Genomic DNA, 57,671 nt, shown 5'->3' on the forward strand with positions numbered 1-57,671 from the left:
TTTATTTTAGGTAACTTGAAGCAACTGACTTGTAATCAGTAGTCTGTATAAGTTACCCGCTCGACTTTGTTAGTCGGCACCATTTATTTAAAAGCCTCGCTTATAGCGGGGCTTTTTTGTTTCTATATGTCTAATACTAATCCGCAATAATACTTAATTAATTTGAGTGATTAAATCTGCCGTCAACTGCGTTAAAAATTTCTGATACAAGACAAAAATAACGAAATTTTTGCCTTGTTATCGACACGATTTTCTTACCTCAAAATAGATCACTTAATTAAGCGAATTAGGTATAATCTTTTAGATACACTACAAAAAGTTAATTTTAGTATTAAAAATTGCTGATCATTTACTCATTTTTACCGTATAACTGGCTATTATGTTAATTCATCGCTAGCTATGTAATGTTATGTAAAGTAAGTTGAGCAAAATTTGCCAAAGTGCTTGAATTACGTTCATAAATAGCAGTAATTTAGGTTTAATTATGATTTGGCAATGCAAGCCAACCCTACTGGCAATTAGTGTGATGCTGCTGAGCGGCTGTGCGAGTGATTTAAACTCGTCTCAGCGCATGCAAGTCCCTAATAATATGCCTCAGCAATGGCAGCAAGAAGCATCAAGCTCAGTATTAAAAGTACAAGAGCAATGGCTTACACAATTACAAAATCCTACGCTTAATAAATTTGTACAACAAGCACTTAAAAATAACCAACAGCTTTTGCAAACGAGTTATGATGTTGAAATTCAAAAGCAGCAACTTATAGTCTCGGGCGCTGCACTTTGGCCAAGCCTTGATTTATCAACACGTACAAGCCGTAGTAAAGACAACCGCCCTGTAAGTTACGACAACGCAAGCTCAGCTAGTTTAAACTTAACTTACGAGGTTGATTTATGGGGTAAGCTCTCTGACGCCAAGCGCGAAGCTAATCTTAACTATTTAGCTCAGCAGGCACGGTTTGAGCAAGCTAAACAGCAACTTGTTGCTGATGTAGTAACAGGTTGGTTTGATGTGGTTACGGCGCAGCAATTACTGGATTTATTTAAGCGTCGCGAAGCCAACTCACAACAAAATCTCGATATTATTGAAGCTGGCTATCGCCAAGGCATAAACGAAGCGCTCGATGTGTATTTAGCGCGTAATGAGCTTAATAATGAACGCTCTCGCATTGCCACTCAAACAGCGAGTTTATCGGCGTCAGCACGTTCACTTGAGCGTTTACTTGGTGAATACCCAAAAGGCGCTATTACTGCTAGTAGTGACTTACCTGTTATTAATACCGATATTCCTCTAGGATTACCTTCTGAGCTTATAACGCGAAAACCTACTCTACGTGCAAGTTGGTATGAGCTTTTAGCAGCCGACGCATCATTGGCATATGCGCACAAACAACGCTTTCCAAGTTTAGATTTAACAGCTTCATTAAGTGATAGTACAGACAGAGTAAGCGACTTGTTTTCTCCATCAAGCCTTGCATGGTCTTTGTTAGGTAGTATTTCAGCGCCACTTTTTGAAGGTGGGCGCTTAAAAGCCAACGAAGAAATAGCGCGTCTTAATACTCAAAAGCAAGAGCAGCTTTATTTACAAACGCTTTATGACGCATTTGGTGATGTTGAAAATGCAATTTCGCAGCAGCAGTCCCTCAAAGCTCAATATACAAGCACGTTAGAGGCACAAGAAAACGCACTTGCTGCAGAGCAATTGTCGTTTGAGCAGTATCAAAGTGGCTTGGTAACTTACACGACAGTGCTTGATGCCCAAGACCGTTCTTTTGACGCGCAAAGCTCCTTAATCGATATTAAAAACCAATTAATAGCCAATAGAATTAACCTACACATTGCCCTTGGTGGTGATTTTGCAAAGCCCTCAAGTGAACTAAAGAGCAATAACGATGAAAACTAAAACAGCAAAAATTATTATTCCAGCGGTGGTTATTGTTGCCACAATTTTAATTGTTATGTTTATTAAGGGGAATCCACCAGAGGCTAAACGCTTTGGGACACCTCCTAAGGCATCAATAAGTGTGGCTGCGCTTGAGCTAAAACCACAAAATTATCAAGTTATGATAGACAGCTACGGTACGGTAAAACCACGTACACAAAGTTTGTTAGTGGCTCAGGCATCTGGGCAAATAATTGAAGTAAGTGATGACTTTAGAGAAGGCGGTTTTTTTGAAAAAGGCGATGTACTTTTAAAACTAGACGACAGAGATCATCAGGCTGAAGTTAAATCTGCTCAAGCCAATTTATTAACCGCAGAGCAAGGTTTGCTAGAAGAGAAGGCGCGTGGGCAACAAGCCATTACCGATTGGAAGCGCCTTGGCGGCTCAAATCAGGCAAGCAGCTTAGTACTACGTGAGCCACAACTAGCAGCCGCTGAAGCTGAGGTTTTATCGGCTCAGGCAGCACTTGAAAAAGCGATGCTTGATTTAGAGCGCACTAAAGTAACGGCGCCATATGCGGGGCGTATACTTAGCCGCAGTGTTGATTTAGGGCAAGTTGTTACTAACAACACACAGTTAGCAACCATTTACGCAATCGATAGCGTTGAGATTCGCTTACCAATTAAAAATAAAGATCTCCCATTTGTAAATTTACCAGAGCAGTATCGCGATGGTGCTAAAAACCAAGCGGGTTCATTTGTTAAATTTACTTCTGACTTAGTAGGTGAGCAAACGTGGCAAGGGCAATTAGCACGCACAGAAGGTGCTATAGATGAAGGCGCACAGCAGCTTTATGTAGTTGCTAAAATTAATGACCCGTATAAAGCAACAGCAAATAACCAGTACCCTATAAAAATTGGGCAGTATATAAAAGCGCAAATTACCGGCAGAACAGTATCTAACGCACTTATAATTCCTAACAGTACAATTTATCAAGGAACGTACGTTTACATTGTTGAAGGTGGCGTACTTAAGCGCAAAGACATCACACTAGCTTGGCAAAATGCGACTCAGGCGATGATAAAAACCGGTTTAAACGCAAATGATAAGCTTGTTATTACTCCACTTGGCCAAGTAAGTTCAGGAACTCAAGTAAGTATTTTAGGTGAACAAAGCGCAGATCAACCTAAAAGCCGTGGAGTGAATGGGCAAGGTAAGGGAAAGCGCCCGACTCCAGAGCAGCTTGAACAAAAAGCAAAAGAGCTTGGTATAAGTGTTGAAGAGTTAAAAAAACGCCGTCCAGCAAAGCAAGGAGATAAGCCATGATAGCTTGGTTTGCCAAAAACCATGTTGCTGCTAATTTATTGCTAGTAACGTTGCTGCTGTCGGGGCTTTTTAGTTTATCGACTAAAATACCGCTTGAAGTATTCCCTTCATTCGAAACCGACATGATAAGCGTGAACGTAAGTTTGCGCGGCTCAACACCAGAGGATGTAGAGCAAGGCGTAACAATTCGTATAGAAGAAGCCGTACAAGATTTAGAAGGTATTAAGCAAATATTTAGCCGCTCTTCTGAAGGCTCAGGCTCTGTAACAATTGAAGTTGAAACGGGCTACGACCCGCGTGAGCTTTTAGCTGATATTAAAAGTCGTGTAGATGCAATTAATACCTTTCCAGCGGATGCTGAAAAGCCAATAGTCGCGCTTGCGGAACGAATTCGCGAAGTTATCGCGGTTACCGTATCAAGTGATTACGGCGAAAAAGAAACCCGTGAATACGCAGAAACAGTACGCGATCAAATTCTACGTTTACCAAATGTGACGCAGGTAGAGCTAAGTGGTGTTCGTGATTACGAAATTGCCATTGAAGTAAGCCAAGACGTTCTTCGCCAATACGATTTAAGCCTTGCACAAATATCGAGTGCCATTGCTAATTCAAGCTCTGATATTTCTGCTGGTAACTTAAAAACTGAAGGTGGGGACGTACTTATAAGCTCTAAAGGGCAAGCATATCGTAAAGATGAATTTGCCAATATTGTTGTTAAAAACCAAGCTGACGGCACGATTATTCGTTTAGGCGATATTGCAATAATTAAAGACGATTTTGAAGAAACCCCAGTACGTACTCGCTTTAATGGTAAGCAGGCTGCATTTATCGACGTATATCGAATTGGTCCGCAAAGTGCGATTACTGTTGCTGACGAAGTTAAAAATTACATACAAGAGCAACAAAGTTCCCTCCCACAAGGATTTGAACTAAGTTACTGGGATGATGATTCGGAGCTGGTTAAAAGTCGAATTGCCACACTAACGACCAATGCCCTACAAGGCGGTATTTTAGTACTTGCTTTACTTACTTTGTTTTTACGACCTGCAATTGCATTTTGGGTATTTATTGGTATTCCGGTTTCGTTTATGGGCGCGTTTATAGCGATGCCTATATTTGGCGTAACCCTTAATATTATGAGCTTATTTGGCTTTATATTAGTACTTGGGATTGTTGTTGATGACGCCATAGTTACTGGCGAAAATGTCTATACCCATTTAAAAACAGCTAAGTCGGGGGAGCAGGCTGCAATTTTAGGTACTCAAGAAGTCGCAACACCAGTAACATTTGGTGTATTAACTACCGTTGCCGCCTTTTTACCTTTGGCCTTTATTGAAGGGGCGCGCGGTGCTTTGTTTGCACAAATACCGGTAGTGGTTATTCCGGTATTATTGTTTTCATTGATTGAATCTAAATTTGTACTACCCGCACATTTAAAATATATAAAACTACGCCACGAAAAAGGCGAACCTTCAAAGTTTGATGTTATTCAACAGCGTTTTGCAGATGGATTTGAAAACGCGATTTTAAAATATTATCAACCAACTTTAAATTTAGCACTGCGCCATAAATTGGCTTCGGTAAGTTTGTTTGTTGGTGTGTTTATAATAATTTTAACCATGATCACTAGTGGTTGGACTAAGTTTGTATTTTTCCCGCGTATACCAAGCGAAACAGTCCGCGTTAACTTAACACTACCAACAGGTACGCCGTTTGAAGTCACTAATAAATACGTAATTGATATGTCGCAAAAGGCGCAGCAATTACAAGAAAAATACCGCGACCCAGATACAGGTGAAAGCGTTATTTTAAATATATTAGCCACAACAGGCGGGCGTGGTGGTGTATCTAATTCAGGTTCTGTACGCTTTGAAATAACACCGGCTGAAAAGCGTGAATCAGACATAGGATCAAGAGAGCTTGCCAGCGAATGGCGCGATTTAATTGGTGTCATTCCAGGCGCTGAAAGCTTAACGTTTAGAGCTGAAATTGGCCGAAGTTCTGACCCAATTGATGTTCAGCTTAGCGGGACTTCGTTGACTATTTTACAAGACGTGGCTGATCACATTAAAACCCGTTTATCGACCTACCCAACGGTATTTGATATTGCCGATAGCATGTCTGATGGTAAAGAAGAGTTACAAATAGAGCTTACGCAGCAAGGCTTAGCGCTGGGCTTAAATAGAGTCAATGTTGCAGGTCAAGTGCGTAACTCGTTCTTTGGCTCGCAAGTCCAACGTATTCAGCGCGGCCGTGACGATGTACGTGTAATGGTTCGCTTGCCTATAGACGAGCGCCGCTCAGTTGCCGATTTACAAAATATACTCATCAATACACCTACTGGTGGTTCGGTGCCATTATCGCATGTTGCAACCCTTACCGCAGGGCAAAGCCCGTCAACTATTAACCGAATAGACCGCTACCGTACTTTAAATGTAACAGCGGATATCGAAAAAAATAACACCAACATGACCATACTTCAGGCTGACCTAACGGAGTATTTAGATGAGTTAATGCAACAATACCCTGGAGTAGATTATAAACTAGAAGGTGAGGCTAAAGAGCAGCGAGAGTCGTTTGGGTCATTGGCTTGGGCGCTTGTGTTTGTATTTTTCATAATTTATGCGCTATTAGCGATACCGCTTAAGTCTTACTTACAGCCAATTATAGTAATGAGTGTAATTCCATTTGGCATGATAGGTGCTGTAGTCGGGCATTGGATTATGGGCATGGATTTAACCATTATGAGCTTGCTTGGTATGCTCGCTTTAACTGGGGTGGTAGTAAATGACTCCCTTGTACTAGTTGATTTTATCAATAAAAAGCGCAGCGAAGGCGGCAAATTACTAGATGCGGTTAAAATTGCAGGTGCATCGCGTTTTCGCCCTGTAATGCTAACTAGTTTAACGACCTTTATTGGCTTAATGCCGTTATTATTTGAAAAAGCGACTCAGGCGCAGTTTTTAATACCTATGGCGGTAAGTCTAGGGTTTGGGATTATTTTTGCGACCTTTATTACTTTATTGTTAGTGCCAATAAACTACATGATGATGGAGCGCTTTCAAGGTTGGTTTAAGTAAATAAGCGTAAGCATTTAAAATTTAGCTGTAAGTAAGAAATTGCTTGCAGCTTTTTTTTGCCAAAAATTATAAAAATAATGTACGAAGGTATAGCAAAAAAATGAATAAGTAATAAGAGGGAGTATAAAAATAAGAAGGTGTTCCCCAAGATACGGTACCCGGTTTCAGTCCTGAAACCAGAAGGTTTCAGGGCGGAAATCTGCGGTTTACCGTAGGCTTCTCGGTACATGCCGAGCTTGCACAATAGTAGACGAACAGAAATCCTGGTATAAAATTTATCGGCTCAGGGACTTAACCAAGCTCCGGTACCCCAGGGAACAATTTAAGTATATAAGACATAATCCAATCCTTAAACCCTAAACGTAAAAAATTAAACCGTTCGCTTAGTTTTCCCGCACCTTTAACTCGTCATTTACTTTATCGCATGGTTTTTGAGCTTGATCATACAATTAATTGGAGTTGCTTTTTATCGAGTGGTAGCATTGCCTTAACTTGCAAAGCGAAGATTCGATTATGAACGATTTACCCGATTACGAAAAAGCTCAACTGCTTTTAGAAAAAAACGAAATATTTGTATCACCTGCCGAAGCGCATGGTGTAATTAGTGGTTTACTTGCGTGTGGTTTAACCATTGACGACAAAGAATACTTAGGCCTTTTGAGCGATGTGTTTAACGATGGTGAATCATTTAGTAACGATTTAAAGCAGTTTTTTGGCACTATTTATAAGCAAGTAGTTGCGAGCTTTAATGATGACGAATTTCAGTTTGATTTATTTTTACCAAACGATGACGAAACACTCATCGATCAGGCTAATGGCCTCGTATCATGGGTAGCAGGGTTTATGCTTGGTTTTGGCTTAAAGCAAAAAGATTACGGTAAGTTATCAAGCGATGTTAAAGAGGTTATTACTGACTTTAGCGAAATCACTCGCCTAGATACCACTTTTGAAGAAACCGAAGAAGACAGCCAAGCGCTGCACGAAGTGATTGAATATGTGCGCGTATCAGCACTACTTTGTTTTGCAGAGCTTGGTAAAGAGCAAAACACGCAAAGTACTAAAAAAACACTTCATTAGTTTAAAAAGTTAAACGGGTTGGTTAATAATGGTTGAAGTACAAAAGTCAGAATTTAAAGCACGCCGTGAGCGTTTACTTGCGCAAATGGATAAAAATAGCGTTGCTATTATTCCCGCTGCGAGCGAAGTGACGCGTAGCCGCGATACCGAATATGCATTTAGACAAGATAGCGACTTTTTCTATTTAACAGGCTTTAACGAACCCGACGCTGTACTTGTACTATGTAACAACAGCGATGCACCCAGTACTTTATTTTGCCTAGATAAAGACAAGCTTGCAGAAATTTGGCATGGCCGCAGAGTTGGCTTTGATAAAGCTAAAAGCGACTACTTGTTTGATGAAGCTTACCCGTTAAGTGAATTAAACGATAAGCTGCTCGATATACTAAATGAAAAAGATGCGATTTATTTTGCACAAGGTGCTTATCCTTCATTTGATACCAAGGTGTTTACGTTACTAGGTACACTTAGAAGTGGTGCGCGAAAAGGCCTCAAAGCACCGAGTACTTTAAAAGAAATACGCGGCCTTATTCATGAAATGCGTTTGTTTAAATCGCCAAGCGAAGTAAATGTTATGCGAGAAGGCTGTGAAATTAGTGCGCGAGGGCATATGCGCGCTATGCGTTTTTCGCACCCCGGAGCTACTGAATTTCAGCTAGAGGCTGAGCTGCATCATCATTATGCCATGAATGGTGCGCCGCACCCTGCATACGGCACAATTGTTGGTAGTGGCGACAACGCCAATATTTTACATTACACGCAAAATAGCGACGTATTAAAAAATGGCGACCTGGTACTTATAGACTCCGGTTGTGAGCTACAAGGTTACGCCGCCGATATTACCCGTACTTTTGCAGTAAATGGACAATTTAGCGAAGAGCAAGCCGCGCTTTACAATATTGTACTTAAAGCGCAAGAAGTTGCCTTTGATGAAGTAAAACCAGGTGGTTACATGTCGCATGCTAATAAACTAGCAATGGAAGTAATGACTCAAGGTTTACTTGATTTAGGTATTTTAACCGGCGACTTTGACGAGCTAATGGCAAAAGGTGCATGTAAAGAATATTACATGCACGGGCTCGGGCATTGGCTTGGTTTAGATGTACATGATGTTGGCGATTACAAAGTAAATAACGTTGAGCGTGCATTTGAGCCCGGTATGGTACTCACCATAGAGCCTGGGCTTTATATCAGCGAAGACTCAAGCGCACCGCAAAAATATAAAGGCATTGGTATTCGTATCGAAGATAACTTGCTAGTTACCGAAACAGGCCATGAAAACTTGACCCTAAGCGTGCCTAAAAAAATTAGCGATATAGAAGCACTTATGCAAAGTGCTAAAAACGTATAAAGCTCGGAGAGTAAAGTGGCTAAGCAGTTTGATGTAGTTGTTATTGGCGGTGGTTTAGCGGGAGCAAGCTGCGCGTTAAGTGTTGCTAAAACTAATCCCGCGTTAAATATTGCCGTTGTAGAAGCGAATCAAGTAACCGGCGACTACCACCCAAGCTTTGACGACAGAAGTATTGCACTTGCTCAGCAATCGGTAGAGTATTTACAAAGCCTCAATTTATTTGAACAAAATGCTCCTTACACCGCAGCAATCAAAAAAGTGAGCGTGTCTGATAGAGGCCACTTTGGCAAAGCGCACATTAATTGCGACGAATTTGCTAAACCTTCACTTGGTTACGTAGTAGAAGTTAACCCATTTGGCCGAGCGCTTCACCTGCGTTTAACGCAGTCAAATATTACGCTTTTGTGCCCCGATAGCGTAATTGCCATTGAGCAAACCCTGCATAGCAATACACTCACCCTGCAAAGCGGCGAGCAATTAAGCGCAGCGCTATTGGTTATTGCTGATGGTGCACAATCACCCACACGTAATTTACTTGAGCTTGGCTTTAATACCCAGCCTTATGAACAAGGCGCAATTATTGCTAATGTAGAAGTGGCTGGTGGGCATAATAATCATGCCTTTGAGCGTTTTACACAAAGCGGGCCTATGGCGTTATTACCCATGAGCAATAACCGTTATTCGTTGGTGTGGTGTATGAACCAAGATCAGGTTGAACAGCATATGGCACTTAATGAACAAGACTTTATAAGTGCCCTACAAAGTGCGTTTGGTTATCGCGGTGGTCAATTTACTAAAGTAGGCATGCGCACGAGTTACCCGCTCGTTTACGGGCAAGTCGAGTCTTTGACTGCGCACCGTACAGTGGTTATTGGTAATGCTGCACATGCTATTCATCCTATTGCAGGACAAGGTTTTAATTTAGGCCTTCGCGACGTGCAAGTACTTAGTAATTTAATAGCAAACAGCCAACACGATATAGGCAGCTATGCGTTTACACGTGAATATTCAAAAAAGCGCAGTGATGATATAAAAACCGTAATGAGTTTAACCGATGCACTTGTTAGGCTTTTTTCAAACTCATCGCGAGTGCTCGCATTGGGGCGCAGTATTGGGTTGTTTTCGATGGATTTATTTCCCGCATTAAAAGCGCCATTAGCCAAACAGTTAATGGGGCAAGTTAAACAAGGTAGGCGTTTATGAAGCAAGCACAGGTTTGTATTGTAGGTGGTGGCTGCGTAGGGCTAACACTAGCACTTGGATTGGCAAAAGCCGATATAAGCGTCGTTGTACTCGACGGCGCACCAACACAAGCGTTGCCAACTGACGAATATGGTTTGCGCGTAAGTGCGCTAAGCATTGCAAGTCAAACCTTGCTTGAGCAATTAAATGTATGGCCAGAAATTATCGCACAGCGAGCGTGCGCTTATACGCATATGGATGTACGCGATGCCGACAGTTTTGGCAAAATAGCGTTTGATAACAAACAACTTGAGCTTGAGCATTTAGGCCATATTGTTGAAAACGACATTATCCGCTACGCGCTCATAAAAGAGTTGGAACAACAAAGTAGTGCCACGTTAATGTTCGATACACAGTATCAGCAAATACATCAAAGCGAATCAGATGTATTTATAACGCTTAAAAGCGGCGAGCCAATTATTGCAAAACTGCTGGTGGCCGCTGATGGGGCAAACTCAGCTATTCGCAAACAATTTAATATGGCGCTTAGCTTTAAAGATTACGATCACCATGCGCTAGTCGCAACCGTAAAAACCAAAGAGCCGCACGCAAATACCGCACGCCAAGTGTTTTTACCAACCGGGCCGCTGGCATTTTTACCTCTGAGCGATGCAAATACCCATTCAATAGTATGGTCTACTAGCCCCAACCACTGCGATGAGCTGCTTGCAATGGACGACAGTGCCTTTAATAAAGCTGTTATGGCTGCAATAGATGGCCAATGCGGGCTATGTGAAGTGCAAAGTGCGCGCGCAGCTTTCCCACTTAAAATGCGCTACGCTCAGCAATGGGTTTCAGGCAAAGTGGTACTCATTGGCGATGCTGCACATACAATCCATCCACTTGCAGGGCTTGGTATGAACTTAGGCCTAAAAGACGCCGCTTATTTAATTGAGCTTTTAACAAGTAATAATAAAGAATTTGCAAGCACGCGTACACTGCGCGATTACGAGCGTACCCGTAAGCTCGATGCGCAAAAGCACATAGCTATGATGCAAGGGTTAAAAGAGCTATTTGAAGGTGCAAATCCGGTTAAAAAACTTATCCGCGGAGTAGGGCTATCATTAGTTGATAATTTAGGCCCAATAAAACACCTGTTCGCCAAAGAAGCGATAGGCAAATAAGTAGGTTGGGTTGAGCGAAGCGAAACCCAACGGATAAAGTAAAGTGATGAGCTTGATTAAAAAACTGATGTTTAATTTAAACATCGGTTTTTGTTTTATGGTGGTTTTAAATATATTAAAAGCTTCGCTTTTCACGCGAGCAAGCTCGGCGTCTACATGCAAAGTTTAACACTGAGCTTAATTTTACCTGTAGGCGTTTAGCTTGCTGACGCGACGAGCGTAGCTCGTAATTACTATCGTTAGCTAAAAAGTGCTTTGTTAAATCAGTTACAAATTCTCTTGTGCTTCATTCACCATATCTTTGAGTGCATCAATTAACTGCGGGTCGCGTGAGTTTTGCTTAGCAAGTTCTAATGCGTGTTTCATACTGGTGACGGCCTCTTTGAACTGCTTATTTGCAGTATAGCCTTGCGATAAACGCATGTGAGAATAGGCTGCATTTGGGTAATGGGTAGTAAAGTGTTTAAACGTGGTAACAGCTTTAGCTGTGTTACCAAATTTTTGCTGGCTATGAGCAAATTCTACATATACATCTTGTGGAATTTTAAGCTCAAACCCGTACTTATCACTCAGTGCTTTGTAATAACCTGTAATAAGCGATACATCAGCAAATCTTCCGTGCTCGTCAGTAACGTTAAAAATTAGGTCGCCAAATAAGTGAATTAGGCTATCGCTAAGGGCTGGTAGTATGGTGCCCATATGACTAAAAGTAGGGTAATGCTTATATTCCCATTTTAGCTGTGTTGGCATTTGTTGTTCTAAATTTACTAAAGTATTTAATACACCGGTATAAAAGCGTGACCCTTCACTTGCTACACTAATAAATAACGATTGACCGCCTTTAGGGCTTTTAGTGTATTTTATAATATTATTTTTTAATTCTTCATCACTCCACCAACTGTTTGGGCTTATAGCTATATAGTTATTAAATAACTCAGGCTGATTAACTAAAGTATAAAGCGCTAAAGTACCTGCATTAGAGTGGCCAATTAACGTGTTGTAGCCGTTAGTTGAGTAGTTAGAATTTATGTATGGCATAAGTTCGTCAGAAACAAATTTCAAAAACTCGTCAGTTTGCCCCGCTTCAGGCCATTTATTTTTTACAAAGGTTTGAAACTCAGTTTTAGGCTCACCATCTACTTTAGGTAAGTAATCACGAACGCGGTTAGTTGTATCAATACCAACAAGCAAGGCATTAGGTATCTGCTCGTAATCAACAAGGGATTTAATAACACCAGACGCCGTATGAAAGTGCTCAACACCATCAAGTAAATAAATAACATAAAGCGGCTGATCGTCTTTTACAGTGTCAGGTATGAAAATTTTAATGGGTCTGTCTTCGTTAAGTATTTTTGATTGCAGAATGACTTTTTTACCAACGGTTATGTCAGTTGTATTGGTTTTTGCGTGGCTTAAAAATGGTGTACTAAAAGTAAGTATTAATACAAGCGATAGTAAGAGCTTCATAAATATCCTTATTTAATAATGTATTGCTTAATAATTGCACGGCTTTAAGTTTGAGTAAATACTTATATTTTGAGGCAGGTGTTAGACTTAAGTAATTCAAAGCTGCGCTTTTTTATGCGCGCAAGCTTGGCGTATATGATAAATATTAAACTACGAGGTTAGCTTTTCCTTTAGGCCTAAGGCTTGCTAACGGGATGAGCGAAGCTCGCAATAATTGCCTTTAAACTCTTATCTATAAAAGCTTAAAAAACCTGCTTGCTTAATTATCCGTCTAAGCGTAAAATGCGCGCTCATTTCGGCTTTTAAACTATTAATTCCTTGCCTTAAACCGACCGGCCGAAACGGTAGAAGGCTCTATTAACCGTAAGGAATATCCATGCGTCATTACGAAATCGTATTCATGGTTCACCCTGATCAGAGTGAGCAAGTAACTGGTATGATCGAACGTTATACTGGTTCTATCACTGAAGCTGGTGGTACTATCCACCGTCTTGAAGACTGGGGCCGCCGTCAACTGGCTTACCCAATCAACAAGCTTCATAAAGCTCATTATGTTCTTATGAACGTTGAAGCACCTACTGAAGTAATCAGCGAGCTAGAAACTACTTTCCGCTACAACGATGCAGTGCTTCGTAACTTAGTTATGCGTACTAAAAATGCTGTAACTGAAGCGTCTCCTCTTGCAAGAGAAGAGAAGAAAGAAGCACCAGCTGCTTAATTGTTTTGAGTCCTAGCATGGCATGTAGTCAGCAGTTATTATAATGGTTAGCCCATATATGAATCAGCTGGTTATATCTGGGGTAGTTTGTAAAACTCCCAAGTTTAGCCAAAGCCCTGCTGGCATCCCGCATTGTATTTTTGTTGTAGAACATAAATCAATGCAAACTGAAGCAGACCTTAACCGTAATAGTTATGTGAGGCTTCAGGTAGTTGCCAGTGGAAAGCAAATGCAACAACAGACTCAACATTTGCACGTTGGGCAGGCATTGCAAGTGAGTGGTTTTTTAAATCGCCACGAAGGTCGTAACGGCCTTAGCCAATTGGTTTTGCATGCTCAGCATATAGAAAGAATTATTTGAGGAATTAATCTCATGGCACGTTATTTCAGACGTCGTAAGTTCTGCCGCTTTAAAGCGGAAGGCGTACAACAAATCGATTACAAAGATCTAGCTACTCTTAGAAACTATGTTACAGAAAGTGGCAAAATCGTACCTAGCCGTATCACAGGTACTAGCGCTAAATACCAGCGCCAGCTAGCAACTGCTATTAAGCGTGCTCGCTACTTAGCCCTTCTTCCATACACTGACTTACATAAGTAAGCAGCGGATTAACAGTTTTTAAAAGGTGTAGAAACATGCAAGTTATTCTACTAGATAAGATCGCTAACCTAGGTAGCCTAGGTGAACAGGTTGTAGTTAAATCTGGTTTCGCACGTAACTTCCTTTTCCCGCAAGGTAAGGCAGTTCCTGCGACTAAAGCTAACATTGAAACGTTTGACGCTCGTCGTGCAGAACTTGAAGCGAAAATCGCTGAACAGTTAGTTGCTGCACAAGCACGCGCTGAAAAACTAGAAGCATTAGCAGAAGTTACATTAGTATCTAAAGCTGGTGACGAAGGTAAGTTATTCGGTTCAATCGGTACTCGTGACATCGCTGACGCTATCTCAGCTGTTGGTGTTGAAGTTGCTAAGTCAGAAGTTCGTTTGCCTCTAGGTACTATCCGTGAGACTGGTGAATTTGACGTATCAATTTCAGTTCACTCAGACGTAACGGCTACTATCAAAGTAATCGTAATCGCTGAAGCTTAATTTTTAATTAAGCTAAAAAAGCCGTGCTATTAGCACGGCTTTTTTGTGCCTATAATTTGGCTAACTTCATTAGTTGAGGGCACAGTTAAATAATACCAATCCGCAATAATACTTAATCATTTTGCGGGGCTAAACGTGTCGCTACCTGTGTTAAAAAATTCTCATTTACGACTGCATGGATGCAGAAGGTAGAGCAATGCAGGAGCAATTGCCGAGAACAACTAAATAGCGAATTTTTTGTCTAGCTATCAACACGTTTTTCCATCCTCAAAATAGATCACTTAATTAAGCGAATTGGTATAAAGCCTCGTATAAGCCCCTTTTTTATTCAATTATTTTTTCATTCCTTTTAAACCTTTTCGAACTGTCATTACGTCTAACTTATCAATACACTTAAATAGCAACTCAACAATAATAATTAAAAGGCGGCATCACGGATGTTACACGTTAAACCCGAACCAACGCCTTTGTGCGAAGCTGCACTCATTGAGCGAGTTAAATCGGGTGATCAAGGCGCATACACAACGCTTTATGAGTTACATATAAAACGAGTATACGGTTTATGTTTACGCTTATTAGCAGACCAAGCACACGCCGAAGACGCCGCCCAAGAGGTATTTGTACAGGTATGGCATAAAATAGCATTATTTGATGGGCGTTCGCAGTTTTCTACTTGGCTATATAGTGTTGCCAGTAATGTAGCGATAAGTTATCTGCGCAAGCAAAAAAACTGGTTACAAAAAGTAGTAAGTATTGAACACAGCGGTATGGATGAGCAATCAGCTAACGACTGCAAAGGCTTAAATGGCCTCGATAAGTTAATAGTAAGGCTTCCTGAGCGCGCACGTATGGTATTTGTATTATTTGCTATTGAAGGTTATAGGCACGAGGAAATCGCGGAGCAATTAGGTATGGCTGTTGGTTCAAGTAAGTCACAATATCATCGTGCTAGGCAGTTATTACAAGAGTGGTATGAAAATGAGTAAACCAAACTTTAACGACTACTTAAACAAGTCATTAAGCACGCTTGATAAAGAAATTACGCCACAAAAAGATTTATGGGCGGGGATTGAGCGAGCAATTGTTAATAATAAGCAGAACCCAAACCGCACTATTATTTGGCCAAAACTAACGGCAATAGCAGCGTGTACTGTGGCTGCTTTAATTGCTGTTAATATATTTTTTATAGCACCTGAACCACAGCCCGTAGTGGCTATAAGTGATTACTTTTCGGATAAAAAAAATAGTTTGTTAGTTGAATACGAAAATAAAGAAGCATTAACCACTAACTGGCAAACGCAACTACAAGAACTTGAAGAAGCTGAGCAAGCAATAAAGCAAGCTCTTGAAAACGAACCACAAAACCAAGCGCTACTGACAATGTTAGCGCAAATATATCAACAACAACTTGATTTAATTAACAAGGTGCACGCGCCACGTTGGCAGCACATTTAGGAGTACGATATGAAAGCGATTTTATTAGGACTGAGCTTATTTCCACTGGCGGCATTTGCGGGTGAAAAAATAGATAAGCAAATAGACGTACCAAGTGGCGGCACTATTTTTATTGAAAACCAACGCGGTGATATACATATTACAGGCTGGGATATAAACGAATTTAAAGTATCTGGCGAGCTTGATGATAAAGCACAGGGTTATGAGCTTAAAACAAGTGGTGATAAAACACAGTTTATTGTAAAAATGCCCCGTAAATCAAATTGGGGCAATAGTGGTGACGGCTCAAACCTAACTATATTTATGCCTAAAAGCAGTAGTTTAGAGTTTGCTGGCGTTAATGTATCGGTGACTGCAAAGGAGCTTAAAAACGGCGCAGAAGTTGATGTGGTTAACGGCGAAATTACGGTAGATGATATTACTGGCAACATTAAGCTCACCACTGTAAATGGTGATGTGAACGCTGAGAACTTAAACGGGAATATTCAGTTTGAAACCGTAAATGGTGAAATTAACGATAGGCAATCAAGTGGTGAGCTGCGTTTTAGCGCTGTTAATGGTGATATTAAATCAACTTCAAGCGCTAATGATGTACGCCTTGAAAACGTAAATGGCGATATAGAATTTACGCTATCGGCTATTAAAAACCTACGTATTAATACGGTCAATGGCGAAGCAGAAGTACAGATTAACGAGCTTTTAAAAGGCGGTGATGTACGTTTTGAATCAGTAAGTGGTGATGCCGACTTTTATTTCCCACAAAGTGTATCAGCAAAGTTTGAAATTAAAGCCCATGCTAATGGTAAAATCATTAACAAAGTCAGTAGTGACAAAGTCAGTAAAGCTAAATATGGCCCAGCCAGTGATTTAGAGTTTAGTATTAATGGCGGTAATGCAAATGTTGAAATGGATACCATAAGTGGACGAATAGAGCTTCGTACCAAATAACACTCATTCCCCATCACGATTACAAAAAGCAGGAAAGATTTCCTGCTTTTCTATTTGCACAGCCCCTGCAAGTCGATAGAATAGAGCCATTCAATTTTACTACTGTGAAGTTATGGCCAAACCAGATAAGCAAGTCGATACTCTTAAAGTTCCTCCCCATTCAATAGAAGCTGAACAATCTGTTTTAGGTGGCTTAATGCTTGATAACCAAGCTTTTGACCGCGTAGCTGAGCTTGTTGTATCACAGGATTTTTATACCCGCACGCACAAGTTAATTTTTGAGGCGATGACGGCACTTGCTGAGATTGGCGATCCGATAGATTTAATCACTATTTCTGAAAGTTTAGAAAAAAATAATAAACTTGCAGGTATTGGGGGTTTTGCTTACTTAGCCGAAATTGCTAAAAATACGCCAAGTGCAGCCAACATTGATGCCTACGCAAACATTGTACGTGAGCGTGCTGTTGTACGTGAAATGATTGGCGTGGCAAATGAAATAGCCGAAGCGGGTTTTAATACCGAAGGGCGTACTAGTCACGACCTACTCGATTTTGCCGAAAGCAAAGTATTTAAAATTGCCGAGCAACGTACAAAAAGTACGGAAGGCCCGCAAAGTATTCATAACATACTCGAAAAAACCGTTGATAAAATAGAAGAGCTTTATCAATCGCCACAAGATGGTGTAACGGGTGTGAGCACAGGTTATGCCGATCTTGATAAAATGACGACGGGCCTGCAACCATCTGACTTAATTATTGTGGCAGCGCGTCCTTCAATGGGTAAAACCACCTTTGCGATGAACCTTGCAGAACATGCCGCAATGACTCAAGACAAACCCGTGCTAATTTACTCGCTAGAGATGCCTTCAGAACAAATTATGATGAGGATGTTAGCGTCTCTTGGCCGTATTAACCAAACTAAGGTACGTACAGGTCAGTTAGATGATGACGATTGGGCGCGACTTTCATCAACAATGGGCTTGTTGATGGAAAAAGGCAAAATGTATGTTGATGATGCCTCGGGCTTAACACCTACCGATGTTCGCTCTCGTGCACGTCGTATTGCGCGTGACCACGGCGGCATTAGTATGATCATGGTCGATTACTTGCAGCTAATGCGCGTACCTAGCCTTGCTGATAACCGAACGCTTGAAATTGCTGAAATTTCGCGTTCACTTAAATCACTAGCAAAAGAGCTAAAATGTCCGGTTGTTGCGCTTTCGCAGCTAAACCGTACGCTAGAGCAACGTGCCGATAAACGCCCAATTAACTCAGATTTACGTGAGTCAGGGTCGATAGAGCAGGATGCCGATTTAATCATGTTTATTTACCGTGACGAAGTTTACAACGAAGACAGTACTGATAAAGGTATTGCTGAGATTATCATAGGTAAACAACGTAACGGCCCAATTGGTAAAGTGCGTTTAACATTCCAAGGTCAATTTTCTCGCTTTGATAATTACGCGGGACCAGCGGTAGATGACGATTACTAATGCGCTTAGCGACTGCTGAAATTAACTTAACGGCACTTGCGCATAATTTAGCGCAAGTTAAGGGCTTTGCACCTAACAGCAAAGTGATGGCGGTGCTAAAAGCAAATGCTTACGGGCATGGATTAGTAACGATTGCGCAGCATTTAAATAATGCTGACGCATTTGCTGTGGCACGTATAGATGAAGGGCTTGCCCTTCGAGCTGGGGGCTTAACAAAACCAATTGTTTTACTAGAAGGCTTTTTTAACAAAGCCGACTTACCGATTCTGCTCGCCAACAATTTTCAAACTATTATTCACGATGAGTACCAATTAGCGGCGCTTGAAAAAGCAAAGCTAGATGCACCAATAACATGCTGGTTAAAAGTAAATACAGGTATGCATCGATTAGGTATTGCGCCAGAGCAGTTTGAAGCCTTTTATAGCCGCTTGCAAAAAACACCTAACGCTAAAAATACCGTTAATTTAATGACCCACTTTTCGTGTGCTGATGACGTTGATAATGCTAAAACGGTTCAGCAAATTACGTTGTTTGATAATTTAGTGAATGGTATTGACCAAGCGCATTGTTTATCAAATTCGGCTGGTATTATTGCCTGGCCGAGCGGTCATGGCGATTGGGTGCGTCCTGGGCTTATGTTATATGGTGTATCGCCAATGGCAAATAGTATTGGGCAGCAACACAAATTAAAACCAGTTATGCGCTTAACTACGCGCGTAATTGCAGTGCGAGATGTGCCTGCTAATGAAGCTGTTGGGTATGGTGGTCGTTGGAAAAGCGATAAACCAACCAAGTTAGCTGTTGTAGCTATGGGTTATGGCGATGGTTATCCTCGGCATGCTAAAGAGGGGACACCGGTAATAATTGGTGAGCAGCGTTATGGTATTGTAGGTAGCGTAGCTATGGACATGATCAGCGTTGATATAGGCGCTAATGAGCATAATATTAAAGTTGGCGACAGAGTCACTATGTGGGGCCCTGAGCTACCAGTTGAAGAAATAGCACTGTGCGCTGATACTATTCCTTACGAGCTATTATGTAATATTACACCACGCGTAAGTTATGAGTATCAGCCATAGTTAGTTTTTAGCGTATACCAATTGGGTATAATTACTCTTTTATAAAGTAAATGTCGCTAAAGCCCATACGGGCAAATTCTTGGTCGCGAAAGTTACGAACAGAAGCAGACCCTTTTGAGGTCATTTCTATTTGGCGTACCATATTTAAGTAATTTGTTAAATCAATACCCTCGGCAGCAGCAATAGCTTGATACATGTCGTGGTATTTATCTTTTGCGAAGTTAATTTCGCGCGGTTGGTTTTTAAATGTATACGTTATTCTGCGTGCCATAATAAGCTCAGTTAAATTGAGTGTTAGTATAATTTTACACTGTATTGAACTGGCATTGAATGATTTGTTTAAATCAAATAATTAAAAAGTAGAGTTTAAAATGAAATTATCAGTAGAGATCAGTAAATATCCACTTCACCAAGATTACATTCCGTTTATTAAAGGCTTTATTGACCGCTTAAACGAATACGAAAATTTAAAAGTGATTACTAATACGCTATCAACGCAAATTTTTGGTGATTATGATTTAGTAATGCAGGTGTTAAATACCGAAATTAAGCGCTCATATGAAGAATTTGGTAAAGCTATTTTTGTATGTAAGTTTCTCTCTGGCGACTTATCGCCTGAATAATCTATAATACCAATCTGCATAAATCTTTGATCAATTTAACGAATTAAATTGCACTATAACGTCGTTAAAAATTTTTTATTTAGAACAACTAGATACAAAAATTTTTGCCTAGTTTTAGCGTGATTTTCTTAACGTTAAATAGACCCCGTATATAAGCAGATTGGTATAACAAATGGCGCAACTAAACGGTGATTGCATAATATGGACTTTTTAACACAAACCTTAAGCGGTTTTACAGCAATGTCGCATTGGGAATACATTGCGGTAGGATTGTCGATGGCGTACTTATTATTGGCAATAAAGGAAAGCTTATGGTGTTGGCCAGCGGCATTTTTTAGCACGCTCATTTATACAATTATGTACTGGAATGGCGCATTGCTCATGGAGTCGTTACTTAATTTTTATTATATGTATATGGCTGTGTTTGGATGGGTTGTATGGAGAAAAGGCAAAGCTGAAAATTTAAATATTACATCGTGGTCGATAAACCGTCATGCTGTTTTAATTAGTTTAACAACCGTAGCTGCAATTACAATTGGTTACGTTATGCAAAACTATACGCATGCCGATTTTGCTTACCTTGATAGTTTCACAACGTGTTTTGCCGTAGTAACTACTTACTTAGTTGCTAAAAAAGTCCTCGAAAACTGGCTGTACTGGATTGTAATAGATGCAGCTTCCATGTATTTATATTATGAAAAAGGCTATTACCCAACGCTTGCGCTCTTTATATTTTATACCATTATGGCCGCGTGGGGCTTTAAAACTTGGTACGAAGAGTACGAACAAAGCCAAGCTAAGCCGCTAGCTCAGCTTTAATTAATGATTGAGCATAATCAGCTAGTAAAAATGTGTAGGGCGTTTATAGAGCCTACTAGCGTTATTTCAAGCGAGCGACTACTTAATGGTTTTAGTAACGATAATTTTTTAATACGTACCAAACAACAAGGGTATTTATTAAAGTGTTATAAAAGCCATTGGCCAGCCATAGGACTTGAAGCACAGCGTTTTTTAAGTGGGCTTAATATATGTCCTGCGCCTGTTTGGCTCGATAAAAAGAATAGCCGTGCGGTATTTAATTATATTGAAGGTAATACAGCGCAATCGGATATAACGCTTAGCTTTATTAATAAACTTGCTCAAGTGCACAATTACAAAGTGTCTACTGCGCCAATGGATATAGCTAAAGAGCTGCATTTTTATCAAAGCACCGGCGTATATACGCAATATAAACCTCAAATAGAACGGGCACTCAAAGTAGTTGCAGCCATGCAATTTGATGAAGGCTTTTGTCATAATGACTTGGTAAAAGATAACATTATTGTAAATGCTTCGGGCATGTATTTAATTGATTTTGAGTACGCGCAAACTAACGATGTATATTTTGATTTGGCAGCCCTTGCAGTGAGCTTTAATCTTAATGAGAGCAGTGACAGTACATTGTTAAACAACTATAAAAATAGCGTTGATAAAACAAGCACGTTTTACCCATCAATAGATAAGCTAAATTACTATAAACTGTTTTTTTTGGTGTTATGTATTGCTTGGTATGAGGAGCGCAACATAACCTGTGAATCTATAATGTTACGTGCGCAGCTAAATAAACTTGTTACTAATACTTTTTTATAAAAGTTACAAACCACCAAAGCGTTCAGCGAGCTCTTTGTACTTTGTTACTTCGGCCGCATCAAATTGTGGTTCGCCATTCTCGTCTTCAGATTTAGCAATTAATAAACTTTCTCTAGAGAGACGTTTTACACGCTCTACTTTTACACCTAAAAATTCAGCGACTTGCTCAGTAGACATTAAACTCATTATTATTTCCTCGTATTAAACTAATCCTCACAGCGACAATCATAATTTTAATGTTACTAAACCGTTACTGTTTCTTATCTAATAAGAATAAATAGCGTGTTTTTAAGCCTTTGTGAAGTGTTTTATTTAAAAGAGTTTAATTAATAAGCATATAAGCTGATCTTACTGGTATTTATTTAAAGATCTCTTTATCATTGCGGGTGCTAAAGCACTGATATCGCGAGTTGGTGTGGCGGCAACAAATGTGCTCTCGTGGTGAAATGGATATCACGTGGCCCTCCGGAGGCTGAGTTGTAGGTTCGATCCCTACCGAGAGCGCCATTTGCTTTTATATGTATTAATTATCCTCTCTATATTACCTAGCTTCTTATTAATTACTCTTGAATTTAAAAATGCATTTACTGCAAAAACTTTGAAAGTTAATTTTAAAAACAGCTTTCTAGTTATTTATACAATGCAAAATTAGCATCCAAAAATCATGTTGTACTTTTTTGCATATAAGATTTAGTGATAAATGAGGAAGACCGATTCAATGTTAAATAGTCAATTAGAGATACTAGCTCAAGGACACGCTTATCTTGAAGGTGTAACTATAGAGGACTATTCCCAAGTCATTACTCCTAACTTTATTAGCTCGGCAGGAGCTCATATGCGACATATTATCGATCATTATCAATCTTTAATGACCGGCTTTAGCACGCAAAAAGTAGATTATGATTGCCGCTTAAGAGGAGGAGATATTGAAAACTCTCCAACTGCTGCAATAAAAAAAATTGCCGAAATAACAACGTGGATTGAACAGCTAAGTCCAGATGATTTTAATGAACCGTTATCACTTTCAAGTGAAGTTTCGATTAAAAGCAAAAATGTACAAACAGTAACCACATCACTTGCGCGAGAGCTTATTTTTGTAGGCAGTCACGCTGTGCACCATTACGCGATGATTTCACAAATTTCTTTTGCTCAAAAGTCGCAGCTCGATCAAAGCTTTGGTTTAGCACCAAGTACAGCTACTTTTTTAAGAGAAAATAGCCAGCCAGCACAACCAAAATCGATGCAAAATTAAAATGTGTACGTTAAGCTACTTTTTAACTGATGATGGCTACGAGCTATTTTTTAATCGCGATGAGCAAAAAACACGAGAAACGGCAATCGCTCCAAGTAAGCACCAGGGCAATGCAATTTTCCCCATTGATCCGCAAGGAGGAGGTACTTGGCTTGGGGTATCGCATTTTGGGCAAACACTCGCATTATTAAATGATTACCAAAGTGTATTTGATATAACTGCGGTAAAGCATAGTAGAGGTCTGTTAATCCCTCATTTACTGAGCAATAAAGCCCCTGCATTGTACCAATTACTAAACAAGGATTTATCGGGCTACGCGCCTTTTAAGTTGTGTATTTTTCCGGATGGGCTATCGATAAATAACAATAACGTGGTTTTTGTTAGGTGGGATGCAAAGCAGTTAATCCACTGCCAAGTTGAACCACTTGCTACGTCATCAGGTGTTGAGCTTGAAACGGTGACACAAAAGCGTAAACAACAATTTAAGCAACTTATTGATTTAAGACATCCTGAAAGTGAGCAGTTTTTAGCGTTTCATTACAGTAAAGCCGAACAAGGGCAATATGGCGTAAACATGCTAAGGGAAGATGCAATGACGGTCAGTATAAGTCATATTAAAGTTGGTAACACTATACGCTTTAATTATTTTGATAAGCAGTCTCAGCTCATTAGTAGCATTGGTTGTTTAAAAGTGGCTGCAGCTTAACTAAATATTTTTATAGCCATAACTATTACATAATTAAAAACAAAAAAGTCGATGTAATTAATTACATCGACTTTTTTGTTAACTGTATTTTACCTGCTATATTAAGCAGCAGGTAAAAATTATGAGTGATTTATATAATCATCCTTTTTATCACCAAGGTAGAGCTTAAGTAGCTTTTCAGGCGCACCTGGTAGGTGAACACTTAAAAGTAATCCTGGCGTGTGATTAAAGTTGCTATCAATGCCCATGCAATGAAATTGAGCGCCTAGCTTGTGGTATTGCTTTAATAAAATCGGTATGTCTTTTTTATCTTCTTCTATTCCCAGAACCAATGCTGATACATGGCCTATGTTTAACGTGTGGTCATTAATAAAGTCTTCAAACTCTGGGTGGAGCTTATTATTAAAAGGCGTATTGGCGCTAACACCTTGTTTATTATTAACCATTGTATGGTCAATAATTGCAACAGAGCGAGGGTCATAAAGTTTACTTAATGAAACCGTGCCATATAAAGTCCTATAGCGTGGATTTTGCGCCATAAACGCACCAATCCCTTTAAATAGCAGTAATAAACCATGGTAACTGCCCTGATGTTTTTGAACTATAAACGATCGACCCATTTCTAAGCACGGCTGTTGCTGATTAATAAAAGAAGGTTCGAAGTTAAACATTTGCGATAAATAAAGAGCGCTCACGTCGCCATTTTTTTGTAATAAATCGGTTTGTCCAATTCTATAAGCACCAATAATTTCTTCACTTTTATGATCAAAAATAAACAAATGCATGTAAGTCGCATCAAACTTATCTGTGTCGCATGGCTCGCCACTTCCTTCGTTTAATGTGCGAAAAGTTATTTCTCTGAGGCGTGTTATTTCAGTAATGCAATTAGGTATTTGCTCTTGGTAGCCGTAATAAACTGAGTAACCTTTAAAGTCGACTAAATGCTGCTCGCTTGGCAAGTTGGCAAGCTCATTTTTCATTTTTGTTTTATCAACTTCCTGCATAATGGCTTTGAGCTGTGTTGATTGGTTATCCTCTTGCCAAGGCGTTACAAAGCGCTCATCGTTTAAGTAACACTGCAAGCGTGTAAGTGCGTTTATGTCGTCAGTTTTTTCAAACTTATTTAATAATTTGGGTGTAAGTAAATTACCAGCGCTTAAGCTAATAGAGCTTTTTTGAATTTTAAGTAATTCGCGTATTAGCATTAATAATCTAAATCGGTAGTAAACACGCCCCAAGTTATAAAAGGTTGAGCTATTCTGACCGCTAATAAATACAGGCAATAAAGGAGCTTGTGTTTTTAAAGCTAGTTGAGCGGCTAAGCGATTCCATTGCCCGTCAGTTACACGTTGTTTTTCTGATTGAAAAAATGACACTCTTCCTGCAGGAAAAACCACAAGTAAGCCATCATTTTTAACATGACTAAAGCACTGTTTTATTGCGCTGGTATTAATGGCTGCTTTTGGTTTTAGTGGGTTAGCAAAAATAAAATAGTCTTTAATTTCTTTAAATATTTTTAAACCCACGTTAGCCATTACTTTTGTATCGCTACGATAATGGGTGAGTAAATTTGCAATTATTACGCCCTCAATCATGCCATAAGGATGATTACATACCACTATGCAAGGGCCATGCTTTGGTATTTTGTCAATAACACCTTGTGCACCAAGCACATTTATACCTAATACATTTAACAGCTTTTCACTAAACTCTTGTTTATCTAAACCCGATAAATTATTAGAGAGGTATATATCACGCAGCTTATTGATGCCCAATAGGCTATCGAGCAGCGGAGCGGCTATTTTTAGTATATGACTCAAAGGAGAAACGGTGCTTATTGCCGCTACACTTAAGTTTGATACGGGGTGGTTTAATTTTGTCATATACGTTGATGCTCTTAAATTTTTATAGCTGTTGTGTATATTTAGACCGAGGAAAAACCACATTATGTTCAAATTAGGTTAATTAAGTTTGTTTAAAAGCGTAAAAATAATACTCAAATAGTCTTTTAAGTGCTAAATGGTTGTAGGTTATTAAGAAAATAGAAGAGGGTTTTAATTATCCATAAAATAAGGTTACCCACTACAGCTAATAAGAGTGATACAGCAAGTAATCCTTTGTAGTTATATATCACTACTTACAACTCAAAAACTAGACTTTTAAGCTTAATTAATGCTATTTAAGGTACATCTACTTTAAATGTAAAAAATCTCACCTTTATGCTAATTACTTTGCCTGTGTCTGAGCTCACCCCTGGTATGTACGTTGATAGCGTTACTAAACAACACGAGGGGATCAATAGCATAAAAATTAAGACCAGTGGCTTGGTGCGCGACAAATCTATTATTAAGCGTTTAGTGTCTGAAGGGGTGCTCGAGCTGCTTATAGATTTTACTAAAGGTGATGCGCCAGTTCCTGCCAAATATAAGCCCCAAAGCGCACCTAAAACATCTAATAGCCAAAAAAAAGTAGAAAAAACATCTATAGCTATTTCTATCGAACAGGAGTTTGCTAAAGCGACTGTAAATTACGATCAGCATGGCCGAAAGTTACAATCATTATATGGCGATTTAACATCTGGCCTGAGTGTTAATATAAAAGTGCTTGATGAAATTGCCAGCGAGATAGTCAGCTCAGTTTTTCGTAATGCTAACGCTATGACTATTCTTACTCGTATAAAAGACAAACATAGCTATAACTGGCGGCATATGATCAACTGCGCCATTTTTACTGCTGTATTTGCTAAGTACTTAGGGTATGAAAAGGCTGTTGTACAAGAGCTTGCAATGGGGGCGTTACTTCATGACTTAGGCCAAGCTAAATTACCGCAGGGTATATTTTCCAAGCCAACTAAACTAAGTAATAACGAGCTAGCAGCAATTAAAAAGCATGTTGCCCAAGGTTTAGGTTTAGTTAAAGGTGAGAAGGGTATAACTCCCCTTATGCTCGATATGATAGTAAATCATCATGAGCGTTTAGATGGCTCTGGTTATCCGCGAGGCCTGCAGGCTGAAAAGTTAAGTCGCCCGGCGCGTATAATGGCAATTGTAGATGTGTACGATGCTATGACAGCCGATAGAATGCACCAAGAGGGTGATGAGCCTATTAATGCATTACGCTACTTATTAGCCAATAAACACTTGTTTGATGGTGAACTAGTACAACGCTTTATAAAATGCTTGGGGGTCCATCCGGTAGGAACTATTGTAAAATTAACGAATGAACGTTTAGCCTTAGTGCTTGAGGGGAACGTATTAAATCCTATTAAACCTAAAATTAAGCTATTTTATAATGCTAAGCATAATCATCATGTTACACCTAAAGACATAGATTTAAGTGAGCACACCCAAGAGCTGAAAATACTAGCAAGTGTTAAGCCTCTTGATTATCAGATTAATTTGTCTCGCCTGCTAAAAGAGCATTTGTTGAACTAGTTTTACTGCATTGCCTTTTTTTAGTTTGTTTTGCAGAAATAAACGCACCCAAAAAACAACTTCCCATCAGTGTTAGCCATAGCAAAGTACCTAACTCTACGTGCAATGCAAAACAACACAGTCCTAAAGAGATCAACGCATTTAACATTGCTCCAAGCCAATAATGGTTTACGGGGTTATCGCATTGTCCTGCTTGAGTGCATGCACAGTAGTTTGCTTTGTAAAAGCAAAATACACTCGCCCCACAAAATATTAGCCCTGTAATAATAAATAAAATGATCACAGTTTTACTTCCTTTGCGATTTTATAGTGAGTGTAATTTGCTATATATTTCAAGTCAATCTAAATGATAATTAATTACAATTAGAGCTTTAACTCTAATAACACATTTCTCATCCGATGAGTTTTAAATAGTTGTTAAAATGTCGTTAAATAACATATTTTTTGCTGTTTTTTGACGCATTCATAGAGTTTTTTACAAAAAATTAAGGTAGTGTAGCAAAGTTTCAAATCCTAATAACAACACACATAGTACCCAGACAGTCAGTTTGGTTAAGGACTCAACAATGAAATTTTCTAAAACTCTTATTGCAGCTTCGCTTGCATTTGTTTCAGCTGATAGCTTTGCAGCTGCGTTTCAATTATCAGAGCAAAATGCATCGGGTTTAGGCCGTGCATACGCTGGTGAAGCTTCTATCGCAGACGATGCGTCTGTAGTTGCACGTAACCCAGCACTAATGACTTTATTTAAAGATAAACAACTAAGTGTTGCTGCTATTGGTGTAATTCCAGATGTAAGTATTGAAGGCGAAAGTACTAATAACGGTATTGACCCAAGTGCATTAGATGACGACAGCATTGCACCAAGTGCTGTAGTACCTGCTGTTTACTTTACTATGCCTTACAACGATAAAGTATCGATTGGTTTTGGCGCATTTTCTAACTTTGGTTTATCTACAGAGTTTAACGACGAATACGTTGCTGGCCAAATTGCTGGCGAAACAGAAATCTTTACTGTTAACCTTAATGCAAGCGTTGCTTATAAAGTAACTGAGCAATTCAGCTTTGGTATTGGTTTAAACGCTATTTATGCTGATGCAACTGTTATTCGTAAAGTGGGTGCTAATGCAAGCGGTATTGATTTTGGTGCTGATGCTGTAAACCTTCAAGGTGATGATACTGGTTTTGGTTTAAACGTTGGTTTAATGTACCAGCTAGATGATAACAGCCGTTTTGGTTTTAACTATCGTAGCGAAACAGACATCACATTTGATGGTGACTTCTCAAACGATCTACCAGCAGCTATTGGTGGTACAGGCGGCGCTAAGCTACCAGGAGCTGTTGATCTAACACTACCAGCTATTGCTGAGTTTTCTGGCTCACATCAGTTAGATGATAAGTTAGGCTTACATTACAGTGTATTATGGACAGGTTGGAGCAGCTTTGAATCACTAGAAGCACAAGTAACGTTACCAACTGGTGATAAGTTTGTTGCGTTTGAAAAGCAAGAGCAGTTTGATGACTCTTTCAGATACTCTGTAGGTGCTGATTACCAATACAACGAAGATTTACTACTTCGTGCCGGTGTTGCATTTGATGAGTCTCCAGTATCACAAACGCACCTATCAATCTCTATTCCTGATACCGATCGCTTTTGGTTCTCGTTTGGCGGTAACTACACAATTGATCAAAACTCTAACGTTGATCTTGGTGTAAGTATCATCCGTGGTAAAACACAAACGTTCACAGAAGCTGATGACTCGGGCAGCCAGTGGGGCTTCGAATCTAAAGGCCACGCGGTATTACTTGGCGCTCAGTATAACTACAAGTTTTAATGTAGAAGTGTCTCGTGGTTAATCACAGGGCACAAAAAAGCCGCTCACTTTAATTAAAGTGAGCGGCTTTTTTAATGCCTATTAAATAGTGTTAATAGGCATTTTATGAAAGCTTATAAGCTTTCTATTTTAGTTTTTTGCTCAAGTAGCTTAGTTTTAGCATCGCTAAACTCAGCCAGTTTTGCATTTTCTTTAGCAAGTACCGCTTCAGGTGCGTTATTAACAAACTTTTCGTTAGCGAGTTTGTTTTGCACTTGTGCTAGGCCTTTTTCTGCTTTTTCGAGTTGCTTATTAATACGTGAAAGCTCGGCTTCTACATCAATTAAGCCCGCCATTGGGATCATGATCTCAAGGTTGCCAACATAAGACGTTGCACATGCAGGTGCGTCGTCTTTGTTTTCAAGCATTGTAAACTCTTCAATTTTTGCAAGTGATGCTAAAAATGATTTGTTTTCTTCAATACGGCGCACGTCGTCGCTTGATGCATTAGCAAGTAATACGCTAAGCGGTTTACTTGGGCTAATATCCATTTCACCACGAATGTTACGAATAGCTAAAATGAATTGTTTAACCCACTCTAAGTCGTCCATCGCTTTAGCATCAACGCTTGCTTCATTATATACAGGGAACGGCTGAACCATAATGCTGGTGTTTGCTGTTTCAAGGCCTGCAAGCGGTGCAACACGTTGCCAAATCGTTTCAGTGATGTACGGCATCATTGGGTGCATTAAACGCAGTAAGCTTTCAAGTACGGTAATAAGTGTATTACGTGTACCACGTTGTTGCGCTTCATTACCTTTAAATAATACCGGCTTAGTTAGCTCTAAGTACCAATCACAGAACTGGTTCCATGTGAATTCGTAAAGCGTGTTAGCAGCTAAGTCAAAACGGTAGTTATCAAGGTGTTCAGTGAACGTTTTAACTGTTGACTCAAATTGACCTAAAATCCAGCGGTCAGCTAATGAAAGCTCTTTTTGTGCATCGTTTGCAAAACCACAGTCTTGCTCTTCTGTATTCATTAATACGTAACGGCTCGCGTTCCATAATTTATTACAGAAGTTACGGTAACCTTCAAGGCGGTTCATGTCCCAGTTAATATCACGACCGGTAGATGCCATTGCAGCAAGTGTAAAGCGAAGGGCGTCGGTGCCGTGTGCCTCAATACCGCCTGCAAATACTTTACGCGTATCTTTTTCAATTTTAGCGGCAAGTTTTGGCTGCATCATGTTACCAGTACGTTTTTGTACTAGGTCTTCAAGTTCAATGCCGTCAATCATGTCTAGTGGGTCAAGTACGTTACCTTTTGACTTAGACATTTTATCGCCATTGTCATCACGTATTAAGCCCGTTACATATACGGTTTTAAACGGAACTTGTGGTTTGCCATTTTCGTCTTTTACAAAGTGCAGCGTCATCATAATCATGCGCGCAACCCAGAAGAAAATAATATCAAAACCAGTTACCAACACGTCAGACGGGTGGAAGGTTTTTAAATCATCGGTATTTTCAGGCCAACCTTGTGTAGAGAACGTCCAAAGCGCTGATGAGAACCACGTATCAAGTACGTCTTCGTCTTGGCTTAGCGTTACGTTATCTGCAATGTTGTTTTCACGGCGAACTTCGGCTTCGTCGCGACCAACAAATACATTGCCTTCACTGTCGTACCAAGCTGGAATGCGGTGACCCCACCAAAGCTGGCGTGAAATACACCAATCTTGTACGTCGTTCATCCACGAGAAGTACATGTTTTCGTATTGCTTAGGTACAAATTGAATGTCGCCGTTTTTAACAGCGTCTTTTGCAGGTTCAGCAAGTGGTGCAACACGTACATACCATTGGTCGGTAAGCAGTGGCTCAATTACCACACCAGAGCGATCGCCGTAAGGAACCGTTAAACCATGGTCTTCAATTTTTTCAAGTAAACCTAGTTCTTCAAATTCTGCCACAATTGCTTTACGCGCTGCAAAACGATCTAGGCCGTGCAAGCGCTCAGGTATTGGTGCATCAAACTCAAGCTCTTTACCGTCAAAGGTGTATGTTCCACCTTGGGTAAGAATAGCGGCGTCTTTATCGAAAATGTTGATCATAGGCATTTGATGACGCTTGCCCACTTCGTTATCGTTAAAGTCGTGCGCTGGGGTTATTTTTACACAGCCCGTGCCTTTATCTTTATCGGCGTGTTCGTCAGCAACAATTTTAATACGACGATTAACGATGGGTAATAAAATCTCTTTACCGATTAAATCTGTGTAGCGCTCATCATCAGGATTTACTGCAACACCTGAGTCACCCAACATGGTTTCAGGACGTGTTGTTGCTACTACTATGTAGTCTTTTCCGTCTTGTGTTGTAACGCCATCAGCTAATGGGTAACGTAAGTTCCACATGTGGCCTTGCTTGTCTTTGTTTTCAACTTCAAGATCAGAAATAGCCGTGTGTAATTTTGGATCCCAGTTTACTAGGCGCTTGCCTCGGTAAATTAGGTTTTCTTTATGGAGGCGTACAAACACTTCTTTAACAGCTTCAGATAAACCATCATCCATGGTAAAGCGTTCACGATCCCAATCAACCGATGCGCCAAGGCGACGAAGCTGCTTAGTGATAGTACCGCCAGATTCTTTTTTCCATTCCCAGATTTTATTAATAAAATCTTCGCGGCCTAAATCGTGGCGTGTTTTGCCTTCTTCGGCATGCAGTTTACGCTCAACCAACATTTGCGTTGCAATACCTGCGTGGTCAGTACCTACTTGCCATAATGTGTTGTTACCTTGCATACGTTTAAAACGCGTTAGGGTATCCATTATTGTATCTTGGAAGGCGTGGCCCATGTGTAAGCTACCAGTGACATTTGGCGGCGGGATCATAATTGAATATGGTACGCCTTGGCCAGATGGCTTAAAGTAGCCTTTTTGTTCCCAGTCTTGATATAGAGACTGTTCAATATCTTGCGGATTGTAGGTTTTATCCATTACACAGAACCTTAAATAAGTACTTAAATTAGTTGGTTAGTTTGCCTGATTGGCTAGCTATTAATATCTTGCGTGGTGAGATTGGCACCGAGTTGGCGTAGCTTTTTAAAACGCTCGCGGGCTGCTTGCTTAGCAGCTGGTTCTACGGGTACAAAATCAAAAACTTGGTTAAACCGACGAATGTAATCCGGTAACTGAGTAGCCAAGTTAATTAAAACTTTACGATTGCCAACAGGTGGCGTAATACCAATTTCTACAGGTGCGCCGCCTTTAGGGCCTTCACCTTGTAAATTATGTGGCACAAAACTATCTGGATCGAATGCCCAAATTATTTCATCAATGGCACAGGCTGCTTCGTTATCGTTAACACAAATAAACACACGCTGCCCATTTCGATACTGATCGGCCGCAATTTGAGCTGCCAATGCAAAATGATCGTCAGCCTTCGCTTTAGACTCATCTTGTTGCTTTAGAACGAAAAATTTAGCGTTCATGTTCATTGTATCGGGGTTTCCCATGACATTGAATGTATACCAAATTGATATACACAAATTAAGAGGCAGATTTTGCCATATAACGGGGTTTGCTTCAATTAATACACAAATAAATAAGGCGCCAAATGGCGCCTTATAAATAGCTAAATAGATTATTAATCGTGCGTAGCTTCGCTTACACCCGCTCGATTTAATAAATACTGAGTAAGCATAGGAACAGGACGGCCCGTTGCGCCTTTTTTAGCGCCACTGCGCCACGCTGTACCGGCAACATCTAAATGTGCCCAATTATACTTTTTAGTAAATTTAGATAAGAAACATGCCGCAGTAATAGTACCTGCAGAGCGTCCACCTAAGTTCGTAAAGTCAGCAAATGGGCTTTCTAGTTGATCTTGATAGTCATCCCATAACGGTAACTGCCATGCACGGTCGCCACTTTGCTCAGACGCTTTTAATAAATCGTGCGCAAGTGGGTTATGGTTTGATAGTAAACCAGTAGCATGCGCGCCAAGGGCTACAATACACGCGCCAGTTAGCGTTGCTACGTCAATAACCGTATCTGGATTAAAGCGTTCAACATATGTTAGTGCGTCACATAATACTAAGCGGCCTTCAGCGTCGGTGTTTAATACTTCAACTGTTTGCCCTGACATTGTTGTTAAAATATCACCTGGACGATACGCATTTGAGCCAGGCATGTTTTCACAACCCGCTAAAACACCAATAACGTTAATCGGCAATTGCATTTGTGCAAGTGCACGCATTGCCCCAATAACGCCTGCTGCTCCGCCCATGTCGTATTTCATTTCGTCCATGCCTTCGCCTGGTTTTAATGAAATACCGCCTGAATCAAACGTTAGACCTTTACCAACAAGTACAATAGGGGCTTGGTCATCAGCGGCGCCTTTGTAGTTAATAATCGACATAATCGATTCGTTATCACTACCTCGGCCAACAGCTAGGTAAGAATTCATACCAAGTTCTGCCATTTGCTTTTCGTCAATAAGATCAACAGTGATGTTGTCAAAATCAGTTGCCAGCTCTTGTGCTTGTTCACCTAAGTACACAGGATTACAAATATTTGGTGGCATATTAGCTACGTCTTTACATAGCTTACTACCTGCTGCAATGGCTAAACCATGCTCAATAGCGCTTTCGCCAATAGTTAGTTCGCGTCGTGTTGGTACGTTAAACACCATTTTACGCAGTGGACGGCGAGGGTCTACTTTTTTACTTTTCAGTTGGTTGAACGTATATAAGCAGTCTTGCGTTGTCTCAACTGCCTGACGTACTTTCCAGTAGGTGTCGCGACCTTTAACGTGTTGCTCTGTTAAAAAGCAGACTGCTTCCATAGAGCCCGTTTCGTTTAAGGTATTAATAGTTTTAGAAATGATTTGTTTATATTGCTTATCATCAAGCTCACGCTCTTTACCACAACCAACAAGCAATATGCGCTCGCTTAATACATTAGGTACATGATGCAATAATAAAACTTGGCCTGGCTTACCTTCTAAATCGCCACGGCGAAGTAAATTAGAGATATAACCATCACTAATTTTATCGAGTTGTTCACCAATGGGGGATAACCTACGTGGCTCGTAAACGCCAACCACAATACATGCGCTGCGCTGTTTTTCTGGGCTACCACTTTTTACGTTAAATTCCATTGTTACTCCTGGTTTTGAGTCGTTTAAGTTACTAAGTTGGGGCTAAAAAAGTATTTTCTAGTCTTATCTACGTAACTTATGTAAGGATAATTCTTATTTTAGCTGATTTTGTTAGACTCTTACTGTGTAATTGAACTTTATATGCTTAAGGGCTACTAATGCAACATTATATCGTGCACTTAGGTAGGATAATTAATTTTGATGGCTTATAATAATAGCCTATTTGCCGGTATTAATTGGGTAAAATAGCTATTTAACTATTCAATTCTCACTATCGTAGTGAAATTCCATGTTTAACAGGGGCGAGCATTGCTAATTTTCCGTTATTTGACCGCTGAGGTTTTAAAATCGCAGGTCGCCGTATTTTTAACTTTGATGACAATATTTTTGTCACAAAAGTTAGTTGGTATTTTAGGTGATGCCTCTGAGGGCAGCATTCCTGCTAAATTAGTGCTATCGATGATTGCACTAAAACTTCCACAACTAGCCTCGCTAATACTTCCGCTGAGTATATTTTTAGGCATTATTTTAGCCTACAGCCGTATTTACGCCGATAGCGAAATGACCGTACTTAAAGCCTGTGGCGTAAGTGAATGGTATGTTGTGCGCGTAACACTTATATCAAGTGTAGGGCTTGCTATATTAGCCGCAGCACTGACTATGTATATAGCGCCGTGGGCAAGCGAGCAAGAGTATCAATTAAAAGAACAAGCCAAAGCCGATGCGGGGCTATCCGCACTCAGAGCTGGGCGGTTCCAAGAAACCGGTAACGAAAAAGCCGTGGTGTTTATTCATAATATTGAAAAGGGTGGCAAAGAGCTCAATAAGGTATTTGTTGCACAGTTACCCGATAGCGAAAAAGGCAACCTAGCGCGCTTAGTATATGCAGAGCAAGGTGTTGTGGTTGAAGCAGTAAATGGTGAGCAACAGCTCGTGCTAACAGACGGTAAACGTTACGAAACAGATGGCACAACGCCTGCACTTAACTTAACAGAATTTGATGGTTACAGCGTACAAATACGAGAACAAGAAATAGAGCACCAACGCCGTAAATTAGAGGCTGTGCCTACTAATCAATTACTCGCCATTAATACTCCTGAATCTATTGCTCAATGGCAGTGGCGACTCGCTATTCCATTATCAATTCCGTTACTTACCTTACTGGCAGTACCGCTAAGTGTGGTTAATCCTCGCCAAGGTAAATTTGCAAAACTAGTGCCTGCTATAAGCTTGTACTTAGGCTATTTTATTTTACTAAATGCCGCTAAATTTGCAGTTGAAGATGGCAAAATTCCGCCTTCAATTGGCTTGTGGTGGATTCACCTAAGTGCCTTGTTTATAGGTGGATTATTAATTATAAAAGGGCGGCCGCTGGGCGCTTGGCTTAAAGCCGTTGTAACTAAGCGGGAGTTAGGCTCATGATGAAAACGCTTGATTGGTATTTAGGCCGCAGTATTTTACAAACTACCGGCTTTGCATTGTTGGTACTTGTTGGTATTAGCACCTTAATTAAGTTTATCGACCAGCTAAAGTCGGTAGGGCGTGGCAGTTACGATTTAATGACCGCAATGCTTTACACGCTTTACACAATACCTGGCGATTTAGTGGTGTTTTTTCCGATGGCTGCGCTAATTGGTGGCTTAACGGGGTTGGGGGCACTTGCCTCAAACAGTGAGCTGGTAGTGATGCAAGCGGCTGGTATGTCGCGCTTACAAATAATTGGCTCTGTAATGAAAACGGCTATATTTATGGCTGTATGCATGATGGCACTTGGCGAATGGGGTGCACCTGAAGCGCAATTACACGCCAAAGAAATGCGTAACCAAGCAATACATGGCGGCGATGTATTTAACACACAAAAAGGTGTATGGGCTAAAGACGGCAGCAATTTTATTAATATTGAAGATGTTGACGAAAACGGCAGGCTCAATGGGGTACACATGTACCACTTTGACAAATCGTTAGAGCTTACCCAAATCACTAAAGCAAAAGATGCACTGAGCCGAAAAGAAGGCTGGCTACTTCGTCATGTAAATAAGGTTATTATTACGAGCGAAAAAACCACAACAGAGCAACTACCAGAAGAGTTTTACCCTTCACAATTGACCGCTGAAAAGTTAGGGGTTGTTTCGGTAAAACCAGAGTCACTTTCATTTACTGGGCTTTGGTCGTATTTAACTTACTTAGAGCAAAACGAACAAGACACCAGTACCTACGAGCTCGCTCTGTGGCGTAAGCTTATGCAGCCTGTATCTGTAGCGGTAATGCTGCTGGTGGCGCTCTCGTTTATATTTGGCCCGCTGCGTACCGTTACTATGGGCGCACGTATTATTATGGGTGTTGTAACGGGGATCGTGTTTCACTTAACTAATGAAATATTTGGCCCTGTAGTTATGGTTTACCAAATACCTGCCATTATAGGTGCGGTATTGCCCAGTATTATATTTATAGGCTTTGCGACATATTTGATGAATAAACGGGTATAGAGTACCTATTCAAAGCATTAAAAAGGGTGACCAGTAGTCACCCTTTTTGCTTTTTAATTACCAGTTTTGGAAAGCAGGTATTAATCAAGCTCACTATAAATACGTCTGTTTTCTTCTTTAGTAAGTGCAATAACTTCTGTTTTAGAGATGTAATCTTGCAGTGCTTTTTTGTTTTTAAAATCGACTAACACCACCAAATTACCTAGACCGAGTAAAGCGCTAACGCTTCGGATAATTGATTGCGGCCAGCTAATTAAATTACCTTCAAGAGTTTGTACTTTTAAACGCCATGCACGCATGCCAATGGTTTGCCCGCTTTTAGTCCAAAAGTAGCCAAAAAATACTAAGCTAACAATAATTAAAAGAGCGGTACGAATACCCGAAAGAAGATTTGAATTTTGAATAAATGCAGATACATCCTCTGCGCCATTTAAACTAATTACATCGAGAGAAATAAGCCCCTGTACTGCAAATAAATACAGCACTACAGTTAACATCGCAAACGCAATAATGGCTAACGTATCGTAGACCAACGACGCAAAACGGCGCCAAAAACCAGCACGTGGAAACTCACCCGACATAATTACACTCTCACTATTAATATGCGAGCTAGTTTAACAAAAAAGCTTACAAATACTAAGACATGTTAATATTTAGAGAGAATTGATTTTATTGCTGTAAATTACTACCTACGGAGGGGAATGAAAAAGACCCTACTATTTACAGTAAGGCCTTTTAATTTATAGCGAGTTTAACCTAGCTTAATGGCAAGGTATTTTATGTCGTCACCACTTATTTGCGGTAAAAAATAAATATCGCCGTATTTAAAATACTGCTGTGAGTTAATTATTACGGCCTGTGCTGTCTGAGGCAATGAATCGTAAGTTTGGCCCAAGCTATAGTCATTCACATTACCCACTTTTATTGCCTGATTAAGGCGAGTTGATGGCTCATCAACAACCGTATAACCATTATTATCTGCAATGTAGTACACATTTTGATAAGTGTAGTAAGTCGTATTATGGTGTTTAAAATGCCTATAATTTCTTGGTAGCGTATTTATACGCAGGCCTCTAGGTGGTTTAACAACATGGTAGCCTCTTTTAGCTTTACGGTAATAAAGGCCGTCGTTAAACGTAAACGAAATACCATTAAATCTGATTGATGCGCTATTGCGTGGTAAATGGTTTATAAATCGATTTTGTCTGTAAGGGACTGAATTATGATGGCTTGTTAAGTAGTTATATTTTCGCTGGTTGGAGCGGTATTGTTCACGCTTTTCCTGTTTGTACTTAGCAAGTTTACGTTTTTCTTGCTTACGGTCTTCTCGTTTTTCTTTTTTATGCTCAATACGCTGCTTTTTTTCATGGCGGCGTTCATCGCGTTTATATTCAACACGTTTGTCGTGATCGCGTTTAAAGCTTTTATCATTCTCTCGCTCGTTTTGTGCTCCAAGCGCAGAGCCTGATACTGCGCCAATGGCGAGCAGGGCAGGTAGTAAAAAAGTAAGTTTCATAGTATTGCCTCGTTTATGTTTTTACATAACTGGGTTCAATACTAGCGGCTCAAACTGAATGTTAACTGACATACAACAGCAAACGGAGTTATGCTTACAGCTTTTTACATTTTACTGACGGTTCTTGACATAATCTCTAGTTTTTGACGATTATAGGAACGTTTTAATATACCAAAATGATTAGTCGTGTCATAAAAAATGGCTATTAAATTAGTAATTAAGCCTTCCTTGGCTTTGCTGGTTAATTACTTTTGATAAAAAGGATAATCGCTATAACCTACTTCAGTACCGCCATACATAGTGGCTGCATCAGCTTCGTTAAACGTCCAATTATTTGCTATACGCTCTGGTAAATCAGGGTTAGCTATAAATGGGCGACCAAATGCAAATAAGTCACCGTAACCTTCACCTAAAATACGCACTGCTTTTTCTACTGTGTATTTACCTGCATAAATAATGCGCCCTGAAAATTCAGCTCGGACTGCTTTATAAAATTCTTGTGGTAAATCGGGAGCGTTATCCCAATCAGCTTCCGCAATCGATAAGTAAGCAATACCTGCTTGCTCAAGCACTTTAACGGCCTGGATATAAGTGTGATGAGGGTTTGATTCAACAAGTCCTAAATACACTCGTGTTTCATCTGTGCTTTCAAATAAAGGAGCAAAGCGAACACCTAAACGATCAGAGCCTACAACGTCACTTACCGCTTCAACTATCTCTTTTAAAAAGCGCAGGCGATTACTAAGCGTTCCACCGTATTGATCGTCACGGTTATTAGTATGCTCAGAAATAAACTGATTAACTAAATAGCCGTTAGCACAATGAAGCTCCACACCATCAAAGCCAGCTTCTAAAGCATTGCGTGCAGCTTGAGCGTACATGTTTACCAGTTCACCAACCTCAGTTGTTGTTAGCGCACGAGGCTCACTTGGGTCAGCCAATGCGCCTTCACCAGGTGCGGTTTCAATAAATACTTTTACATTGTCAGCAATAATATCTGAAGGGCCAACCGGTTTACCTGAATTTGGTTGTAGTGTGGCGTGCGATACGCGCCCTACATGCCAAAGCTGAGCAAAAATAACGCCGCCTTTAGCGTGTACTGCATGTGTTACTTTTTTCCAGCCTTCAATTTGTGCTTGCGAGTGAATACCTGGGGTCCAAGCGTAACCTTGCCCACGAGGTTCTATTTGTGTGCCTTCGGTAACCATAAAACCAGCCGATGCACGCTGCGAGTAATACTCAGCCATTAATTCATTAGGAATATTGCCAGGCTGAGTGCTGCGAGAGCGAGTAAGAGGAGGCATCACAATACGGTTTTTAAGTGTAAAAGGGCCAAGCTCAATTGATGAGAATAAAGGAGCGGTATTAACTAAATCTGATTTCATTTTAAATTCTCTTATAAAGCAAACAAAGGCTTAAATAGTGGTTAAGCAACATTGGCAGCATAGAGATTTAAAGATACAATTTGAAACAACACTTTTTTGTGCAGCATACAATTATGAATGGTATCAGTCGGCTCGATATAAAGCAGTTAAGAGTACTCAGTAGCTTATTAGAACTGCAAAATCTTTCACAAGTAGCCAAAAAAATGGGGTTAACGCAACAAGCTATTAGTGAGCAACTACGAAAACTACGAGACTTATTTGACGATCGCTTGTTTATTCGCCAAGGCAATAACATGGTTGCTACTCCTAAAGCGCAAGGGCTCAAGGCACCTGTTAATAATATTTTAAAGCAATTAGAGTTGTTACTAGAGCCCGAGCAGTTTAGCCCGCAAACTTATAAAGGTGTGTTTACCATAAGCGCAACCGACTACGCCACGCAGGCCTTATTGCCGCAATTATTTAATATTACCCGCCGCGAAGCGCCAGGTTTAAAGCTGATTGTGCGCGACTTTGCATCAGATAACGTTAATCAACTTATAACGGCAGGCGAGCTTGATTTGCTGATAAGCTTTCCAGAATTTATACCCGACAACCTTTCTTATATCACTTTGTTTGAAGAACAGCATTTGTGTATTACCGGTATAGGTAACACGACTTACACTGAACCTTTGAGTTTGGCGCAATTTGCAAAGCATCCACAGCTAGTGGTGTCGCCATCTCGTGCAAATTTGCGCGGATCGCACGATCAGTGGTTTGAAAGCCAAGGGCTAAAACGTAATATTGTAATGTCGGTGCCGAGCTTTTCAGCGGTGCCCGACATTTTACATACAACCGATATGCTCGCGTTTTACCCATCAAGATTATTACCAAACAGCAAAGTTAAACAGCTAAAAATAGAAGCTCTGCCTCCTACATTTAAAGTAATAGCCGCATGGCATCCGCGTACTAATAACAGCCCAATTCATAAATGGTTGATAGAGCAATTACAAAACTTATAACGATATAAAACATCTAAAGTGACTACTTTTTACTGTTAAATTAGCAACCCAATATTTAGTTTATACCATTTAACCCCTTCTTAACCCTCGACCTAATAAGCTATGTGTAATAGTACGAATTAGGCGTAGTTAAATGGTTTATTTTAAAAAGCACTCAACCGGTTTTTTACTTGCACTTAGTTGTACGCTTGCTGCATGTAGTAGTCAGCCAAGCTATCAAGGTAATAGTACTGAGCAGTCGCTAAAGCAACATACAAACTGGCAGTACACGCAAAGTAACGCACAGCAAGTAAATTACATTACCGATTTGGTGGATATTGAAGGGCTTGATTCGCTTATTGAGCAAGCTGTTACTAATAACCCATCGTTTAATCAAGTGCATGTTGCATTAAAACTAGCTTATGCGCAGCGTGATGTAACTGCTGCAAGTCAGTGGTTTAGTGTAGATGCAGGATTTGACGCGCAGCGCAGTGAAACCGAAGGCACGCAATACAGCTCATCAGTAGGTATAAGTTGGGAAGCCGATATATGGCAAAAAATTGCTGACAACGTAGCCGCGCAAGATATGACTATTGCCAGTAATCAAGCTACTTATCAAGGCGCTAAAGACACCTTAGTAGCCAGCGTGATACGCACGTATTTAAACATTATTTTGCAGCAAAATTTGCTCGATATAGAGCAGCAACGTTTAGTTGTTTTACAAAATAATGAGCAAAGTATTGTAGAGCGCTACCAATATGGGTTAGGTGATTTAGAAGCGCTTGATACCGCCCGTACTAGCACGGCATCTACCCGCGCGACCATTGCCGATTACAAAGAACAAATAGCAAAAGCAAAGCGTGCTTTAATGCTAATTGTAGGCACTGATAAACTTCAAAACCTGCCAAGTACATTAACTCTACCAAGCGTTATTGAGCCATTAAGTATCTTACCAGAGCAAGATTTAGCGCGCCGACCTGACTTACAAAGTGCCTATTACAACATTCAGGCAAAGCATTACTTGGTTGATGTATCGTACAAAGAGCTACTACCGAGTATTTCGCTTTCGGCATCACTGAGTGATTTAGCAAGCACGCCAAGCCAATCATTATTAACTAGCCCAGTGTGGAGTTTATTAGGCAGTTTAAGTGCCCCTTTATTTGAAGGTGGAGCACTGCGTGCGCAAGTTGATATTGCAAAATTAAATGCCGAGCAAGCGTTTTGGCAGTACCAAGATACGCTGCTAAGTGCGGTAAACGAAGTTGAAAATGCACTCGGGCAGGAGCAATCATTAACCGAGCAGCAACTGCAAATTAGCAATGCACTTGCTAGCGCTAAACGCAGCTTTAGTAACTATCAAAGTAAGTATCAACAAGGTTTGGTTGATATTTTAGATTTGCTAACAGTGCAACAAAAAGTATACGACCTGCAAGCCCAGCTTAGCCAAATAAACTACACCCTTTTAACTAACCGCATAGATTTAGGCCTCGCTTTGGGCCTTGGAGTATCGTCATGAAAATTTCGCCAACACCGGTTGTTGTAACGCTTGTTGCTATTGTTTGTATAGGGCTTGCTATTATGTATAACGGTCAAAAAATGGCTGAAAAAGCAAATAGTCCACAACCTGCCGCTATTAAAGCTATTGCCCCAAATGTATCGGTAATTAATGCAGCTCCGAGCACTTATCAGGCTTATGTTAGCGGCCACGGTGAAGCTAAAGCGCATTGGTCACTTAGCTTAAAAGCACAAGTTAAAGGCGAAGTAACCAGTATGAGCGAGCAATTTGCGACCGGTAACTTAATAACTAAAGGGCAGGTGTTTGCACAAATTGATGACACCGAATACTTACAAGCTCTAGCTAGCGCAAAAGCAACATTGGCTGATGCAAAACTAGCACTGCAAGAAGAACAAGATTTAGGTAATCAAGCAAAACGTGAATGGGATCGCTCAGGCGTTACGCAAGCGCCAAGCTCGCCGCTTGTATTTAGAACGCTGCAGTTAGAAGCCGCGCAAGCTACGCTCGATAAAGCACAATATGCACTTAAAACCGCACAGCGTGATGTAAATAACACCCAGTTAAGTGCACCATTTGACGCTGTTATTTTATCGCGCGATATAGATTTAGGTACTTATGTGAGTATTGGCGATACGCTTGCCACGCTAAACAGCACTGACAAAGTAGAAATAACGGTGCCGCTTTCATTAAGTCAGTGGCAAAACCTAGCAAATAATAAATCAGGCGATGTTATTTTAAGTGATGTAACCACTAATACTAAATGGAACGGTTATATTGCACGTTTTGAGCAACACCTTGATGACAGCTCGCGCCAACGCAGCGTAATTGTTGCCTTAGATAAATCGTTTGAGCAAACAACGCCGTTACTGCCTGGTACATTTTTAGCGGTAGAAATTGCCGGTAAGCAGTTAACTAACGTAATAAAACTGCCTGCTTCGGCGGTATCTCAAGATGGCTTAATTTGGTACGTAAATGATCAAAATAGCTTAGTAAGCACACACGCTAATAAAGTATTTGAGCGTGGGGATTACGTATATATTACGCCAGTAGATGGTGCTAAAAATCTAAAAGTGGTGGCGCGCCCACTTGTTAGTTACTTAAACGACATGAAAGTAAATCCAATAGTTGAGGAGATACAATAATGAGCCCTCATCAACCACCTCAATTACCCAGCAATAATAACCCGCTGCACGGTATTATTAATTGGTTTGCAAATAACTCTGTTGCCGCTAACTTATTGTTAGTTAGTGTGATTGTAATGGGTATTATGTCGCTTACGACTTTACGTAAAGAGGCTTTTCCGAGTTTAGAGCCAGATACTATTTCGGTATCGGTGGTTTACGACAGTGGCGATGCATTGCAAGCCGAAGAAGGAATAGCGTTAAAAATAGAAGAAGCGCTCGAAACCGTATCGGGTATTAAACGTATTACCTCTACATCCGATGCTAGCGGCAGCCATGTAAGCATTGAAAAAAGTACTGATTACTCACTCGATGAGTTACTTGTTGACGTTAAAAACCAAGTTGACGCTATTAATAACTTTCCGGCAGATGCTGAGCAACCTGTTATTGATAAAGCCCGTAGGCAAGATCATGCATTAACGCTGCAACTTTTTGGGGATGCAGATCGCCATACATTACAAAACCTGGGTGAAAAACTTAAAGCCGATTTATTAGCGCAATCAGGCATTAGCGACGTAGAGCAATCGGGTGTGCTCGACCCGATGATGTCCATAGAAATCGACGAAGGTAAATTACAAGCGTATGGCTTAACTATTAGTGATGTAAGTGAGGTCATTAATAATGAGTCATCAAGCCCGCTTTCGACTAGTTTGCGCGATAGCAGTAAAATTATACGCTTAAAAGCCGCCGACCAAGCTTACTGGCAGCGCGACTTTGCCAATATTGTATTGTTAACAACCGCATCAGGCACACAAATTAAGTTAGGCGATGTAGCAACCGTTACCGACTCATTTGCCGAAGATAGCAACTCATTAAGCCGTTATAACCAACAAAATGCCGTAGGCGTTGAAATTTTAATGGGCGATAACAGCGATATAACTACCATTGTTGAACAAGCTAATAGCGTAATAGATAAATGGCACGAAAGCGGTTTATTACCTCAAAACGTAGAGCTTGAAAGCTGGCACGACAAAAGCACCATGATCACCGAGCGTTTATCGCTACTTACTAAAAATGCCGTGACCGGTATTATTATGGTGTTTGTAATACTTGCCATATTTTTAAACGTACGCGTAGCGCTATGGGTGGCTGGTGGCTTGCCGTTTGTATTTTTTGGCACGCTTTATTTTATGACCGATGGCTACACCGCACTGACCATAAACGAAATGACCACCTTTGGCTTTATTATGGCGCTGGGCATAGTGGTAGACGATGCCGTTGTTGTAGGCGAGAGTATTTACACCACACGTAAAAAGCATGGCGATACATTAAATAATACAGTTTTAGGCACCATGAAGGTTGCTGTGCCAACAATATTTGGGGTGTTAACCACGGTGGCTGCGTTTGTGGCGCTTTCGAATGTGTCAGGTAACTTAGGTAAAATTTACTCTCAATTTGCCACTGTAGTGACTATTTGTTTACTGCTTTCAGTTGTTGAATCAAAACTTATTTTACCCTCGCATTTAGCCCACATTAGTACTAAACGCCAAGTTAAAAAAGGCTTAGCAGGTCTGTGGTCAAAAATACAACATGGTGCTGATAGCGGCTTAAGCTGGTTTAGCAAAAACATTTACTGCAAGGTTATTGAGTTTTCACTGCGCTTTAGATACGCCGTAGTGGCTGCGTTTATCGCCTTTTTTATATTAGTTATTGGCATGCCGATGACAGGCACAGTTAAAGTTGGTTTTTTCCCAAGTATTGCAGGCGACACTGTAACAGCCGATTTAGTTATGCAAAACGACGCCGCTTATGGGCAAACAAACACAAACTTATTAACGCTTGAGCAAAGTGCATTACAAGCAGAGCAAAACTTAATGACTAAGTTGAGCTCTGACAAAAGCGAAATAACCAGCCTACAAGTCATTAGTAGCAGCGACACCAGCGGTGAAGTAAGTGTTGAGCTATTAAACGAAGGCGCTTTTACAGCAAGCGAATTTGCTCAAGAGTGGCAGCGCGTAGCAGGTAGCCTTGAGGGCAGTAAAAAATTACAAATATTAGCCACGCGTAAAATGGTCGATAACTTTAAAGTTGAGCTTAAAGCGTGGGACGACGAAACCGTAATGGCGGCGGGCGCACTATTTAAGGAGCGCTTACAAAATACCGCAGGCGTTAACGGAATAGACGACAACTTAAACCCAGGTCAGCCACAGCTTAAATTTACCCTAAATGCACAAGGGCGCGCGCTTGGCATGGATACAGCCAGTTTATCAAAGCAAGTACTGCAAGCCTTTGGTGGTGCAGTTGTACAGCGCTACCAACGTAATAAAGACGAAGTTAAAGTACGTGTACGCTACCCAGAAGATGCTCGTAAAACACCTGCCGATATAATGCAGTCGCGTATTCGCCTGCCTGATGGCACCGTTGTCCCTTTAGTTAACGTAGCCACAGTAAGCAGTGAATATCAGCAAGATGAAATAACCCGCATTGATGGACTTCGTGCAATTTATTTAAGCGCCCAAGTGGATAAAAACGTGATTGCTCCAAACGAGTTAGTTGCTAACTTAAAGCGCGACTTAATTCCAGAGTTAACACAGCAATTTCCTAACTTAAGTGTGTATTTTGCAGGAGAGGCAGAGCAACAAAGCGAAACCACCAGCTCAATGAGCACTATGTTTGTAGCAGCTTTATTAGTTATTTACGTGTTGCTGGCTATTCCGCTTAAATCGTACATTCAACCTATGTTGATTATGGTAGCAATTCCGTTTGGCATTGTGGGCGCTATTTTAGGACATTGGTGGAACGACTTAACCATTAGTATATTGTCGTTAAATGGTATTTTGGCGCTCAGTGGGGTAGTTGTAAACGACAGCTTATTACTTGTTTCACGCTTTAACGAACTAGTAAAAGAAGAGAGCATGAGCACGCACGATGCCATAGTTGAGTCGTGTACGAGCCGATTACGTGCGGTATTACTTACCTCAATTACGACGTACGCAGGCTTAGTGCCGCTACTTAGCGAAACCTCAATGCAGGCACAGTTTTTAATTCCTGCTGCGGCATCACTTGGCTACGGTATTTTGTTTGCCACGGTTATTACCTTAATACTTATACCGGCATTATTGATGATTCAAACCGATGCTAAACGCGGTATTGATGCTGTGCTAATATCGCTAGGTGCTAAAAATAAAACGCAGGAAGTAGCCTCTTAATGATAAACGTACTACTGGTTGAAGACGACATAGACTTGGCAACCACCATTGTTGATTATCTCGAAATTGAGTCAATAGAGTGTGACCATGCAAGCAATGGCGTAATGGGTTTAAATTTAATAGAACGTAATCAATATCAAATGATTATATTAGATGTAAACATGCCCAAAATGGACGGTTTAACCATGTGTAAAACATTGCGTGAGCAAGGCATTGATATACCAGTATTAATGCTGACAGCGCGCGATAGCCTCGACAATAAGCTTGAGGGGTTTGCAGCCGGTAGTGACGACTATTTAGTAAAACCATTTGCGATGAAAGAGCTAGTAGCGCGGGTTCAAGTATTAGCAAAACGTAAAAGTGGAGAGGTTAAGCGACTTACCTTTGCTAACTTAACACTTAATTTAACTGCGCATACAGCAACAGTGGCTGCGCACAGTTTAAAGTTATCACCCATTACTTTTAAGTTATTAGAAGTGCTTGTACGAGAGCAGCAAAAACCAGTAACCCGACAGGTAATTATGCAAGCAATATGGGGAGACGAACAGCCAGACAGCAATAGCTTAAAAGTGCATATTCATCATTTGCGTAAACAGCTAGAGCAAGCGCATTGCCAAGCCGTACTAGAAACAATACCCAGTGTAGGGTTTGCGCTAAAATTAAAAAATGAGACACAAGCATGAAAATTAGACCCAGCCTGAGGTTGTATTTTTTTGCCACCATGGTGCTTTTAAGTTCATTAATGGCAATTGGCTTTTCGTTTTTAAGTGTTAATTATTTTATTGATGGCTTAGACCGAGGGTTAAATGGCGTAATGCATGCGCTTTCGCAATCTACTGAGGTTAAAAACGGTGAACCTGCAGAAATGATTGGCTTTAAAATAGCGAGTCGCTGGGAAGACATGCCTAGCGAAATTCAGCTACGCTTTACAAAGCCTACAGAGATTGGCGTACTACAAAAAAGCAAAGTAAAACCATCGTTTTTTTCAATGCCGGAAGACCTCTATTTTGTAGCGTATTTTCAAAACCCTGCAGGGGAGCCCCGTTACGTATCACGCATTATGCTTGAAAAAGAGCGCCTTAAAAAACAAAGCTCACCCGATAAACCTATAAAAAAGTTGGCATGGATAGCGTTAACAGGGGTTACGGCAATTGCTTTATTTACCTTCTTTTTGTTTATGGTAATGAAAAAAATAGCTAAACCAGTAGAGTCACTACGCGGTTGGGCTAAGTCGCTAAATCAAAATAATTTACAAAACACGCCGCCCGACTTTACCTATAACGAACTAAATACCTTGGCAACGCTAATACGCAGTAGCTTGCTTTCTGCTCACGACAGCCTTGAGCGAGAGCAGCGCTTTTTAAGTTATGCGAGCCACGAGTTACGTACGCCAATTTCGGTTATTCGCAGCAACGTTGAGTTACTTAACCGCTTAAGCGAAAAAGCGCCTTTAAGCGATAAACAGCAACTTACACTACAGCGAATAGAGCGCGCCGGTTTAACTATGAGCGATTTAACTGAGACGTTATTGTGGCTTAGCAGAAATGACGACCAGCAAAGTGCACCAGAGCCTGTAAACCTAGCCGAAAAAATAACGACCTTGAGTAACGAACTCGATTATTTACTCAATTCAAAACAAGTTGATGTACTTATAAATACCGATAACCAAAATACGACTATTAATACCGAAGCCACCGCATGCCATATTGTGCTTACTAACTTAATACGTAATGCGTATCAGCATACGCAACAAGGTCAAGTGCGTATTACTCAACAAGGTAGCCGCGTAATTATAGTAAATAGCAGCGAACAAACGGATATGCCCCACGCGACTAATAATACAAATAAGCCCGCCAATATTGGCTACGGTTTAGGATTAGAGTTAAGCGAAAAAATAATAAAACGACACGGTTGGGTATACGAAGTAAACGATATGCCTGGGCGTTATGAAGTGGTGGTTGATTTTAGTTAATACGCTTTTTTTAATACTTGTATTTGAAATATAAAAACCGCGCTAAAGCACCTTTAAAAAGAGCTTTAGCGCGGTTTTTTTACATTCAAAAATATTTAATTTAACGCTGAGAATATAAAAAACTTAGTGATAGTAATGTGTTAAGTAATTTGCTAAAACTGTATAAAGTATAGAAATGATGGCGACGGTAGTAGGAACATGTACGATTCGTGACTATTAAATTATACCCCTAATGAAATTGAGTTTTAGTATATGAAAAAGGAATTTTATAGATTCAGGCGCATCAATAGCTTGATCGGCGAATTTAAAGAATTAGAAAATCAAAGCATATATTTTGCAGAGCCAGAGTTATTAAATGATCCGATGGAAGGTTTTCGAGATATGTACTGGAAAGGTGATTTCATAGTATGGAGAAACCTATTCCAACATTATCTATTATGTCTTGAGAGACTTTGTTCTTTGTTGTTGATTTCAGGCGAGGATCATCCTATATCTAAAGCTGATATACCGGTTTTTTCTAGTGAAGATGATTTTCCTACACCAATATATAAAGAGTTGTTCTCCAGTATTACAAACAAATTCTTCGATAATAAAAGTTTAGATAAACTTATTCTTTCAATTTCTAAACGAACAACTCCTGTTAGAAGAGATGAGTTGTTTTTTTATTTTCGAAATACACATAGTTATGCGCTGGAAGTTATATATTCAGAATATGAGAAAAATGGTCTTATTCCAAAAAGAGATTGGATAAATTCTGAAGCAGATAAACCGATTATTGATCTTTTAAATAAAGATTTTATAGGTACTCTGGAAAAAAGCTTGAATGAAAATGGAGGTGACGAAAAAATAGCAAATACTATATTTTCAGCACTCCAACATAGTAACCAACAAATGGATCTTATACATCGATATAATGGAAGAATCGATAATGATAGTAAAAATAGAAACTTAGTAATTATTGAGTTTCCTAAAGAATATATTTCACAAATTGAAAAGTTAGTTTTTCCTGATTGGTATACAGCATGCTTTATGTCTGAGTGTAAGAGCTCTTCAGTATGGGGACATTATGGCGATAATCATTCTGGTGCATGCTTAATTTTTAATGCCGATGTAATTAATGATAAATCCTTTCTTAAGTTGAAGGGGCGAAATGGTTACAGCTCAACATCTGGTCCTACTTATGGGTTTAGTAACATAATGTTTTTCCCTGTAAATTACATACAAGGTTATGGTCAAATCGACTTCTTTCGCATGCTAGGTCGTCTTCCCATTCCGAAGTTGAATTCAGTATGGTACTCGTTAGATGAAGCTATGAGTGAATGCGCAGATGATATGATTAAATCTGAAAATAGTTGGCGTAAAAAATACTGGGAAAATTTCTATAGAGATGTGACCGTTAAATCTAAAGATTGGTCGTATGAAAACGAACATCGCCTGATTCTTACTAGCTCATCAGATAGCTTCTCAGCCCCCAAGGATAGGTCATTAAATTATGAATTCTCTTCTCTTAAAGGCATTATTTTTGGTATTAAAACGACAACCGAAGATAAATTGAAAGTAATAAAAATAATTGAAGAAAAATGTAAAAAAATAGGTAGAGATGATTTCAAATTTTATCAGGCGCAATACTCGTCGGATGAAAAATGTATAACCCATTTTGAAATGAGCCTACTTAGCCTCACATAAAGTTTCTAGGCGATCTTAGTTTAGTGGATACCTCCTCAGCACATTGAGGAGGCTAAAATGTCTAAGTATATCCAACGTTAGCGCTGCCAATATCACTCAACTCTGTATTAATAAAAAGCGCAATTTACTTCTTTTACCTAAGCGAATTTACTTAGCAAAGCGTTTTTTATCGAGCCTTACAATGCCAATGATCATTGTGTTTAGTGCAGGCTTGTTTTGTGGGCTTGGCTTTTACGATCACAATGTTGGGAGAGTTGTGCTCAGTTACTAAAGCAGGCGTAACTACTTTAACGACTTTTTTATGTGGTTTATGCGCACTGGGACCATGTTGATATACTGTGCAGCCGCTCATAATAAGCGCGGTCGTCATTACTAAAACTACTTTTAAAGATAAGTTCATGTTTATTAGTCCTATGTAGCTTAACACAAAGCCTAGGATAAACTTTTTTTTGTATAGTGCTGTAAGCAAACGTAAGGATATTGTAAAGGTGACTTATATGGCTTTTGACGTCTATTTAACTAATTAATAAGTACATTGGTACTGCGTTAAATACGCCAATACCAATGCTTACAATATTGAGTTTAGAGCTCAGAGCTTAGTCCACTGAGTTCAAACTTATAAATCGCTGCGCCAACCCATACCAGACTCTTCCATTAAACGCTCGTACACGCCTTCAATGTTAAGCGGTAACCATGCATCAAACTGTTTAAAGTCACTAAATTGGTCTAATTTTACATTTTGTTTAATTTCGTCAAGCGTATTACCGGCTAAAACGCCTGCGGTTACTTGGCTATACAAAAGCTCTAAATAACTTAAGTAACGCGCTACATCTGCTTTACTGCCAATATCGGCATGTCCGCCTACAAAAGTATTAAAGTCATATTTGAGTACCGCTTGAGTTGAATTAATCATGCCTTGAATATCGTAACTCCACAGTTTTTGCCATGGCATTCTGCCAATAACAATCCAATCAACTACAAATAGTGTTTTTTGTTTTTCGAACAGCATACTCACTGAGCCTCGGCCATCGTTAGGGCCGTGGTAGTTAAGTTTTAAAGTTGAGCCGCCAAGAGAAAGTATTAGTTCATCATCAAAGGTAAGGTTAGGCATAACCGTTTTTATTTTTGTATTTTTGATATCTTGCGCGGTAAGTTTGTGCGCTACAAAGGTAGTGTGAGGGCTTTTAAATACCTCTGCGCCGTAAATATGGTCGCTGTGATTATGGCTATATACAACATATTTTACCGGTACGTTATAGCGAGTTTTAATTTGCTCGTTTAACCAGGTGGCGGCTTTTTTGTTAAGTGGGTCGGTAACAATTGCACCCTCAGAAGTGATTAAAAATACTGAGCGGTGTCTGTCGTCTATAAAGCGGTGTAAGCCATCTCCTAAGTCTTCTATTTCATAGGCTTGCGTGGCAAAGCCTATAAACAATAGGGCTGTGGTTAATAGTTTTTGTAGCAAGCGGGGCATACACCATTCCTTTTTAAATTGATTAAATTAATAACGCTATTATAAAGAAGAAAGCATTAAGCCGTAAAAAATTTCAGCTATTGGTTAAATTAAAGCTTAAGCTTAAGCTTAAGTAAAAGGATCAAATATAAGGATGAAATAAAAAGCCATTATAAAAATGGCTTTAGATAGCTTGGTTGGGTTTATCTTTGCGTTAGTTGTTGGTTTATTTCTTCAAAGATACTGGCATCATCTATGGTTGAAGGTATTTGTAGCTCTTCGCCATCGACTAGTTGGCGCAAATTTTTACGCAGTATTTTACCCGAGCGAGTTTTAGGTAACCTATCTACGCTAACTATATTTTTAAGGCACGCAATAGCGCCAATCTGATTACGAACACTTAAAACAAGCGCTTGTTCTACGTCGGTACTTGAGCCCATAAAATCATTTTTAAGCACGATCATTCCCATAGGAAGCTGCCCTTTTAGAGGATCGTTCACACCAAAAACAGCGCATTCGGCAACAGCAGGGTGCGCGGCTACTATCTCTTCCATTTCGCCGGTAGAAAGCCTATGTCCTGCTACATTTATAACGTCGTCGGTTCTGCCCATAATAAATAGGTAGCCATCTTCATCAATATAACCACCATCGCCAGATAAATAATAACCTTCGTATTCATTTAGGTAGCTTGCTTTAAAGCGCGGAGTATCTTGCCAAATTGTTGGTAGGCAACCCGGTGGAAGTGGCAGTTTAATTACCACGGCGCCTTGCTCGTTAGCTGCGCATTCATTGCCATCCATATCTAATATTCGCACGTCAAAACCTGGAGTAGGCACGGTAGAGCTGCCAGGTTTTGTTGGTAAGTACTCAAGCCCTACAGGGTTACAAGCAATAGCCCAGCCGGTTTCTGTTTGCCACCAATGATCGAGCACTGGCAGTTTGGTTTTTTCTTTAAGCCACTCATAAGTGGGAGGGTCTAACCGCTCGCCAGCTAAAAATAAACGTTTTAAGCTTGAGGTATCGTATTGATTAAAACCATCGGCATTGGGATCTTCTTTTTTGATTGCTCTAAAGGCGGTGGGGGCACTAAATAATGCATTTACTTTATATTCTTCTACCACGCGCCAAAATGCACTAGCATCGGGCGTTTTAACGGGTTTACCTTCATATATTACGGTCGCGCAGCGATACATTAGCGGTGCGTAAACTATATAAGAGTGCCCAACTACCCAGCCAATGTCAGACGCTGCCCAAAATACGTCGCCGGGCTTCATACCATAAACGGTTGCCATGCTGTATTGCATTGCCACTGCGTGACCGCCATTTTCGCGTACTACGCCTTTGGGTGTGCCTGTCGTGCCTGAGGTATATAAAATATAAAGCGGATCATCTGCATTTACAGGCACCGGAACTGCGCTTGCAGCCGTTTGCATTGCCTGAGTCCAATCTATGTCTCGTTTAGGCTTAAGAGTGGCGGTTACTTGTGGACGCTGATAAATAACGCAGTGTTCTACTTTGTGCGTAGCTAAGTCTATTGCGTTATCAATAAGTGGTTTGTATTCAATAACGCTGTTTACTTCAACACCGCATGAGGCGCTAAGTATAAGTTTGGGCTTGGCATCATCAATGCGTACAGCTAATTCGTGTGCAGCAAACCCACCAAATACCACCGAATGAATAGCACCAAGACGAGCGCACGCCAACATACCAATAACAGCTTGTGGGATCATTGGCATATAAATAACAACGCGGTCGCCTTTTGTAACACCTAACGATTGTATTACGCCTGCAAATCTAGCAACTTCTTGTTGTAGTTGTGAGTAGCTATAAGTTTGCTTTGTATTAGTGACTGGGGAGTCGTAAATCAGTGCAGTTTGCTCGCCAAATCCGGCAATAACGTGTTGGTCTAGTGCTAAAAAACTGGTGTTTAATTGCCCGTCACTAAACCAATGGTAAAGCCCGTCGTCGTCTTGTGTGTATGCTTTTGTGGGGGGGTTATACCACGGAATATTTTTACTTTGTTCGAGCCAAAATTGGGCTGGGTTTTGTTTAAAACCATTATATTGCTGTTTATATTTGCCTGACATGTAAGGCTCCTAAAACTAAATTTGTGTGTGAGAGACCTTACAAAATGTAGGCTTTTTTTAGCAAGCAAGCTATTCGACCTTGGTCGGCTAAAAGTTAATCAATACACTGGTTTTAAAAATACAAAATTGACAACACAAAGCGTGTGGTTCAGCATGGCGGGCAGTAAAAATAAGAGAAAATACGATATGAGTAACGTAGTAAGAGTAGGGGTTGCGGTTATCATAAAGCATCAAAACACAATTTTACTAGGTGAGCGCATTGGCGCGCATGGTGCTAATACATGGGCAACACCTGGTGGACATTTAGAGTTTGGTGAAAGTGTTGAACAATGTGCAATACGAGAAGTGTTTGAAGAAACAGGTTTAAAGGTAAGTAAAGTTACTAAGCTTGATTTTACCAATGATATTTTTACAGCAGAGAACAAACACTATATTACGTTGTATGTAAAAGCTGATTTTGAAGGCGGAGAGCCTGAGCTTAAAGAGCCTAATAAATGTTTAAAGTGGCGCTGGTGCGATATTAATAATCTACCAACGCCACTGTTTACATCACTAAAAAATTACTTATCTGAGGCTGTACTAGCCTAGTTATTTTGTTGGCGGTGTCGCTGGGCTTAACTCTAGTTTACTAAAGCTTACTTGAGCGTAATCGCCATTTTGTTTATCTGTAGTCCAATCGCCAGTGCCTAAACAACCTGGGTACCAAATACCTTTAGCGCTCTTAGTGCTACATTGGTTATAAGCGCCGGCTTTAAAGTAATGCCAATCTGCAGCGTAACCATGTGGATGGTCTTTTTCGTCCACTTTGCCATAAGCATCTACGTTATTACCTAAGTTAATAGAGTAGTTAACGTCTTCTTTGCCTTGTGCGCTAAATGTAAGGTGCATAACATTTTTATACACATTGACCGTGTAGCTAAATTCTTCACCTAGTGCAATACCGGCACTGCCAGGCTCATTAGGGTTTTCCCATGTATTACCCCAAACTGGGTAAGTAATGTCTTTACGGTCAGGATTGGTTTTAGGTAAGTTACGTTCGTAGTTCCAAAAAACTGAGCCTGTTTTATGCCCTGGCCATTTTTTGTAATATATTTTAAGTGGCTCATTGCCCCAGCCATAACCAAGCTTGGTATCAATAAGTGCCTGATCTTTACCTGCGTGAATTTGCCCTACAACAACCGAGTAAGCCGCTTTTTTATCAGGATCAGTTGCACGTAGCGCAACGTGATCTACTTTTAACGTTGCTTCCATTTTTCCACCAACAGAGCCAAATCGGTCAGATAGCGGGTGAACAGCTAAAGCAAAGTTGTTTTTAGAGTGTTTAGTTTTAATTTTAGTATTTGATCCACGGATCATTTGTCTAAGTTCACTACGGGTATTAGTAGAGTTAGCACTTGTAAGCGCTTTATTAGGCGAGGTAAATACCATGTAGCCTTTATCATCAAGATAGAAAAAATCAGGGTGTGCGTAAGTCTGAATTTCTTCTACATCTATTTCATCAATTTTACCGTCGTTGTTTAAATCCACTGGTACATTTATTTTCCAGTGTGATAAATCAAACTTTGTTGCAGGTACCGGCGCATCGCTTTGCTGATTAGTACTTTGGGTACTTGAACAAGCCGTAAAAAGTAGAGGTGTGATAACGGCTAAAGCCGTAAGTTTAAATCTGGATGTATTTTTTATCATTATTGTCTCTGTGTGATGAAGTAAAAATTGCGCGGTACAGGCGTCACTTAACTTCAATCTAACATACCAATTTAAAAATTAAAACTTACCAATTTGTAGTTTTTTATAATTAATTGTTATTTTAATGACGGTTTTTTGGTTAACCAATAGGGTTGGTTAACGTTATTATGTTATTTAAAATTGTTAAACAGAGGTGTTTTTCATCATATTTGGTAGCGCTTGATGTTTGCTAATATACTTATTTAAATAGGTTTAATTTATAGAAGGAGGAAGAGGGAGTTGCCACTTTTTTAAAATGGCTTGGTATTCGCCACTTACTTTTATAGTTTTTAATGCCTGCGAGATTAAGTTTGCTGTTTTATCGTCAAGCTGATTATTAGCAGCAAAATAGAGTATTGAAGGAAAATCAGCTAAATGAAGTCGTTTAGTTATTAAGTCTGGGTCGAGCCCTGACATTTTTAGTTCATTATCTAAGGTGAGTGTATTCATAAGGACAAAGTCAGTTCTACCCTTATAAAGCATTTGCCATGCCTGCTGATAATAACTAGCTAGTATTAAATTTTTATCTTCTTCAAACCCCATCTTTATTAAATATTTGGCACTCAAATATCCACGAATAGTGCCTACTTTATAAAATTTTGCATGATTTAAATGAGTTACTTCGTCTTTATGGCTTTTTAAACTAACTAGGTAGGCATCAGTAAAGTATACCGCTCCTAACCATTTAAACTGACTTTGCCTAGCGGGAGTTTTTAATAAAGAAAGCATAATTGTGTTTGGATTAGCTGCTAGCTGATGAAAGGCTCGTGCCATTGGCATTATTTCAAATTTAGCTTGTAGCTTTGCTTCTCTTAAAACAGCCTTAGCAATATCAACGGAAGCTCCGTCAGCTTCACCGCTTTTGTTTTTAAAATGGTAAGGATGTAAATCTTCGGCAATAAAAGTAAGAGAGCTTACTGCCCTTACATTACTGCAAAAAATAAAAACGAAAATGAAAACTACAACACGCAGATACATAAGAGAATCTTTCTAACTACAATACTTTGAGTTTAAAGGGTCTTGTCTGAAATATATACTCAAATGTATAAAATAAGTAAATGAATAGGTATGTAGAGAGTCTATTGCATAATTAAAGAAGTGAAAATTGAACGTGTATTGAGTAAAGTTTTATATACCCACAAGCGCTGTAAAAATAATTGAGCCCTTATGGGTATATGCAATGATTAAAAGTAGTATTGAATTGCAAATTTAGCCGATGTACTACTTGTATACCAATGTTGGTTTTTAAGTTCAGTACGTATAGATAAATTACGTGATAAGGAGTAATTCCACTTTATTGCAAAGTCACTGTGTTTATCTGCTTGGCCATCTATTAACCATGTTATGTTTGCTGTAAGAGCGAGTTTATGACTGTTATTTATTTGCCATATTGCACCAGCTTCACTACCAATGCCTGTTGTTAGGTTGTCTGTTATGTCACCATTATTAAATTCAACTTGGCCAAGTAAATAGCCGTGTAACGTGTTTGGGTTACCGATTGATTTTCCGTATCCACCTTTAGCAAACCAACGACCTTGTTGAATATTATTATTAGGCTGACGATCAAAGCCCATTTTAAAGTTCCAAGACCAGCTATCAAACACGCGGTTATCGGGTGCAAGTGACATAGCATCTAATAAATAAAAATGCTCAAGTCGCGTGTTACCCTTATCGCTTATGGCTCCTTCAATATCAAAAAAGCTAATTTGAGCACCAGGAATAAATCCAGCTGAGCTATCTAATAAATCATGGTATGCAAGGCGATACGCAAAGCTTGTTAAGTCACTTTGATGGGCGTACTCAGTTCTTCCAAGCGTTACTTTAGAAGATCCATGACCTTGCTCTGGAGAAGCAATAGGACGACTTGGCTTAGTAAATGGCGAAGCTACTTTATATTTGCTGCGCATTAGTAGTAGCTTAGTTAGTCGCGGTGCAATTTCTTCACGCTTTAATGCTTTATCGTAAAATTCAAAATTTAACCATTCATACGCCATTTCTAATATTGCGACTAATTGCGACTGTGAGTAATTAAGAGTATTGAGGGAGCCACCTTGCATTAACTCTCTTGCATCATCAAGTTGTTCGTTAGTCATTTGAGTAGAGTAATGGTAAAGCTTAGTGCCAAAAGCAGGGCGGTAATTAGGAGTTTGTAGTAAGTTGTTATTTCTTAGTACTGCAACGGTATCTGATGGAATAGCTTGCATATTAAATGACGATGTTAAATCAAGATCCTCTTGTGCGAGTTGTAATAATGCAAGTAATTGGTAGGAGCAGTTTTCATCAATAAAAAAGTAATCAAATGTAGCTGATTGTAGCTCCCATAAGTGCAATAAAATAAGCTCTACTTGTGGCTCAGATAAATTAAGTTTGTATTCCCAAATATCACGAGATTCTAAATCATTATATTCGCGTACTTTTTTATAGTACGGCATAAGCGAAAATTTACCAGGATAGCTGCCAATCAGGCCTTTTAGTGCGTACATAGCTGCATTGTCTGAGCCGTTTGGTTCTGCTGCAAAATTAACTGCGAATGCGAGCAACTCTTTATGGCGGGTCTGATCTTTTGCATCAATACGAAGTAAGGTGTGACCAAACATTGAT

50 protein-coding genes, 1 tRNA gene and 1 other RNA gene (1 of these 52 cut by a window edge) are annotated in these 57,671 nt (G+C 39.9%); 34 read left to right on the top strand and 18 right to left on the bottom strand.

Annotated features, from left to right (window positions below):
- Positions 1-484 precede the first annotated feature (484 nt).
- Genes H5118_RS11150 through H5118_RS11160 form a run of 3 tightly spaced genes read left to right on the top strand, consistent with a single transcriptional unit; the run spans position 485 to position 6,286 of the window.
- Positions 485-1,900 (top strand): TolC family protein, encoded by a 1,416-nt coding sequence (locus H5118_RS11150; RefSeq protein ID WP_182748824.1) that lies wholly within the window; start codon positions 485-487, stop codon positions 1,898-1,900.
- Positions 1,890-3,206 carry an efflux RND transporter periplasmic adaptor subunit gene (locus H5118_RS11155; protein ID WP_182748826.1) on the top strand — a complete coding sequence of 439 codons (1,317 nt, stop codon included), beginning with the start codon at positions 1,890-1,892 and terminating at the stop codon, positions 3,204-3,206. The genes H5118_RS11150 and H5118_RS11155 overlap by 11 nt, the downstream gene beginning before the upstream one ends.
- The gene (locus tag H5118_RS11160; protein ID WP_182715610.1) at positions 3,203-6,286 is read left to right on the top strand and encodes an efflux RND transporter permease subunit; all 3,084 of its coding nucleotides are present in this window, start codon (positions 3,203-3,205) and stop codon (positions 6,284-6,286) included. Before H5118_RS11155 ends, H5118_RS11160 begins: the two co-directional genes overlap by 4 nt.
- A 137-nt stretch (positions 6,287-6,423) precedes the next feature.
- Here the strand turns inward: H5118_RS11160 and ssrS are convergent.
- Positions 6,424-6,606: non-coding RNA, 6S RNA (gene ssrS, locus H5118_RS11165), on the bottom strand.
- A 193-nt stretch (positions 6,607-6,799) separates the two neighbouring features.
- Here ssrS and H5118_RS11170 point away from each other — a divergent pair.
- From H5118_RS11170 to H5118_RS11185, 4 genes are read left to right on the top strand one after another with little or no spacing between them, the layout of a single operon-like run.
- The gene (locus H5118_RS11170) at positions 6,800-7,363 is read left to right on the top strand and encodes a UPF0149 family protein (RefSeq protein ID WP_002962745.1); all 564 of its coding nucleotides are present in this window, start codon (positions 6,800-6,802) and stop codon (positions 7,361-7,363) included.
- A gap of 28 nt (positions 7,364-7,391) precedes the next feature.
- Positions 7,392-8,714, top strand: a complete 1,323-nt coding sequence (gene pepP / locus H5118_RS11175; protein WP_182748828.1) for a Xaa-Pro aminopeptidase — start codon at positions 7,392-7,394, stop codon at positions 8,712-8,714.
- 15 nt (positions 8,715-8,729) lie between these two features.
- On the top strand, positions 8,730-9,917 hold the full coding sequence (ubiH, locus tag H5118_RS11180) for a 2-octaprenyl-6-methoxyphenyl hydroxylase (RefSeq protein ID WP_182748830.1): 1,188 nt from the start codon (positions 8,730-8,732) through the stop codon (positions 9,915-9,917).
- A complete protein-coding gene (locus H5118_RS11185) occupies positions 9,914-11,080 on the top strand; it encodes an FAD-dependent monooxygenase (protein ID WP_182748832.1) in 1,167 nt (388 codons plus the stop codon). The genes ubiH and H5118_RS11185 overlap by 4 nt, the downstream gene beginning before the upstream one ends.
- 267 nt (positions 11,081-11,347) lie before the next feature.
- Here H5118_RS11185 and H5118_RS11190 read toward each other — a convergent pair whose 3' ends face one another.
- On the bottom strand, positions 11,348-12,547 hold the full coding sequence (locus H5118_RS11190) for an alpha/beta hydrolase (RefSeq protein WP_182748833.1): 1,200 nt from the start codon (positions 12,545-12,547) through the stop codon (positions 11,348-11,350).
- A 376-nt stretch (positions 12,548-12,923) separates the two neighbouring features.
- Here H5118_RS11190 and rpsF point away from each other — a divergent pair, with 376 nt between their 5' ends.
- The 9 genes from rpsF to alr all read left to right on the top strand — a co-directional run bounded on the left by rpsF (position 12,924) and on the right by alr (position 19,328).
- On the top strand, positions 12,924-13,265 hold the full coding sequence (rpsF, locus tag H5118_RS11195) for a 30S ribosomal protein S6 (protein WP_002962750.1): 342 nt from the start codon (positions 12,924-12,926) through the stop codon (positions 13,263-13,265).
- A 43-nt stretch (positions 13,266-13,308) separates the two neighbouring features.
- Positions 13,309-13,626 carry a primosomal replication protein N gene (priB, locus tag H5118_RS11200; protein ID WP_004588456.1) on the top strand — a complete coding sequence of 106 codons (318 nt, stop codon included), beginning with the start codon at positions 13,309-13,311 and terminating at the stop codon, positions 13,624-13,626.
- Between the two features lie 12 nt (positions 13,627-13,638).
- Positions 13,639-13,866, top strand: a complete 228-nt coding sequence (rpsR, locus tag H5118_RS11205; protein WP_002962753.1) for a 30S ribosomal protein S18 — start codon at positions 13,639-13,641, stop codon at positions 13,864-13,866.
- A 35-nt stretch (positions 13,867-13,901) separates the two neighbouring features.
- Entirely contained in the window at positions 13,902-14,354 is a 453-nt protein-coding gene (rplI, locus tag H5118_RS11210) for a 50S ribosomal protein L9 (protein WP_002962755.1), read from the top strand.
- Positions 14,355-14,791: 437 nt separating this feature from the next.
- Entirely contained in the window at positions 14,792-15,340 is a 549-nt protein-coding gene (locus H5118_RS11215) for an RNA polymerase sigma factor (RefSeq protein WP_002963053.1), read from the top strand.
- Positions 15,327-15,809 (top strand): hypothetical protein, encoded by a 483-nt coding sequence (locus tag H5118_RS11220; protein WP_182748835.1) that lies wholly within the window; start codon positions 15,327-15,329, stop codon positions 15,807-15,809. Before H5118_RS11215 ends, H5118_RS11220 begins: the two co-directional genes overlap by 14 nt.
- Before the next feature lie 9 nt (positions 15,810-15,818).
- On the top strand, positions 15,819-16,757 hold the full coding sequence (locus tag H5118_RS11225; RefSeq protein ID WP_182748837.1) for a DUF4097 family beta strand repeat-containing protein: 939 nt from the start codon (positions 15,819-15,821) through the stop codon (positions 16,755-16,757).
- 112 nt (positions 16,758-16,869) lie between these two features.
- Positions 16,870-18,249: a replicative DNA helicase gene (dnaB, locus tag H5118_RS11230; protein WP_002963050.1), complete on the top strand. Its 1,380-nt coding sequence runs from the start codon at positions 16,870-16,872 to the stop codon at positions 18,247-18,249.
- Positions 18,249-19,328, top strand: coding sequence for an alanine racemase (gene alr / locus H5118_RS11235; RefSeq protein WP_024596806.1), 1,080 nt, complete (start codon positions 18,249-18,251; stop codon positions 19,326-19,328). The genes dnaB and alr overlap by 1 nt, the downstream gene beginning before the upstream one ends.
- 31 nt (positions 19,329-19,359) lie before the next feature.
- On the opposite strand, the gene H5118_RS11240 is transcribed toward alr, so the two are convergent.
- Positions 19,360-19,599: a DUF2960 domain-containing protein gene (locus tag H5118_RS11240; protein ID WP_002963045.1), complete on the bottom strand. Its 240-nt coding sequence runs from the start codon at positions 19,597-19,599 to the stop codon at positions 19,360-19,362.
- A gap of 100 nt (positions 19,600-19,699) precedes the next feature.
- Between H5118_RS11240 and H5118_RS11245 the strand changes: the two genes are divergently transcribed.
- The 3 genes from H5118_RS11245 to H5118_RS11255 all read left to right on the top strand — a co-directional run bounded on the left by H5118_RS11245 (position 19,700) and on the right by H5118_RS11255 (position 21,580).
- The gene (locus H5118_RS11245; protein ID WP_002963043.1) at positions 19,700-19,951 is read left to right on the top strand and encodes a hypothetical protein; all 252 of its coding nucleotides are present in this window, start codon (positions 19,700-19,702) and stop codon (positions 19,949-19,951) included.
- Positions 19,952-20,152: 201 nt separating this feature from the next.
- Positions 20,153-20,770, top strand: coding sequence for a nicotinamide riboside transporter PnuC (gene pnuC, locus H5118_RS11250; RefSeq protein ID WP_002963042.1), 618 nt, complete (start codon positions 20,153-20,155; stop codon positions 20,768-20,770).
- A 3-nt stretch (positions 20,771-20,773) separates the two neighbouring features.
- Positions 20,774-21,580 (top strand): phosphotransferase, encoded by an 807-nt coding sequence (locus H5118_RS11255; protein ID WP_182748839.1) that lies wholly within the window; start codon positions 20,774-20,776, stop codon positions 21,578-21,580.
- A gap of 3 nt (positions 21,581-21,583) precedes the next feature.
- Here the strand turns inward: H5118_RS11255 and H5118_RS11260 are convergent, their stop codons facing one another.
- Positions 21,584-21,766 carry a hypothetical protein gene (locus tag H5118_RS11260; RefSeq protein ID WP_039490259.1) on the bottom strand — a complete coding sequence of 61 codons (183 nt, stop codon included), beginning with the start codon at positions 21,764-21,766 and terminating at the stop codon, positions 21,584-21,586.
- A gap of 246 nt (positions 21,767-22,012) precedes the next feature.
- Between H5118_RS11260 and H5118_RS11265 the strand changes: the two genes are divergently transcribed.
- The 3 genes from H5118_RS11265 (at position 22,013) to H5118_RS11275 (ending at position 23,538) form a co-directional block, all read left to right on the top strand.
- Positions 22,013-22,087, top strand: a tRNA-Arg gene (locus H5118_RS11265).
- Between the two features lie 328 nt (positions 22,088-22,415).
- Positions 22,416-22,832 (top strand): hypothetical protein, encoded by a 417-nt coding sequence (locus H5118_RS11270; protein ID WP_259397978.1) that lies wholly within the window; start codon positions 22,416-22,418, stop codon positions 22,830-22,832.
- A gap of 1 nt (position 22,833) precedes the next feature.
- Entirely contained in the window at positions 22,834-23,538 is a 705-nt protein-coding gene (locus H5118_RS11275) for an NRDE family protein (protein ID WP_182748843.1), read from the top strand.
- 119 nt (positions 23,539-23,657) lie between these two features.
- Here the strand turns inward: H5118_RS11275 and H5118_RS11280 are convergent, their stop codons facing one another.
- Positions 23,658-25,421, bottom strand: coding sequence for a lysophospholipid acyltransferase family protein (locus H5118_RS11280; protein ID WP_182748844.1), 1,764 nt, complete (start codon positions 25,419-25,421; stop codon positions 23,658-23,660).
- 336 nt (positions 25,422-25,757) lie between these two features.
- On the opposite strand from H5118_RS11280, the gene H5118_RS11285 reads away from it, so the two are divergent.
- Complete coding sequence (locus H5118_RS11285; RefSeq protein WP_182748846.1) at positions 25,758-26,972, top strand: HD-GYP domain-containing protein; 1,215 nt, start codon at positions 25,758-25,760, stop codon at positions 26,970-26,972.
- Here the strand turns inward: H5118_RS11285 and H5118_RS20630 are convergent.
- Positions 26,932-27,255 (bottom strand): hypothetical protein, encoded by a 324-nt coding sequence (locus H5118_RS20630; protein WP_076914930.1) that lies wholly within the window; start codon positions 27,253-27,255, stop codon positions 26,932-26,934. The two genes, H5118_RS11285 and H5118_RS20630, sit on opposite strands and share 41 nt — an antisense overlap.
- A 283-nt stretch (positions 27,256-27,538) precedes the next feature.
- Between H5118_RS20630 and H5118_RS11290 the strand changes: the two genes are divergently transcribed.
- Complete coding sequence (locus H5118_RS11290) at positions 27,539-28,807, top strand: outer membrane protein transport protein (protein WP_154903642.1); 1,269 nt, start codon at positions 27,539-27,541, stop codon at positions 28,805-28,807.
- A 113-nt stretch (positions 28,808-28,920) separates the two neighbouring features.
- On the opposite strand, the gene H5118_RS11295 is transcribed toward H5118_RS11290, so the two are convergent.
- The 3 genes from H5118_RS11295 to pepA form a co-directional block, all read right to left on the bottom strand.
- Complete coding sequence (locus tag H5118_RS11295) at positions 28,921-31,776, bottom strand: valine--tRNA ligase (protein ID WP_182748848.1); 2,856 nt, start codon at positions 31,774-31,776, stop codon at positions 28,921-28,923.
- A gap of 53 nt (positions 31,777-31,829) precedes the next feature.
- On the bottom strand, positions 31,830-32,276 hold the full coding sequence (locus tag H5118_RS11300; protein ID WP_002962020.1) for a DNA polymerase III subunit chi: 447 nt from the start codon (positions 32,274-32,276) through the stop codon (positions 31,830-31,832).
- A gap of 149 nt (positions 32,277-32,425) precedes the next feature.
- Complete coding sequence (gene pepA, locus H5118_RS11305; RefSeq protein WP_024595639.1) at positions 32,426-33,937, bottom strand: leucyl aminopeptidase; 1,512 nt, start codon at positions 33,935-33,937, stop codon at positions 32,426-32,428.
- Between the two features lie 309 nt (positions 33,938-34,246).
- On the opposite strand from pepA, the gene lptF reads away from it, so the two are divergent.
- Positions 34,247-35,359: an LPS export ABC transporter permease LptF gene (lptF, locus tag H5118_RS11310; protein ID WP_002962016.1), complete on the top strand. Its 1,113-nt coding sequence runs from the start codon at positions 34,247-34,249 to the stop codon at positions 35,357-35,359.
- The gene (gene lptG, locus H5118_RS11315) at positions 35,356-36,423 is read left to right on the top strand and encodes an LPS export ABC transporter permease LptG (RefSeq protein WP_182748850.1); all 1,068 of its coding nucleotides are present in this window, start codon (positions 35,356-35,358) and stop codon (positions 36,421-36,423) included. Before lptF ends, lptG begins: the two co-directional genes overlap by 4 nt.
- A gap of 80 nt (positions 36,424-36,503) precedes the next feature.
- Here the strand turns inward: lptG and H5118_RS11320 are convergent, their stop codons facing one another.
- The 3 genes from H5118_RS11320 to H5118_RS11330 all read right to left on the bottom strand — a co-directional run bounded on the left by H5118_RS11320 (position 36,504) and on the right by H5118_RS11330 (position 39,324).
- Positions 36,504-37,004 (bottom strand): RDD family protein, encoded by a 501-nt coding sequence (locus tag H5118_RS11320; RefSeq protein WP_002962012.1) that lies wholly within the window; start codon positions 37,002-37,004, stop codon positions 36,504-36,506.
- Positions 37,005-37,174: 170 nt separating this feature from the next.
- Positions 37,175-37,939 carry a DUF6515 family protein gene (locus H5118_RS11325; RefSeq protein WP_182748852.1) on the bottom strand — a complete coding sequence of 255 codons (765 nt, stop codon included), beginning with the start codon at positions 37,937-37,939 and terminating at the stop codon, positions 37,175-37,177.
- 245 nt (positions 37,940-38,184) lie between these two features.
- Positions 38,185-39,324, bottom strand: a complete 1,140-nt coding sequence (locus H5118_RS11330; RefSeq protein ID WP_182748854.1) for an alkene reductase — start codon at positions 39,322-39,324, stop codon at positions 38,185-38,187.
- 80 nt (positions 39,325-39,404) lie between these two features.
- Between H5118_RS11330 and H5118_RS11335 the strand changes: the two genes are divergently transcribed.
- The 7 genes from H5118_RS11335 to H5118_RS11365 all read left to right on the top strand — a co-directional run bounded on the left by H5118_RS11335 (position 39,405) and on the right by H5118_RS11365 (position 49,805).
- Positions 39,405-40,322, top strand: a complete 918-nt coding sequence (locus tag H5118_RS11335; RefSeq protein ID WP_220487425.1) for a LysR family transcriptional regulator — start codon at positions 39,405-39,407, stop codon at positions 40,320-40,322.
- Between the two features lie 133 nt (positions 40,323-40,455).
- Positions 40,456-41,817 carry a TolC family protein gene (locus tag H5118_RS11340; RefSeq protein ID WP_182748856.1) on the top strand — a complete coding sequence of 454 codons (1,362 nt, stop codon included), beginning with the start codon at positions 40,456-40,458 and terminating at the stop codon, positions 41,815-41,817.
- Positions 41,814-42,959: an efflux RND transporter periplasmic adaptor subunit gene (locus H5118_RS11345; RefSeq protein ID WP_182748858.1), complete on the top strand. Its 1,146-nt coding sequence runs from the start codon at positions 41,814-41,816 to the stop codon at positions 42,957-42,959. Before H5118_RS11340 ends, H5118_RS11345 begins: the two co-directional genes overlap by 4 nt.
- Complete coding sequence (locus H5118_RS11350) at positions 42,959-46,147, top strand: efflux RND transporter permease subunit (protein WP_182748860.1); 3,189 nt, start codon at positions 42,959-42,961, stop codon at positions 46,145-46,147. Before H5118_RS11345 ends, H5118_RS11350 begins: the two co-directional genes overlap by 1 nt.
- A complete protein-coding gene (locus H5118_RS11355; protein ID WP_182748862.1) occupies positions 46,147-46,830 on the top strand; it encodes a response regulator transcription factor in 684 nt (227 codons plus the stop codon). The genes H5118_RS11350 and H5118_RS11355 overlap by 1 nt, the downstream gene beginning before the upstream one ends.
- Positions 46,827-48,119 (top strand): HAMP domain-containing sensor histidine kinase, encoded by a 1,293-nt coding sequence (locus H5118_RS11360; protein ID WP_182748864.1) that lies wholly within the window; start codon positions 46,827-46,829, stop codon positions 48,117-48,119. Before H5118_RS11355 ends, H5118_RS11360 begins: the two co-directional genes overlap by 4 nt.
- A gap of 252 nt (positions 48,120-48,371) precedes the next feature.
- Positions 48,372-49,805 (top strand): DUF2971 domain-containing protein, encoded by a 1,434-nt coding sequence (locus H5118_RS11365; protein ID WP_182748866.1) that lies wholly within the window; start codon positions 48,372-48,374, stop codon positions 49,803-49,805.
- Between the two features lie 166 nt (positions 49,806-49,971).
- Here the strand turns inward: H5118_RS11365 and H5118_RS11370 are convergent, their stop codons facing one another.
- From H5118_RS11370 to H5118_RS11380, 3 genes are all read right to left on the bottom strand, one after another.
- Positions 49,972-50,205: a hypothetical protein gene (locus tag H5118_RS11370; RefSeq protein WP_182748868.1), complete on the bottom strand. Its 234-nt coding sequence runs from the start codon at positions 50,203-50,205 to the stop codon at positions 49,972-49,974.
- A 216-nt stretch (positions 50,206-50,421) separates the two neighbouring features.
- Entirely contained in the window at positions 50,422-51,279 is an 858-nt protein-coding gene (locus H5118_RS11375) for an MBL fold metallo-hydrolase (RefSeq protein ID WP_182748870.1), read from the bottom strand.
- Positions 51,280-51,461: 182 nt separating this feature from the next.
- Complete coding sequence (locus H5118_RS11380) at positions 51,462-53,345, bottom strand: propionyl-CoA synthetase (protein WP_182748872.1); 1,884 nt, start codon at positions 53,343-53,345, stop codon at positions 51,462-51,464.
- Positions 53,346-53,531: 186 nt separating this feature from the next.
- On the opposite strand from H5118_RS11380, the gene H5118_RS11385 reads away from it, so the two are divergent.
- Positions 53,532-53,933, top strand: a complete 402-nt coding sequence (locus H5118_RS11385) for an NUDIX hydrolase (protein ID WP_024596686.1) — start codon at positions 53,532-53,534, stop codon at positions 53,931-53,933.
- Here the strand turns inward: H5118_RS11385 and H5118_RS11390 are convergent, their stop codons facing one another.
- The 3 genes from H5118_RS11390 to H5118_RS11400 all read right to left on the bottom strand — a co-directional run.
- Positions 53,934-55,031, bottom strand: a complete 1,098-nt coding sequence (locus H5118_RS11390; RefSeq protein ID WP_182748874.1) for a polysaccharide lyase family 7 protein — start codon at positions 55,029-55,031, stop codon at positions 53,934-53,936.
- 252 nt (positions 55,032-55,283) lie between these two features.
- Positions 55,284-56,048, bottom strand: coding sequence for an ABC transporter substrate-binding protein (locus tag H5118_RS11395; RefSeq protein WP_024596684.1), 765 nt, complete (start codon positions 56,046-56,048; stop codon positions 55,284-55,286).
- A gap of 206 nt (positions 56,049-56,254) precedes the next feature.
- Positions 56,255-57,671: the 3' portion of a DUF4105 domain-containing protein gene (locus H5118_RS11400; protein WP_182748876.1), read on the bottom strand. Its footprint extends 422 nt past the window's final position; the window shows 1,417 of its 1,839 coding nt (coding positions 423-1,839); the start codon falls outside the window, past its right edge; its stop codon occupies positions 56,255-56,257.

Origin of the sequence: Pseudoalteromonas sp. SR41-1, assembly GCF_014164015.1 — a bacterium.
GTDB lineage: Bacteria > Pseudomonadota > Gammaproteobacteria > Enterobacterales > Alteromonadaceae > Pseudoalteromonas > Pseudoalteromonas distincta.

Bases quoted from the DNA above. Each gene is read 5' to 3' on its own strand.
- H5118_RS11170 (WP_002962745.1), top strand. From the start codon at position 6,800: ATGAACGATTTACCCGATTACGAAAAAGCTCAACTGCTTTTAGAAAAA.
- H5118_RS11240 (WP_002963045.1), bottom strand. From the start codon at position 19,599: ATGGCACGCAGAATAACGTATACATTTAAAAACCAACCGCGCGAAATT.
- rplI (WP_002962755.1), top strand. From the start codon at position 13,902: ATGCAAGTTATTCTACTAGATAAGATCGCTAACCTAGGTAGCCTAGGT.
- H5118_RS11355 (WP_182748862.1), top strand. From the start codon at position 46,147: ATGATAAACGTACTACTGGTTGAAGACGACATAGACTTGGCAACCACC.
- H5118_RS11275 (WP_182748843.1), top strand. From the start codon at position 22,834: ATGTGTACGTTAAGCTACTTTTTAACTGATGATGGCTACGAGCTATTT.
- H5118_RS11340 (WP_182748856.1), top strand. From the start codon at position 40,456: ATGGTTTATTTTAAAAAGCACTCAACCGGTTTTTTACTTGCACTTAGT.
- H5118_RS11160 (WP_182715610.1), top strand. From the start codon at position 3,203: ATGATAGCTTGGTTTGCCAAAAACCATGTTGCTGCTAATTTATTGCTA.
- alr (WP_024596806.1), top strand. From the start codon at position 18,249: ATGCGCTTAGCGACTGCTGAAATTAACTTAACGGCACTTGCGCATAAT.
- H5118_RS11255 (WP_182748839.1), top strand. From the start codon at position 20,774: ATGATTGAGCATAATCAGCTAGTAAAAATGTGTAGGGCGTTTATAGAG.
- H5118_RS11225 (WP_182748837.1), top strand. From the start codon at position 15,819: ATGAAAGCGATTTTATTAGGACTGAGCTTATTTCCACTGGCGGCATTT.
- H5118_RS11385 (WP_024596686.1), top strand. From the start codon at position 53,532: ATGAGTAACGTAGTAAGAGTAGGGGTTGCGGTTATCATAAAGCATCAA.
- H5118_RS11395 (WP_024596684.1), bottom strand. From the start codon at position 56,048: ATGTATCTGCGTGTTGTAGTTTTCATTTTCGTTTTTATTTTTTGCAGT.
- H5118_RS11285 (WP_182748846.1), top strand. From the start codon at position 25,758: ATGCTAATTACTTTGCCTGTGTCTGAGCTCACCCCTGGTATGTACGTT.
- H5118_RS11280 (WP_182748844.1), bottom strand. From the start codon at position 25,421: ATGACAAAATTAAACCACCCCGTATCAAACTTAAGTGTAGCGGCAATA.
- H5118_RS11345 (WP_182748858.1), top strand. From the start codon at position 41,814: ATGAAAATTTCGCCAACACCGGTTGTTGTAACGCTTGTTGCTATTGTT.
- H5118_RS11350 (WP_182748860.1), top strand. From the start codon at position 42,959: ATGAGCCCTCATCAACCACCTCAATTACCCAGCAATAATAACCCGCTG.
- H5118_RS11320 (WP_002962012.1), bottom strand. From the start codon at position 37,004: ATGTCGGGTGAGTTTCCACGTGCTGGTTTTTGGCGCCGTTTTGCGTCG.
- priB (WP_004588456.1), top strand. From the start codon at position 13,309: ATGGTTAGCCCATATATGAATCAGCTGGTTATATCTGGGGTAGTTTGT.
- H5118_RS11300 (WP_002962020.1), bottom strand. From the start codon at position 32,276: ATGAACATGAACGCTAAATTTTTCGTTCTAAAGCAACAAGATGAGTCT.
- H5118_RS11190 (WP_182748833.1), bottom strand. From the start codon at position 12,547: ATGAAGCTCTTACTATCGCTTGTATTAATACTTACTTTTAGTACACCA.
- H5118_RS11370 (WP_182748868.1), bottom strand. From the start codon at position 50,205: ATGAACTTATCTTTAAAAGTAGTTTTAGTAATGACGACCGCGCTTATT.
- pepP (WP_182748828.1), top strand. From the start codon at position 7,392: ATGGTTGAAGTACAAAAGTCAGAATTTAAAGCACGCCGTGAGCGTTTA.
- H5118_RS11215 (WP_002963053.1), top strand. From the start codon at position 14,792: ATGTTACACGTTAAACCCGAACCAACGCCTTTGTGCGAAGCTGCACTC.
- rpsF (WP_002962750.1), top strand. From the start codon at position 12,924: ATGCGTCATTACGAAATCGTATTCATGGTTCACCCTGATCAGAGTGAG.
- lptG (WP_182748850.1), top strand. From the start codon at position 35,356: ATGATGAAAACGCTTGATTGGTATTTAGGCCGCAGTATTTTACAAACT.
- H5118_RS11360 (WP_182748864.1), top strand. From the start codon at position 46,827: ATGAAAATTAGACCCAGCCTGAGGTTGTATTTTTTTGCCACCATGGTG.
- H5118_RS11375 (WP_182748870.1), bottom strand. From the start codon at position 51,279: ATGCCCCGCTTGCTACAAAAACTATTAACCACAGCCCTATTGTTTATA.
- H5118_RS11270 (WP_259397978.1), top strand. From the start codon at position 22,416: ATGCGACATATTATCGATCATTATCAATCTTTAATGACCGGCTTTAGC.
- H5118_RS11155 (WP_182748826.1), top strand. From the start codon at position 1,890: ATGAAAACTAAAACAGCAAAAATTATTATTCCAGCGGTGGTTATTGTT.
- pnuC (WP_002963042.1), top strand. From the start codon at position 20,153: ATGGACTTTTTAACACAAACCTTAAGCGGTTTTACAGCAATGTCGCAT.
- rpsR (WP_002962753.1), top strand. From the start codon at position 13,639: ATGGCACGTTATTTCAGACGTCGTAAGTTCTGCCGCTTTAAAGCGGAA.
- H5118_RS11380 (WP_182748872.1), bottom strand. From the start codon at position 53,345: ATGTCAGGCAAATATAAACAGCAATATAATGGTTTTAAACAAAACCCA.
- H5118_RS11220 (WP_182748835.1), top strand. From the start codon at position 15,327: ATGAAAATGAGTAAACCAAACTTTAACGACTACTTAAACAAGTCATTA.
- H5118_RS11260 (WP_039490259.1), bottom strand. From the start codon at position 21,766: ATGAGTTTAATGTCTACTGAGCAAGTCGCTGAATTTTTAGGTGTAAAA.
- H5118_RS11290 (WP_154903642.1), top strand. From the start codon at position 27,539: ATGAAATTTTCTAAAACTCTTATTGCAGCTTCGCTTGCATTTGTTTCA.
- pepA (WP_024595639.1), bottom strand. From the start codon at position 33,937: ATGGAATTTAACGTAAAAAGTGGTAGCCCAGAAAAACAGCGCAGCGCA.
- H5118_RS11150 (WP_182748824.1), top strand. From the start codon at position 485: ATGATTTGGCAATGCAAGCCAACCCTACTGGCAATTAGTGTGATGCTG.
- H5118_RS11390 (WP_182748874.1), bottom strand. From the start codon at position 55,031: ATGATAAAAAATACATCCAGATTTAAACTTACGGCTTTAGCCGTTATC.
- H5118_RS11185 (WP_182748832.1), top strand. From the start codon at position 9,914: ATGAAGCAAGCACAGGTTTGTATTGTAGGTGGTGGCTGCGTAGGGCTA.
- H5118_RS11295 (WP_182748848.1), bottom strand. From the start codon at position 31,776: ATGGATAAAACCTACAATCCGCAAGATATTGAACAGTCTCTATATCAA.
- dnaB (WP_002963050.1), top strand. From the start codon at position 16,870: ATGGCCAAACCAGATAAGCAAGTCGATACTCTTAAAGTTCCTCCCCAT.
- H5118_RS11365 (WP_182748866.1), top strand. From the start codon at position 48,372: ATGAAAAAGGAATTTTATAGATTCAGGCGCATCAATAGCTTGATCGGC.
- H5118_RS11330 (WP_182748854.1), bottom strand. From the start codon at position 39,324: ATGAAATCAGATTTAGTTAATACCGCTCCTTTATTCTCATCAATTGAG.
- H5118_RS11245 (WP_002963043.1), top strand. From the start codon at position 19,700: ATGAAATTATCAGTAGAGATCAGTAAATATCCACTTCACCAAGATTAC.
- H5118_RS11325 (WP_182748852.1), bottom strand. From the start codon at position 37,939: ATGAAACTTACTTTTTTACTACCTGCCCTGCTCGCCATTGGCGCAGTA.